Annotated in this window: 40 protein-coding genes (2 of these 40 cut by a window edge); 24 read left to right on the forward strand and 16 right to left on the reverse strand. The window is 71.1% G+C overall.

The window, feature by feature from the left end; all coding sequences use genetic code 11:
- Positions 1 to 88, reverse strand: partial view of an SGNH/GDSL hydrolase family protein gene (locus tag ABZ016_RS20100; RefSeq protein ID WP_356918026.1) — the start only. 1,667 nt of this gene lie to the left of the window's left edge; 88 of the gene's 1,755 nt are visible here — the first part of the coding sequence; its start codon is at positions 86 to 88; the stop codon falls past the left edge of the window.
- 219 nt (positions 89 to 307) lie between these two features.
- Here ABZ016_RS20100 and ABZ016_RS20105 point away from each other — a divergent pair, with 219 nt between their 5' ends.
- Both ABZ016_RS20105 and ABZ016_RS20110 read left to right on the forward strand, forming a co-directional pair.
- Positions 308 to 715, forward strand: coding sequence for a DUF6278 family protein (locus ABZ016_RS20105; protein WP_356917977.1), 408 nt, complete (start codon positions 308 to 310; stop codon positions 713 to 715).
- A gap of 118 nt (positions 716 to 833) precedes the next feature.
- Positions 834 to 1,577 carry an amino acid ABC transporter ATP-binding protein gene (locus ABZ016_RS20110; protein ID WP_356917978.1) on the forward strand — a complete coding sequence of 248 codons (744 nt, stop codon included), beginning with the start codon at positions 834 to 836 and terminating at the stop codon, positions 1,575 to 1,577.
- A gap of 225 nt (positions 1,578 to 1,802) precedes the next feature.
- Here the strand turns inward: ABZ016_RS20110 and ABZ016_RS20115 are convergent, their stop codons facing one another.
- Both ABZ016_RS20115 and ABZ016_RS20120 read right to left on the reverse strand, forming a co-directional pair.
- Entirely contained in the window at positions 1,803 to 3,371 is a 1,569-nt protein-coding gene (locus ABZ016_RS20115; RefSeq protein WP_356917979.1) for a CocE/NonD family hydrolase, read from the reverse strand.
- A 116-nt stretch (positions 3,372 to 3,487) separates the two neighbouring features.
- On the reverse strand, positions 3,488 to 4,246 hold the full coding sequence (locus tag ABZ016_RS20120) for a hypothetical protein (RefSeq protein ID WP_356917980.1): 759 nt from the start codon (positions 4,244 to 4,246) through the stop codon (positions 3,488 to 3,490).
- A gap of 104 nt (positions 4,247 to 4,350) precedes the next feature.
- Here ABZ016_RS20120 and ggt point away from each other — a divergent pair, with 104 nt between their 5' ends.
- Positions 4,351 to 6,147, forward strand: a complete 1,797-nt coding sequence (gene ggt / locus ABZ016_RS20125) for a gamma-glutamyltransferase (RefSeq protein WP_356917981.1) — start codon at positions 4,351 to 4,353, stop codon at positions 6,145 to 6,147.
- A gap of 76 nt (positions 6,148 to 6,223) precedes the next feature.
- Here ggt and ABZ016_RS20130 read toward each other — a convergent pair whose 3' ends face one another.
- Both ABZ016_RS20130 and map read right to left on the reverse strand, forming a co-directional pair.
- Positions 6,224 to 8,758, reverse strand: coding sequence for an ATP-dependent Clp protease ATP-binding subunit (locus ABZ016_RS20130; RefSeq protein ID WP_356917982.1), 2,535 nt, complete (start codon positions 8,756 to 8,758; stop codon positions 6,224 to 6,226).
- Between the two features lie 189 nt (positions 8,759 to 8,947).
- Positions 8,948 to 9,715 carry a type I methionyl aminopeptidase gene (gene map / locus ABZ016_RS20135; protein WP_356917983.1) on the reverse strand — a complete coding sequence of 256 codons (768 nt, stop codon included), beginning with the start codon at positions 9,713 to 9,715 and terminating at the stop codon, positions 8,948 to 8,950.
- 33 nt (positions 9,716 to 9,748) lie between these two features.
- Here map and ABZ016_RS20140 point away from each other — a divergent pair, with 33 nt between their 5' ends.
- From ABZ016_RS20140 to ABZ016_RS20180, 9 genes are all read left to right on the forward strand, one after another.
- Positions 9,749 to 10,000 (forward strand): helix-turn-helix transcriptional regulator, encoded by a 252-nt coding sequence (locus ABZ016_RS20140; protein ID WP_356917984.1) that lies wholly within the window; start codon positions 9,749 to 9,751, stop codon positions 9,998 to 10,000.
- 126 nt (positions 10,001 to 10,126) lie between these two features.
- Positions 10,127 to 11,923 carry a hypothetical protein gene (locus tag ABZ016_RS20145; RefSeq protein WP_356917985.1) on the forward strand — a complete coding sequence of 599 codons (1,797 nt, stop codon included), beginning with the start codon at positions 10,127 to 10,129 and terminating at the stop codon, positions 11,921 to 11,923.
- Between the two features lie 171 nt (positions 11,924 to 12,094).
- Positions 12,095 to 12,937, forward strand: coding sequence for a nitrilase-related carbon-nitrogen hydrolase (locus tag ABZ016_RS20150; protein ID WP_356917986.1), 843 nt, complete (start codon positions 12,095 to 12,097; stop codon positions 12,935 to 12,937).
- The gene (locus ABZ016_RS20155; protein WP_356917987.1) at positions 12,934 to 14,220 is read left to right on the forward strand and encodes an aspartate aminotransferase family protein; all 1,287 of its coding nucleotides are present in this window, start codon (positions 12,934 to 12,936) and stop codon (positions 14,218 to 14,220) included. Before ABZ016_RS20150 ends, ABZ016_RS20155 begins: the two co-directional genes overlap by 4 nt.
- Positions 14,221 to 14,257: 37 nt before the next feature.
- Entirely contained in the window at positions 14,258 to 15,820 is a 1,563-nt protein-coding gene (locus ABZ016_RS20160; RefSeq protein WP_356917988.1) for a PucR family transcriptional regulator, read from the forward strand.
- A gap of 155 nt (positions 15,821 to 15,975) precedes the next feature.
- Positions 15,976 to 16,818: a nitrilase-related carbon-nitrogen hydrolase gene (locus ABZ016_RS20165; protein ID WP_356917989.1), complete on the forward strand. Its 843-nt coding sequence runs from the start codon at positions 15,976 to 15,978 to the stop codon at positions 16,816 to 16,818.
- A gap of 95 nt (positions 16,819 to 16,913) precedes the next feature.
- Positions 16,914 to 18,317 carry a dihydropyrimidinase gene (hydA, locus tag ABZ016_RS20170; protein ID WP_356917990.1) on the forward strand — a complete coding sequence of 468 codons (1,404 nt, stop codon included), beginning with the start codon at positions 16,914 to 16,916 and terminating at the stop codon, positions 18,315 to 18,317.
- Positions 18,318 to 18,328: 11 nt separating this feature from the next.
- Positions 18,329 to 19,351, forward strand: coding sequence for a TIGR03842 family LLM class F420-dependent oxidoreductase (locus ABZ016_RS20175; protein WP_356917991.1), 1,023 nt, complete (start codon positions 18,329 to 18,331; stop codon positions 19,349 to 19,351).
- A 138-nt stretch (positions 19,352 to 19,489) separates the two neighbouring features.
- Positions 19,490 to 21,016, forward strand: coding sequence for an NCS1 family nucleobase:cation symporter-1 (locus tag ABZ016_RS20180; RefSeq protein ID WP_356917992.1), 1,527 nt, complete (start codon positions 19,490 to 19,492; stop codon positions 21,014 to 21,016).
- Between the two features lie 26 nt (positions 21,017 to 21,042).
- On the opposite strand, the gene ABZ016_RS20185 is transcribed toward ABZ016_RS20180, so the two are convergent.
- From ABZ016_RS20185 to ABZ016_RS20205, 5 genes are all read right to left on the reverse strand, one after another.
- Positions 21,043 to 21,717 carry a hypothetical protein gene (locus tag ABZ016_RS20185; RefSeq protein WP_356917993.1) on the reverse strand — a complete coding sequence of 225 codons (675 nt, stop codon included), beginning with the start codon at positions 21,715 to 21,717 and terminating at the stop codon, positions 21,043 to 21,045.
- Between the two features lie 219 nt (positions 21,718 to 21,936).
- Positions 21,937 to 22,842: a LysR substrate-binding domain-containing protein gene (locus ABZ016_RS20190; protein ID WP_356917994.1), complete on the reverse strand. Its 906-nt coding sequence runs from the start codon at positions 22,840 to 22,842 to the stop codon at positions 21,937 to 21,939.
- Between the two features lie 93 nt (positions 22,843 to 22,935).
- Positions 22,936 to 24,675: an FUSC family protein gene (locus ABZ016_RS20195; RefSeq protein ID WP_356917995.1), complete on the reverse strand. Its 1,740-nt coding sequence runs from the start codon at positions 24,673 to 24,675 to the stop codon at positions 22,936 to 22,938.
- An 85-nt stretch (positions 24,676 to 24,760) separates the two neighbouring features.
- The gene (locus ABZ016_RS20200) at positions 24,761 to 25,822 is read right to left on the reverse strand and encodes an AEC family transporter (RefSeq protein ID WP_356917996.1); all 1,062 of its coding nucleotides are present in this window, start codon (positions 25,820 to 25,822) and stop codon (positions 24,761 to 24,763) included.
- Positions 25,823 to 25,950: 128 nt separating this feature from the next.
- Positions 25,951 to 27,654 (reverse strand): NAD-dependent malic enzyme, encoded by a 1,704-nt coding sequence (locus ABZ016_RS20205; protein WP_356917997.1) that lies wholly within the window; start codon positions 27,652 to 27,654, stop codon positions 25,951 to 25,953.
- A gap of 554 nt (positions 27,655 to 28,208) precedes the next feature.
- Between ABZ016_RS20205 and ABZ016_RS20210 the strand changes: the two genes are divergently transcribed.
- Positions 28,209 to 30,023 (forward strand): HEXXH motif domain-containing protein, encoded by a 1,815-nt coding sequence (locus ABZ016_RS20210; protein ID WP_356917998.1) that lies wholly within the window; start codon positions 28,209 to 28,211, stop codon positions 30,021 to 30,023.
- Positions 30,020 to 31,150: an FxsB family cyclophane-forming radical SAM/SPASM peptide maturase gene (locus ABZ016_RS20215; protein ID WP_356917999.1), complete on the forward strand. Its 1,131-nt coding sequence runs from the start codon at positions 30,020 to 30,022 to the stop codon at positions 31,148 to 31,150. The genes ABZ016_RS20210 and ABZ016_RS20215 overlap by 4 nt, the downstream gene beginning before the upstream one ends.
- On the opposite strand, the gene fxsT is transcribed toward ABZ016_RS20215, so the two are convergent.
- Positions 31,144 to 33,705, reverse strand: coding sequence for an FxSxx-COOH system tetratricopeptide repeat protein (gene fxsT / locus ABZ016_RS20220; RefSeq protein ID WP_356918000.1), 2,562 nt, complete (start codon positions 33,703 to 33,705; stop codon positions 31,144 to 31,146). The two genes, ABZ016_RS20215 and fxsT, sit on opposite strands and share 7 nt — an antisense overlap.
- A 457-nt stretch (positions 33,706 to 34,162) precedes the next feature.
- Here fxsT and ABZ016_RS20225 point away from each other — a divergent pair, with 457 nt between their 5' ends.
- Together ABZ016_RS20225 and ABZ016_RS20230 are read left to right on the forward strand one after the other, a co-directional pair.
- A complete protein-coding gene (locus ABZ016_RS20225) occupies positions 34,163 to 35,122 on the forward strand; it encodes a tetratricopeptide repeat protein (protein WP_356918001.1) in 960 nt (319 codons plus the stop codon).
- 50 nt (positions 35,123 to 35,172) lie between these two features.
- Positions 35,173 to 39,096, forward strand: coding sequence for a hypothetical protein (locus tag ABZ016_RS20230; RefSeq protein WP_356918002.1), 3,924 nt, complete (start codon positions 35,173 to 35,175; stop codon positions 39,094 to 39,096).
- Here ABZ016_RS20230 and ABZ016_RS20235 read toward each other — a convergent pair.
- Positions 39,065 to 39,949, reverse strand: a complete 885-nt coding sequence (locus ABZ016_RS20235) for a hypothetical protein (protein ID WP_356918003.1) — start codon at positions 39,947 to 39,949, stop codon at positions 39,065 to 39,067. The genes ABZ016_RS20230 and ABZ016_RS20235 overlap by 32 nt on opposite strands.
- A gap of 250 nt (positions 39,950 to 40,199) precedes the next feature.
- Between ABZ016_RS20235 and ABZ016_RS20240 the strand changes: the two genes are divergently transcribed.
- The 4 genes from ABZ016_RS20240 (at position 40,200) to ABZ016_RS20255 (ending at position 45,047) form a co-directional block, all read left to right on the forward strand.
- Positions 40,200 to 42,029: a gamma-glutamyltransferase gene (locus ABZ016_RS20240; protein ID WP_356918004.1), complete on the forward strand. Its 1,830-nt coding sequence runs from the start codon at positions 40,200 to 40,202 to the stop codon at positions 42,027 to 42,029.
- A gap of 106 nt (positions 42,030 to 42,135) precedes the next feature.
- Positions 42,136 to 42,981, forward strand: coding sequence for an inositol monophosphatase family protein (locus ABZ016_RS20245; RefSeq protein WP_356918005.1), 846 nt, complete (start codon positions 42,136 to 42,138; stop codon positions 42,979 to 42,981).
- Positions 42,982 to 43,131: 150 nt separating this feature from the next.
- Positions 43,132 to 44,541 (forward strand): NAD(P)/FAD-dependent oxidoreductase, encoded by a 1,410-nt coding sequence (locus tag ABZ016_RS20250; protein ID WP_356918006.1) that lies wholly within the window; start codon positions 43,132 to 43,134, stop codon positions 44,539 to 44,541.
- Positions 44,538 to 45,047 carry an O-acetyl-ADP-ribose deacetylase gene (locus ABZ016_RS20255; RefSeq protein ID WP_356918007.1) on the forward strand — a complete coding sequence of 170 codons (510 nt, stop codon included), beginning with the start codon at positions 44,538 to 44,540 and terminating at the stop codon, positions 45,045 to 45,047. Before ABZ016_RS20250 ends, ABZ016_RS20255 begins: the two co-directional genes overlap by 4 nt.
- A gap of 30 nt (positions 45,048 to 45,077) precedes the next feature.
- Here the strand turns inward: ABZ016_RS20255 and ABZ016_RS20260 are convergent, their stop codons facing one another.
- Positions 45,078 to 45,911, reverse strand: coding sequence for a class II glutamine amidotransferase (locus tag ABZ016_RS20260; RefSeq protein WP_356918008.1), 834 nt, complete (start codon positions 45,909 to 45,911; stop codon positions 45,078 to 45,080).
- A gap of 261 nt (positions 45,912 to 46,172) precedes the next feature.
- On the opposite strand from ABZ016_RS20260, the gene ABZ016_RS20265 reads away from it, so the two are divergent.
- Entirely contained in the window at positions 46,173 to 48,857 is a 2,685-nt protein-coding gene (locus ABZ016_RS20265) for a LuxR C-terminal-related transcriptional regulator (protein ID WP_356918009.1), read from the forward strand.
- A 39-nt stretch (positions 48,858 to 48,896) separates the two neighbouring features.
- Here ABZ016_RS20265 and ABZ016_RS20270 read toward each other — a convergent pair whose 3' ends face one another.
- Positions 48,897 to 50,306 carry a DUF2252 domain-containing protein gene (locus tag ABZ016_RS20270; protein WP_356918010.1) on the reverse strand — a complete coding sequence of 470 codons (1,410 nt, stop codon included), beginning with the start codon at positions 50,304 to 50,306 and terminating at the stop codon, positions 48,897 to 48,899.
- 3 nt (positions 50,307 to 50,309) lie between these two features.
- Positions 50,310 to 50,921: a potassium channel family protein gene (locus ABZ016_RS20275; protein ID WP_356918011.1), complete on the reverse strand. Its 612-nt coding sequence runs from the start codon at positions 50,919 to 50,921 to the stop codon at positions 50,310 to 50,312.
- A gap of 268 nt (positions 50,922 to 51,189) precedes the next feature.
- On the opposite strand from ABZ016_RS20275, the gene ABZ016_RS20280 reads away from it, so the two are divergent.
- Together ABZ016_RS20280 and ABZ016_RS20285 are read left to right on the forward strand one after the other, a co-directional pair.
- The gene (locus tag ABZ016_RS20280; protein WP_356918012.1) at positions 51,190 to 51,621 is read left to right on the forward strand and encodes an SHOCT domain-containing protein; all 432 of its coding nucleotides are present in this window, start codon (positions 51,190 to 51,192) and stop codon (positions 51,619 to 51,621) included.
- A gap of 36 nt (positions 51,622 to 51,657) precedes the next feature.
- The gene (locus ABZ016_RS20285) at positions 51,658 to 52,104 is read left to right on the forward strand and encodes a hypothetical protein (protein ID WP_356918013.1); all 447 of its coding nucleotides are present in this window, start codon (positions 51,658 to 51,660) and stop codon (positions 52,102 to 52,104) included.
- Between the two features lie 34 nt (positions 52,105 to 52,138).
- On the opposite strand, the gene ABZ016_RS20290 is transcribed toward ABZ016_RS20285, so the two are convergent.
- Positions 52,139 to 54,196 (reverse strand): SpoIIE family protein phosphatase, encoded by a 2,058-nt coding sequence (locus ABZ016_RS20290; RefSeq protein ID WP_356918014.1) that lies wholly within the window; start codon positions 54,194 to 54,196, stop codon positions 52,139 to 52,141.
- 394 nt (positions 54,197 to 54,590) lie between these two features.
- Between ABZ016_RS20290 and ABZ016_RS20295 the strand changes: the two genes are divergently transcribed.
- Positions 54,591 to 57,671 carry the 5' portion of a glycoside hydrolase family 2 TIM barrel-domain containing protein gene (locus ABZ016_RS20295; RefSeq protein WP_356918015.1) on the forward strand. 816 nt of this gene lie beyond the right edge of the window, so 3,081 of the gene's 3,897 nt are visible here — the first part of the coding sequence; the start codon lies at positions 54,591 to 54,593; its stop codon lies off the right edge, out of view.

Genomic DNA, 57,671 nt, shown 5'->3' on the forward strand with positions numbered 1-57,671 from the left:
GCGCGGCCCGCCGCTCCTCGGCGGCCTGCGCCGGCGCCGACGGCAGTACGGACCCGCACAGGGCCACGCACAGGGCCAGGACGGACAGAACCCCCCGAACACATCGGCCCACGGCCGACTCCTCCCGCTCGACCGACAACACGACGCACGGTGCGGCTGACGTACGGTGAAGCTGGTGCACGGTGAAGCTAGGGAGACATCAGGGACTCGTCAACGAACCGTGCGCGAACTCGGCGGGAACTCGACCGCAACAGGCGGTCCGCGCGCCCTGTGGTGCGTACGCCGGTACGAATGACACGCTGGGCGTATGAACATCCCTTTCCTGGGCCACCGGCGCCAGAAGCTCGGGTTCCCCGATCCGGCGGGCATCGCGGAGCTCCTCGCCGAGTGCGAACTGCTCCGCTCCCAGGCGTCCCGGGCGGATGTCCGGCTGGACGACTCGGTGGCCTCGCTGGAGGCGCTGGACCAGCTGGTGCCGCGCTGGCGGGACGACGAGGAGATCCTGCACTGGCTCGGTAACGACGCCGGGCTCTACCTGGGCACCGTCCTCGTGCGCACCGTGCCGGGAGCCGCCTGGGAGATCCGGTCCGACGGGCAGCCCGTCGTGCGGCTCGCCTCCGGCCGGGAGTTCGACGTCGTGGACTCCGGCCACGAGTGGGCCGCGAACGGGGTGCCCGAGCTGTCCCAGCTGTACGCGGAAGTAGCGGAGGCGTGAGCAAGGTCCGCCGTAAATACGGCTAATGATCGAAAGGTGCGTGTCGCCCCCACACGTTCGATCTTGCCTGGATACGTTGCGGCAACCACCACACAGCTGAGAGTGAGTAGGGCTGAGTATGGCCGTGGATCCGCTGATCGAGCTGCGTGAAGTCAACAAGCACTTCGGGGAGCTGCATGTCCTTCAGGACATCGACCTCACCGTCGGCAGGGGAGAAGTGGTCGTCGTCATCGGCCCCTCCGGGTCGGGGAAGTCGACCCTGTGCCGGGCGATCAACCGCCTGGAGACGATCGAGTCCGGCGAGATCGTCCTGGACGGCCGGCCCCTGCCGGGGGAGGGCAAACCCCTGGCCCGGCTGCGCGCCGACGTCGGCATGGTCTTCCAGTCGTTCAACCTCTTCGCCCACAAGACCGTCCTGCAGAACGTCTCCCTGGGACAGGTCAAGGTCCGCGGACGCCGGAAGGAGGACGCCGACCGGCGCTCCCGTGAACTCCTCGACCGGGTCGGTGTCGCGAACCAGGCGGACAAGTACCCGGCGCAGCTCTCCGGCGGCCAGCAGCAGCGCGTGGCCATCGCCCGCGCTCTCGCCATGGAGCCCAAGGCGATGCTCTTCGACGAGCCGACCTCCGCCCTCGACCCGGAGATGATCAATGAGGTGCTGGAGGTCATGAAACAACTGGCCCGCGAGGGCATGACCATGATCGTCGTCACCCACGAGATGGGCTTCGCCCGCTCGGCCGCGGGCCGGGTGGTCTTCATGGCCGACGGCCGCGTCGTCGAGGACCGCACGCCCGACGAGTTCTTCACGAATCCCACCAGCGACCGCGCCAAGGACTTCCTCTCCAAGATCCTCAAGCACTGAACGGGCAGGAGCCGGACAGCTCATCGTGCCGGACCTCGACTACGATGTGTCCTTCATCCCTGTCGGAGAGGGGGACTTCGCCGAAATCCGCCGATCCCGCCGGGGACGAGCAGACCGCCCGTCCGGTCCGCGGGTCATTGCCCGCCGGGCGCGGCCCCCACGGCCCTTCCGGGCCACGGGGGCGGCGGTTCACATCGGCCAGGCCCGTCCGGCGGCAGCCGGAGATCACTGCTCGCGCAGCGGAACCGACACGTACGACGGGTCGTTCGGCGGCGAGGAGAAGGTCAGCTGCGCGCCGGACGGGTTGTGCTCGATGTAGAGCGGGTCGACCGTGTCGACGACCAGGGCGAGGCGATGCCCGGCCGGGACGTCGTAGGCCGTGGAGTACAGCTCCAGGTCGACGCCGAACGCCTTCCCGGGGGTGCGCCCGTGGAAGGTGTACGGCGCGTTGGTGACCAGCTTGCCGAGGCCGAGCGGCCCCACGTCGTAGAGGTAGGCGACGAGGGTGCCGCTCTCCTTGGTCGGGGTGACGGTCGTGTGCACCTTCGCCGTCCCGCGCACCTGTTGGGCCGCGGCGTACTTCTCCGACTGCCATACGGCGGCCCAGCGGCGGGGGAGCAGGGGGATGGAGGCCATCGGCGGCAGCTGGGCCACCTGGTCGAGGATGCTGGACAGGAAGACGATCCCGCCGTCGGCGCCCGAGTTCACGTTGGCGCGGATCGTGGTGGTGCCCGTGAGGCCGATCTTCCGGTCCGTCGCGGCGACCGACTTCCAGTCGGGGTAGCCCTCGTAGCCGCCGGAGGAGCGGGACTTGAGCTGGACGGGCTGTTCACGGTCGATGCCGTTGTCCTCGCCCCTGAGGTAGTGGTCGAACCAGCGCTCGGTGTCCTTCCACACATCGTTGGGCAACCCGAACAGGCCGGTCAGCTCGGCCGTGGCGTGGTCCCCGGGACGCATCTCCAGGCGCTTCGGGCCGGTCAGCTTCTCGTAGAAGTCGGCGTACTGGTTGGGCGGGAAGACGGTGTCGCCCCAGGCGTTGGCGAGCATGACCGCCGCGCCGTTGCTGTTGATCTGGTCGACGTAGGTCACAGCGGAACGTTTCTTCCCCCAGGCGACGAGCTCCGGCTCCTTCGCCAGGTTGGAGGCGTAGAAGTCGTCGAAGACCTGCCGGAGTTCGGCGCTCTGCCTTCCCGTGACCAGGCTCGCGCCGTCCAGCAGGGCCGATGCCTGGACGTGCTGGGTGCGCCCGGAGTAGATCGAGCCGATCAGGTCGGCCCAGCCGCTCAGTGAGGCGACGGCCTTCACCCGCTTGTCCTGGGCGGCCGTGAGCAGGCTGATGCCGGCCCCGTAGGAGACACCCGCCATGCCGATGTGCCCGGCGTCCGAGGGGGTGTGGGTGAGCGCCCAGTCGATGACTTTCGAGGCGTCGGCCACGTCGGGCGGGCCGGCGACTTCTATCTCGCCGCCCGACTGCCAGAAACCGCGCACGTTGTACGTGACCACGACGTACCCGGAGTCGGCGAGCTTCTGTGCTTGCGCCAGATACTCGACCTGGGGCAGCCCCCAGCTCGTGGGCATGACGAGCAGCGGATAGCGGCGTGTGCCGTCGGCGCCGGCCGGGGTGACGACGTTGGCCTTGAGGACGGTGCCGCCGTCGCCGGTGATGTCGACGAACCGGACCGGGTTCGCGGCCGCCTGTGCGGTGGGGGCGAGCCCGAGGGCCGTGCCGGCGACCAGGGTCGCCGAGACCGCGCCTACGGCGGTGGTGCGCAGGGCCTTGCGGTGGAGTCCCACGGGTCACTCCTCACTCGTGTCAGTGCAAAGTGACCAGACGGTAACCTCGCCTCCTTACCGCTGGTAACCCGTCGGTAAGTTACGTGCCAGTAACGATTGTTGAGAAGTGGAGGACCTCAGGAGGACCGGTGGCTGTTGCGTGGAGTCTCGGCCGCGGGCAGCGGGGTCTGTGCCGCCCGGGTCACGTCCTCCACCAGCTCGACGACGTCCGGGCCGTACGCCTGCGAGTTGATCACCTTCAGCAGCAGCACGAAGGAGCCGTTGCCGTACTTGCGGGCCAGCCGTGCGTGGTTGCGGGCGAGGTAGCGGGTGGCCGCCTGGTTGGTGATCGATGTCTGACCGCAGAAGAGGAAGACGGGGCGTATGTTCTGACTCCGGTCCGCGGTGAGCCGCGCGAGCAGCGCGTACTCCTCCCTCCCGTTCTCCACGCGGTAGCGCTCGGAACCGACCTGGAACGAGCCCCGGTCCGGGCCCGGTTCGGCGTCGACGTTCACCCGTACCCCGGGGAGCAGGGAGGACAGGTGGGCGGCCATACGGCGGTTGGACGCCGGTCCGCCGACGCAGAACTCGGTGCGCTCGCCGAAGCCCTGACGTGCCGTGTCGTGCGGGAGTATCTGGGCGTGGGCGTTGCAGTCCTTGATCAGCGCGGCGAGTTCGAGGAGTGCGAACACGTCGTAGCGCATCACCGCGAACTCGGGTCCCCCGGCACCCCGGTTCACCACCAGGAGTGATTCGGAGTTGTCGGGCAGCCCGAAGAAGGCCTGCTTCCGGCGCAGCCTGCGCTTCCACAGGTAGGTGCGGGCCACCCAGCCGATCGCGGCACTGACCCCCGCCGCGACCACGCCCAGGACGATGTTGCGCACGTCGTCATTCATGGCCGCGCATGGTAGCGGGCCCGACGCACCGGTGTTCGACGTGTGCCTGACGCGCCCCTGGCCATGAATTAAGCTGCGCGAACGGCCTTTGACTGGAGGTGCGGATGCGTCGCCCTGTCGCACGGAATCTGACGGTCCTGGCGGTTTCGGCCGCCGTGGTGGTGTCGGTGGGAGCGGCGGCGCCGCCGACCGCGCGGCACACCGGTGAGGAGAAATCTCCCTTGGCCGTCGGCTACGGCGGCGCCGTCTCCAGCGTCGACCCCGACGCCTCGGCCGCCGGCATCGAGGTCCTGCGCAAGGGCGGCAACGCCGTCGACGCGGCCGTCGCCACCGCAGCCGCGCTCGGCGTCACCGAGCCCTACTCGGCCGGCATCGGCGGAGGCGGCTACTTCGTCTACTACGACGCCAAGTCCCGCAAGGTGCGCACCATCGACGGCCGCGAGACCGCTCCGCTCAGCGCCGGCAAGGACCTGTTCACCGAGAACGGGAAGCCCATCCCGTTCGCCGACGCCGTCAGCAGCGGGTTGAGCGTCGGCACCCCCGGCACGCCCGCCACCTGGCAGACGGCCCTCGACCAGTGGGGCAGCGAACGGCTCGCCAGTGTCCTGAAGCCGGCCGAGCGGCTCGCCCGCGACGGCTTCACGGTCGACGACACCTTCCGCTCGCAGACCGCGTCCAACGAGACGCGCTTCCGCTACTTCCCGGAGACCGCCCGGCTGTTCCTGCCCGGCGGACAGCTCCCTGTCGTCGGATCCACCTTCAAGAACCCCGATCTCGCCCGCACCTACGCCGAGTTGGGGCGCAAGGGTGTCGGGGAGCTCTACCGCGGCTCGCTGGGGCGGGAGATCGTCGACACGGTCAACAAGCCCCCGGTGGACCCCGGCTCGGGCTGGAACGCCCGGCCGGGCGACCTGTCCGCGAAGGACCTCGCGGCGTACCGCACCAAGCTCCAGGCGCCGACCAGGACCTCGTACCACGGTCTCGGCGTCTACTCCATGGCGCCGTCCTCCTCCGGGGGGACGACGGTGGGCGAGGCGCTCAACATCCTGGAGCGGACCGACCTGTCGAAGGCGAGCGAGGCGAAGTACCTGCACCGCTTCATCGAGGCCAGTCGGATCGCGTTCGCGGACCGGGGGCGCTGGGTGGGCGACCCCGCGTTCGAGGACGTGCCGACGAAGGAGTTGCTGTCCCAGAGGTTCGCCGACTCGCGTGAGTGCCTCATCAAGGACGACGCGGTGCTCACCAGCCCGGTGGCGCCCGGCGATCCTCGTCATCCCGAGCGGTGCGGCTCCGGCGGTACGGCTGCTCCCACGACCTACGAGGGCGACAGCACCACGCACCTGACCGTGGCCGACAAGTGGGGGAACGTCGTCGCCTACACGCTCACCATCGAGCAGACGGGCGGCAGCGGCATCACCGTGCCGGGGCGCGGGTTCATTCTCAACAACGAGCTGACGGACTTCTCCTTCACCCCGGCGAACCCCGCCGTGCACGACCCGAACCTGCCGGGGCCGGGGAAGCGGCCCCGTTCCTCGATCTCGCCGACGATCGTGCTCGACCGGCACGACAAGCCCGTGGTGGCGCTGGGGTCGCCGGGTGGGGCGACCATCATCACGACCGTGCTGCAGACGCTCGTCGGGTTCCTGGACCGGGGGCTGCCGCTGGTCGACGCGATCGCGGCGCCCCGGGCCAGTCAGCGCAACGCCGCGCAGACGGAGCTGGAGCCGGGGCTGTACGACAACGCCGGGTTGCGGAAGCAGCTCGAGGCGATCGGGCATTCCTTCAAGGTCAACCCGGAGATCGGTGCGGCTACCGGGGTTCAGCGGCTGCCCGGTGGGAAGTGGCTGGCAGCCGCTGAGACTGTGCGGCGGGGTGGGGGATCGGCGATGGTGGTGCGTTGACCGCTTTCGTCTGCGGGTGCGTGGGGGCTGGTCGCGCACACGCGGCGGAGCCGCACATCGACACAGCCCCGCGCCCCTAAGAAGGCGATGCCGAGCTCTGCGTCTGGAACGCCAAGTGGCCGTCCTTTACGTCCACCGTCACCCGGCCGCCCTCCTCGACCCTGCCGTCCAGCAACAGCCGGGACAGTTCGTTGTCCACCTCGCGCTGGATGGTGCGGCGCAGTGGGCGCGCGCCGTACTCCGGCTGGTAGCCGTGGTCGGCCAGCCATTCCACCGCCTGGTCGGTGAAGGTCACCGTGATGCCCTTGTCCTGGACGAGGGAACGGGTGCGGTCCAGCAGCAGGTTGGTGATCCGGCGCAGCTGTTCCGTGGTGAGCTGGCGGAAGACGACGATCTCGTCGATGCGGTTGAGGAACTCGGGGCGGAAGTGCTCCCGCAGGGGGCGCAGGATCTGCTCGCGCCGGGCCTCCTCGTCCGCGTCGGCGCCGCCCGAGGCGAAGCCCAGGGCGCCGCCGCGGCGGGTGATCGCCTCGGAGCCGAGATTGCTGGTCATCACGATGACCGTGTTGGTGAAGTCGACCGTGCGGCCCTGGGAGTCGGTGAGGCGTCCGTCGTCGAGGACCTGGAGCAGGATGTTGAAGACGTCCGGGTGGGCCTTCTCGACCTCGTCCAGCAGCAGGAGTGAGTACGGGTGGCGGCGGACCACCTCGGTGAGCTGGCCGGCCTCCTCGTGGCCGACGTAGCCGGGCGGGGCGCCGATCAGACGGCTGACGGTGTGCCGCTCCTGGTACTCGCTCATGTCGAGGCGGACCATGCGGTCCTCGCTGCCGAACAGCGCCTCGGCGAGCGCCCGGGCCAGCTCCGTCTTGCCGACGCCGGTCGGGCCGAGGAAGAGGAAGCTGCCGATCGGCCGGTCGGGGCTCGCCAGACCGGCGCGGGAGCGCAGCACCGCGTCGGAGACGACCCGCACGGCCTCGTCCTGGCCGACGACCCGCTGGTGCAGATGGTCCTCCAGGCCCAGGAGCCGGTCCTTCTCCTCCTGGGTGAGGCTGCTGACCGGGATGCCGGTCTGGCGGGACACCACCTCGGCGATCGCCTCGGCCTCGACCACCAGGTCCTGGCCCTCGTCGATCTCGCCGTCGCCACCGGCCTCGGTGATCCGCCGCTTCACGTCCGCGATCCGGTCGCGCAACTGGGTGGCCTGCTCGTACTGCTCGTCCGCGACCGCCTGGTCCTTGTCCCGGGTCAGCTCTTCCAGCTCCCGCTCCATGGCCCGGATGTCCGTGCCCTTGGTGCGGGCCCGCAGCCGCACCCGGGCACCGGCCTGGTCGATCAGGTCGATGGCCTTGTCGGGCAGCCGGCGGTCGGTGAGGTAGCGGTCCGAGAGTTCCACGGCCGCCACCAGGGCCTCGTCGGTGTAGCGGACCTGGTGGTGTGCCTCGTAGCGGTCGCGGAGACCACGCAGGATCTCGATCGCGTCCGCCGCGGTCGGCTCCGGCACCATGATCGGCTGGAAGCGGCGGGCCAGTGCCGCGTCCTTCTCGATCCGGCGGTACTCCTCCAGCGTGGTGGCGCCCACGATGTGCAGCTCGCCGCGGGCGAGGGCCGGCTTGAGGATGTTGCCGGCGTCCATGGAACTGCCGTCGCCGCCGCCGGCACCGGCGCCCACGACCGTGTGCAGCTCGTCGATGAAGATGATCAGCTCTTCGGAGTGGGCGCGGATCTCACTCACGATGTTGTTCATCCGCTCCTCGAAGTCGCCCCGGTAGCGGGTGCCCGCGACCACGCCCGTCAGGTCCAGCGCGACGACACGGCGCCCGATCAGCACGTCGGGCACGTCCCCCTCGGAGATGCGCTGCGCCAGGCCCTCGACGATGGCGGTCTTGCCGACGCCCGCGTCACCGATCAGCACCGGGTTGTTCTTGCCGCGCCGGGAGAGGACCTCGACGGTCTGCTCGATCTCCTGGTCCCGGCCGATCACCGGGTCGATACGGCCCTGCCGGGCCAGTTCGGTGAGGTCGCGGCCGTACTTGTCGAGGGTCGGCGTGTTGGTCACGCGCGGCCGTTCGGCCTGGGGGGCCTCCGGTGCCTCGGGCGGGCCGGCCGGCGCGAAGCGGGCCGCGTTCAGTATGTGCCCGGCGGCCGAGTCGGGGTTGGAGGCCAGGGCGCTGAGCACGTGCTCCGGGCCGATGGAGCCGTAGCCGCGGGCCCGGGCCAGCTCGTGCGCGTCCAGCAGGGCCCGCTTGGCCGCGGGTGTGAGGGAGAGGGCGGTCGGGGGCGGCGCGTCGTCCGGGCCGTGCTGGGTGGGGCCCGACCGCTCGTCGATCTGGGAGGCCATCGAGTCCGGATTGGCCCCGGCCTTGCTGAGCAGGGTCCGGGTGGGCTCGGTGGCGAGCGCCGCCCGCAGCAGGTGCTGTGTGTCCAGGTCCCGGCTGCCGTGCTCGGCGGCGTACTGGGCGGCGCCGCGGACGAGCTCCCGGGCCGGCTGGCTGAGCAGCCGCCCGAGGTCGATCTGCCGGGGACTCGGACGCGGTCCGCCGAAGAAGCGTGCGAGGAATTCTCCGAAGGGGTCCGAGCCGTAGCCCTCCGGGCTGGTGAAGCCGCTGCTCATGGGCCTTCCGTTCCCGGCGTCCCCGGCGCCCGGGCGGGGGACGCCCTCGCTGGTCGACGTGCCGGGGTCGGGTAACCCGGGTGGCAGCCCGTTACACCTGGGGCGCACTCGTAGAACACCTTCGCACGATCGCCCGAGGAGGGCACCTTCGGGACATATGTGGCTGAACAGGGGCAGGCGGCTCGGTGTTCAGCGTGCTGTCAGGATCCTCGGCCCGGCGTCCGTGATCGCGACCGTGTGCTCCGCGTGGGCGGCGCGGGAGCCGTCGTCCGTCCGCAGGGTCCAGCCGTCGGGGGCGGCGTGGAAGCCGTCCGTGCCGCCTGCGATGACCATGGGCTCGATGGCCAGCGCCATGCCGTGCCGCAGTCGCATCCCGCGTCCCGGGCGGCCCTCGTTCGGCACGGACGGGTCCTCGTGCATACGGCGGCCGATGCCGTGGCCGCCGAAACCGTCCGGGATGCCGTAGCCCGCGGCGCGGCACACCGTGCCGATCGCGTGGGCGATGTCTCCGATGCGGTTGCCGACGACGGCCGCCTCGATGCCCGCCGCCAGGGCCCGCTCGGCGGTCTCGATCAGGCGCAGATCGGTCTCGCGCGGTGTGCCCACGACGAAGCTGAGCGCCGAGTCGCCCACCCAGCCGCCCAGTTCGGCACCGAAGTCGAGGGACACGAGGTCGCCGTCGCGCAGCCGGTAGCGGTTCGGGACGCCGTGCACGATCGCGTCGTTGACCGAGGCGCAGAGGACGGCGGGGAAGGGGGTCGGCGCGAACGAGGGCAGGTATCCCAGGAACGGGGACTTCGCGCCCGCCTCGCGCAGCACGTCGTGCGCCACCTCGTCCAGTTCCAGCAGGGAGACGCCCACGTCCGCGGCCTGTCGTGCTGCCGTCAGGGCGCGGGCGACGACCTGGCCCGCTTCGTACATGGCATCGATCGATGTGTCGGTCTTCAGCTCCACCATGCCAATTACTATACCGGTATTAGAATGGGTGGCATGGTGCGCACCCCTCTCACCCCCGAAGAGCGCGAACGCGGCGAGCGGCTCGGCAAGCTGCTGCGTGAGGCGCGTGGCGACCGGAGCATGACGGAGATCGCCGCCCGCGCGGGCGTCTCCGCGGAGACCCTCCGGAAGATCGAGACCGGACGGGCTCCGACCCCGGCCTTCTTCACGGTGGCCGCGCTGGCCGGTGTGCTAGGGCTGTCCATGGACGAACTGGCGGGACAGTGCGTACTGACCCCTGTCTGACGACGGTGTGATGGCATAGCGCTGAGGCTCCTGCGTCGCGTGTGAAAACTCCCCGTAGCACGCCCGTAACACGACTGGTGTTGCCTACTCGACGGAGCCCTTCGGTCCGGACGCGGGAGTCGAGCGATGGCAGCGGATCAACTCCCGGCCGAAGTACGGGAGTTCGCGCACTACCTGGACGGTCTGCTGGCACGCCTGGACCCGTCCGGCGGCTGGTGCGCGGTGTTCTGGCAGCGTGACCCGGAGGGGATGAGGGCCTGCCTCGACGGGCGCGAACTGCCGCCCTGGGACGTGGTGGAGGCGCTGCTGCACGACCTCGCCGGGCAGTACGGCCCCGGGGGAGCCGGCCCGGAGGCGGAACGCGCACGGACCCTGCACGCGTCCGCGCTCGCCGCGTACGACACCCGGCCGGGCGCCCGCGACGCCCTCGGGGACCGGATCGACGTCATGCTCCGCGAGCAGAGGTACGCCGCCGACCGTCAGGCCGAGCTGACCCGCCTCCTCGCCTCGGCCACCACCCGCGACCGGGCCGACAGCCTCCGCCTCGACCTGGCCTGGGCCCACGACGACCACGAACGCGCGACGGCGCGGTGCGCGGAACTCCGGGCCCGGCTGGCCGACCTGGACCGCCGCGAGCGCGAGGCCGCGGCCGTGCGGCGCGGTCCCGTTGGGCACGGTGCGCCCGGTTCCGCGGCGCGTGACGGGGGCGGACCGGGTGACGCCTCGCGTGCGCCGAGTGCCGGCGCGCCGGTCGCCCCGGGCCCCCGCGGTGCCGGGGGCGGGGCGGACGGGGCGGTGGCGGATGGACGCGACGTCCTAGGCGGGCACGGAGCGCGGCACCGCCCGTCAGACGGCCGCTTCGCGGCGGCGGAGGAGGCCGCCCGGCCAGGGCCCCGCGGCCCGTCGGCCGCCGGAACACCCGCCCCGTCATGGCACCGCACCGAGCAGTTGCCGGACGAGACGGGCTACTCCGGTCCGGACGGCGCGCGGCGTGCGAGCGGGGCCCCGGGGCGGGAGGGTCGTCCGCACGAGCAGGCGACCGGTTGGAGCGCCCCTGGGGAAGCCGCCGCGTCGGCGGACGCCAGGCCCCAGCCGCCCGCGGCCTCGCTGTCCGCCACCCCCGAGTCTCCGGCCTCCCGGTCGTTCGCCACCCCCGAACCTCCGGACCCCCGGCCGCCCACCCCCAAGCAACGCAAACGCCGTCGCGGCAGCGCGCGCTTCGCCGGGATGGCTGACGAGGAGGCCGGTCCCGTCGTCGTACCGCCCGCTGCCGTGCCCACCCTTCCCGAACCCGCCCCCGTCACCGGCCGCAGCCCGCGCGGCGCGCGGTTCGCCTGGGCCGCTGAAGGCGGGGGAGCGGAGCACCCGGAGCCGCGGGCCGAAACCATCGGTGTGGGAGACCGCGGGGAGGTCGCGCGGACCGTCGCGGCACTCGCGCGGTTGCGGGGCGAGGGGCGCAGCGGAGAGGCGCACGCGCTGCTGGTCGAGGCCGCGGACTGCTCCCCGGCCACGTTCCCGCTGCTCGCGGACGAACTGGAGCGGGCCGGGCTGGGCGCCGACTGGCAGACGCTGTTGTGGGAGGCCGCCTCGCTGCCCGCCGGACGGCTGGTCGCCGCGGCGGACGCGTTGCGCGCGGCCGGGCGCGCGGGCGACGGGCAGCAGATCCTGCGGCAGGGCGTCGCCCGGCCCCCGGGCGAGGTCGGGCGGGCCGTGCTCGGGCTCGTCGCCGAGGGACGCCGCCGCGAGGTGAGTGCGCTGCTCGACGCCTACGTCAGGGCCCGCACCCCGGAGGAGGCGGCCCGCAGCGCGGAACCCGACCCACGGCGCCTGGTACCGCTCCTGCTGGAGGCCGCCCAGGGCGTGTCGGAGGAGCGCCGGTGGGATCTCGTGCACGCCCTCCGGGTCGCCGGATTCCCCGCCTGACCGACAATCGCGGCGGCCCGGGCGACTCACCCACAGGAGTGCGAATGGCGGTCGGCCCAGCGGGTTGGGGACGATGGTCTTGGCAAGCCCTCGCCGGAGGCTTACGTTCGTGGCTCTACGGCCCGTTTCTACGGGCGTAGAGGCGCTGACGTCGCGTCGAAGGAGCAGCTCATGGCCAACGTCGTACGTGCCGCTCTGGTCCAGGCCACCTGGACCGGCGACACCGAGTCCATGGTGGCGAAACACGAGGAGCACGCCCGCGAGGCGGCCCGCCGGGGCGCGAGGATCATCGGGTTCCAGGAAGTCTTCAACAGCCCCTACTTCTGCCAGGTCCAGGAGCCCGAGCACTACCGCTGGGCCGAGCCCGTACCCGACGGACCCACCGTGCGCCGGATGCGGGCCCTCGCCCGCGAGACCGGCATGGTGATCGTCGTCCCGGTCTTCGAGATCGAGCAGTCCGGCTTCTACTACAACACCGCGGCCGTGATCGACTCCGACGGCAGCTACCTCGGCAAGTACCGCAAGCACCACATCCCGCAGGTCAAGGGCTTCTGGGAGAAGTACTACTTCAAGCCCGGCAACCTCGGCTGGCCCGTCTTCGAGACATCCGTCGGCCGGGTCGGCGTCTACATCTGCTACGACCGCCACTTCCCGGAGGGCTGGCGGCAGCTCGGCCTGGCCGGGGCCCAGCTGGTCTACAACCCCTCCGCCACCCACCGCGGCCTCTCCTCCCACCTCTGGCAGCTGGAGCAGCCCGCCGCGGCCGTCGCCAACGAGTACTTCGTCGCCGCGATCAACCGCGTCGGCCAGGAGGAGTACGGCGACAACGACTTCTACGGCACGAGCTACTTCGTCGACCCGCGCGGGCAGTTCGTGGGGGACGTCGCCAGCGACAGCAAGGAGGAGCTCGTGGTCCGGGACCTCGACCTCGACCTCATCGAAGAAGTGCGGCAGCAGTGGGCCTTCTACCGCGACCGCCGCCCCGACGCCTACGAAGGGCTGGTGCAGCCGTGACCGACGACCTGCTGGGCCGCCACCGGGCCGTGCTCCCCGACTGGCTCGCCCTCTACTACGAGGACCCCATCGAGATCACCCACGGCGAGGGCCGCCACGTCTGGGACGCCCGGGGCAACCGGTACCTCGACTTCTTCGGCGGCATCCTCACCACCATGACCGCGCACGCGCTGCCCGAGGTGACGAAGGCGGTGAGCGAGCAGGCCGGGCGGATCATCCACTCCTCGACCCTGTACCTCAACCGCCCGATGGTCGAACTCGCCGAGCGCATCGCCCAGCTGAGCGGCATCCCGGACGCCCGGGTCTTCTTCACCACCTCCGGCACCGAGGCCAACGACACGGCCCTGCTGCTCGCCACGGCGTACCGGCGCAGCAACACGATCCTGGCCATGCGCAACAGCTACCACGGCCGTTCCTTCACCTCCGTCGGCATCACGGGCAACCGCGGCTGGTCCCCGACCTCGCTGTCACCCCTGCAGACGCTGTACGTCCACGGCGGCGTACGCACCCGAGGCCCGTACGCCTCCCTCGGTGACGCCGAATTCATCGCGGCCTGCGTCGACGACCTCGTCGACCTGCTCGGGCACACCCGCCCCCCGGCCGCGCTGATCGCCGAGCCCATCCAGGGCGTCGGCGGCTTCACCTCACCGCCGGACGGGCTGTACGCCGCGTTCCGTGAGGTGCTGCACGAGCGCGGCATCCTATGGATCGCCGACGAGGTGCAGACCGGCTGGGGCCGCACCGGCGAACACTTCTGGGGCTGGCAGGCCCACGGGCAGAACGGGCCGCCGGACATCCTGACCTTCGCCAAGGGCATCGGCAACGGCATGTCCATCGGCGGTGTCGTCGCCCGCTCCGAGATCATGAACTGTCTGGACTCCAACAGCATCTCCACGTTCGGCGGCACCCAGATCACCATGGCGGCGGGGCTCGCCAACCTCAACTACCTGCTGGAACACGATCTGCAGGGCAACTCACGGCGCGTCGGCGGCCTGCTCATCGAGCGGCTGCGGGCCGCCGCCGCGCAGGTGCCGGCCGTACGGGAGGTACGCGGACGCGGCCTGATGATCGGCATCGAGATCACCGAACCGGGGACCGACACCGCCGACCCGAAGGCCGCCGCGGCCGTCCTGGAGGCGGCCCGCGAGGGCGGCCTGCTGATCGGCAAGGGCGGCGGCCACAACACCAGTTCGCTGCGCGTGGCCCCGCCGCTGTCCCTCAACGTCGCGGAGGCCGAGGAAGGCGCCGCGATCCTCGAGAACGCTCTGAGGAGCATCCAGTAGCAGTGGACTGAACGACCGAAACAAGGGATACGGCGCCATGACCATCACCTTGGATTCCCTGGAACCCGCGCTGTCGGTCCGTCAGGTCCTCACCCTGGAGCGGGTGCTCGCCGGGGAGCCCGAGGTGGTGGCCGGTGCGAGCCAGCTCGACCGGCCGGTCCGCTGGGTGCACGTCGCCGAGGCCGCCGACGTCGGCGTGATGCTCACCGGCGGCGAGATGGTCCTCACCACCGGCGTACTCCTCGCCGGCGACGAGGACAAGCAGGCCGAGTACGTCCGCTCGCTGCACCGCGCGGAGGCCGCCGCCGTCGTCCTCGGACTCGGCCGCGCCTTCCCCGCCCCGCCGGACGTGATGCGCCGGGCCGCCGAGCGGTGCGGACTGCCGATGGTCGTCCTGCACCGGCCCTTCCCCTTCGCAGAGCTCACCGAGGAGGTCCAGTCACGGCTCGTGCGGCGCAAGTTCGCCGCCGTCAGCCTCTCCGAGGCCGTCCGCACCGAACTCACCGCCCTCATCACCGCCGGCGCCCCGCTGCAACGCCTGCTCGACGAGGTCGCCCGGCACGGAGCCTGCCCGGTCGTCGTCACCAACCTCGCCCACCGCGTCCTCGGCACCGCGGGGGAGCGGCCCGCCGTGGACGACGTGCTGCGCGACTGGGAGCGCATCGCCCGCCAGGCCGGAGGCACCGAGGGCGACGGCTGGATCCGGGCGGAACTGGGCGGGCGCGGGGAGCGGTGGGGCCGGATCGTGCTCTGCGGCTACCGCGGTGACACCGCCACCGGACGGCTGCTCGCCGACCGGGCCGCCGAGGCCCTCGTCCTGCACCGCATGCTCGCCGGCGCCGCCTGCTCGTGGGAGGAGCAGTCCGCGCAGAGTCTGCTCACCGACCTGGTCAGCGGCGTCGTACCGGCGCGGCAACTGCTGCCCCGGGCGCGGGCGGCCGGGCTGCCGGTGAACCGGCGGACGTTCGTGCCGCTGGTCGTCGGCGACGGCGACACCGGCCGGCTGGAACGGCTGCTGCGGCTGCTGGGCCTGCCCGGACTGGTCGCCGAACTGGCCGACGGCGCCACCGCCGTGCTGCTCAGCCTCGCCCGCGACCAGGACGCGGGCGCTCTCGCCACGCACTTCGCGACCCGGCTGCGCACCGAGTCCGGCACCGCCCGCACGGTCGTCGCCGCGGCCGATCCCCGGGCCGACTGGGACGACGTGCCCACCGGACTGCGCGAGGCCCAGCACGTCGCGGACGCCGTCGCCGACTCCGCCGCGGCCCTCGAACTGCCGCCGGTCGTCCGCCTCAAGGACGTCCACCTGCGGGGCCTGATCCGGCTGCTGCGGGACGACCCGCATGTGCAGTCCTTCGCGGAGCGGGAGCTGGACGGGCTGCTGCGCGAGACCGACGAGGGCCTGCTGTCCGTCCTGCGCACCTACCTCGCCACCGGCCGCAACAAGTCCCGCACGGCCCTGCTCCACCACGTCTCCCGGCCCGCCCTCTACCGCCGTCTGGAGTCCATACAGGTCCGTCTCGGCGTGGACCTCGACGACTTCGAGCAGGCCGCCTCGGTGCACATCGCGCTCCTCGCGCACGACGCGCAACAGCAGTGAAACACCCGACCACCTGGGGAAACGGCGGTGACACATGGGTCCACGGCAGAGTGACACGGTGACACGCCGCACGCCCTGGGACGTGACACGGTGCAACTCAACGACGCCCTTCGCCCTCCCTAGGCTCACGGCACACCGAGCGACCGGAGGTCCCGATGAGCCGAGTGATCCGTGCCGCCGTCTTCCAGACCGCCTGGACCGGCGACAAGGAGTCGATGATCCAGGTCCACGAGCAGGCGGCCCGCGACGCCGCCGCGCAGGGCGCCCAAGTCCTCTGCTTCCAGGAGCTGTTCTACGGACCGTACTTCTGCCAGGTCCAGGACCCTGCCTTCTACGAGTACGCCGAGCAGATCCCGGAGGGCCCGATCGTCCGCCGCTTCCAGGCACTGGCGAAGGAACTGGGCATCGTCCTGGTGCTGCCGATGTACGAGGAGGAGCAGCCCGGGGTCCTCTACAACACCGCCGCCGTGATCGACGCGGACGGCTCCTACCTCGGCAAGTACCGCAAGACGCACATCCCGCAGGTCAGGGGATTCTGGGAGAAGTTCTACTTCCGCCCGGGCAACTCCGGCTGGCCCGTCTTCGACACGGCGGTCGGCAGGGTCGGCGTCTACATCTGCTACGACCGCCACTTCCCCGAGGGCTGGCGGGCCCTCGGCCTCGCGGGCGCGGAGATCGTCTTCAACCCCTCGGCCACCTCCCGCGGCCTCTCCGGCTACCTCTGGCAGCTGGAACAGCCGGCCGCGGCCGTGGCCAACGAGTACTTCGTCGGCGCGATCAACCGGGTCGGTGTCGAGGAGTACGGCGACAACGACTTCTACGGGACCTCGTACTTCGTCGACCCGGAGGCCCAGTTCGTCGGCGAGGTGGCGAGCGACAAGGAACCGGAACTGGTCGTCCGCGACCTGGACATGGCCAAACTCCGAGAGGTCCGCGACCGCTGGCAGTTCTACCGGGACCGGGCCCCCGGAACGTACGGCCCGCTGACGGCCCTTTAGGGGCGCGGGGCTGTATCCGACATGCAGCTACCGCCGCGCGGGCGCGAGCAACCACCGACAACCGGCACGCATCCACCGCGAGGAGCGACCACGACATGAGCAGCCGTACAGTCATCCGCGGCGGCCTCGTCATCACCGCATCCGACGAGATCCACGCCGACGTCCTGATCGAGGACGGCCGAATCGCCGCCCTCGCGACCTCCAACACCCCCGCAGCAGAATCCTTCACCGCCGACCGGGTCATCGACGCCCAAGGAAAGTACGTCATCCCCGGCGGCGTCGACGCCCACACCCACATGGAGCTCCCCTTCGGCGGCACCTTCGCCTCCGACACCTTCGAGACCGGCACCCGCGCCGCCGCCTGGGGCGGCACGACGACGATCGTCGACTTCGCCGTGCAGAGCGTCGGCCACACCCTGCGCGAGGGCCTCGACACCTGGCACGCCAAGGCCGAGGGCAACTGCGCGATCGACTACGGCTTCCACATGATCGTCTCCGACGTGAACCAGGAGACGCTCAAGGAGATGGACCTGCTGATCGAGGAGGGCGTGTCCTCCTTCAAGCAGTTCATGGCCTACCCGGGGGTGTTCTACTCCGACGACGGTCAGATCCTGCGCGCCATGCAGCGCTCCGCCGAGAACGGCGGCCTGATCATGATGCACGCCGAGAACGGCATCGCCATCGACGTCCTGGTGGAGCAGGCGCTGGCCCGCGGCGAGACCGACCCGCGCTACCACGGCGAGGTCCGCAAGGCCCTGCTGGAGGCCGAGGCCACCCACCGCGCCGTCAAGCTCGCCCAGGTCGCGGGCGCCCCTCTGTACGTCGTGCACGTCTCGGCGACGGAGGCGGTCGCCGAGCTGGCCCGGGCCCGTGACGAGGGGCTCAACGTCTTCGGCGAGACCTGCCCGCAGTACCTGTTCCTGTCCACCGACAACCTCGCCGAGCCGGACTTCGAGGGCGCCAAGTACGTGTGCAGCACACCGCTGCGGCCCCGCGAACACCAGGCCGCCCTGTGGCGGGGGCTCAGGACGAACGACCTCCAGGTCGTCTCCACCGACCACTGCCCCTTCTGCTTCGTCGGCCAGAAGGAACTCGGCCGCGGCGACTTCTCCAAGATCCCCAACGGCCTCCCGGGCGTCGAGAACCGTATGGACCTCCTCCACCAGGCGGTCCTCGACGGGCACATCTCGCGCCGCCGCTGGATCGAGATCGCCTGCGCCACCCCGGCCCGGATGTTCGGCCTGTACCCGAAGAAGGGCACCATCGCGCCGGGCGCCGACGCCGACGTCGTCATCTACGACCCGCACGCCGAGCAGGTCATGTCGGCCGAGACGCACCACATGAACGTCGACTACTCGGCGTACGAGGGCAGGCGCGTCACCGGCCGGGTCGAGACGGTCCTCTCGCGCGGCGTGCCCGTCATCACCGAGCGGGAGTACACCGGTCACGCCGGACACGGCGTCTTCACCCCGCGATCCACCTGTCAGTACCTCAACTAGGAGTGGCGCAGATGGACTTCGGACTCGTCCTGCAGGCCGACCCGCCGGCCTCGCGGGTGATCAGCCTGATGAAGCGCGCGGAGCGCAACGGTTTCTCGTACGGCTGGACCTTCGACTCCGCCGTGCTGTGGCAGGAGCCGTTCGTGATCTACAGCCAGATCCTGGCCAACACCTCGAAGCTGAAGGTCGGGCCGATGGTGACCAACCCGGGCACCCGCACCTGGGAGGTCACCGCCTCCACCTTCGCCACCCTCAACGACATGTTCGGCAACCGCACGGTCTGCGGCATCGGGCGCGGCGACTCCGCGATGCGCGTGGCCGGCCGCAAGCCGAACACGCTGGCCCGGATCAGCGAGGCCATGAAGGTCATCCGGGACCTCGGCAGCGGCCGCGAGGCCGACCTCGGCGGCGGCACCGTCGTCCGGTTCCCCTGGATCAAGCCGGACGCCGAACTGCCCGTGTGGATGGCCGCGTACGGTCCCAAGGCCTTGAAGATGACCGGCGAGGAGGCCGACGGATTCATCCTCCAGCTGTCCGACCTGTACCTGACCGAGTACATGGTCAAGGCGGTGAAGGACGCGGCCGTCGCCGCCGGGCGCGACCCTGCGGAGGTGACCATCTGCGTGGCCGCCCCGGCCTACGTCACCGAGGACGACTCGCCGGCGGCGCTCGCCCACGCGCGCGAGCAGTGCCGGTGGTTCGGCGGGATGGTCGGCAACCACGTCGCCGACCTGGTGGCCAAGTACGGGGAGCACTCCGCCGCCGTCCCCGACGAACTCACCGACTACATCAAGGCGCGCGAGGGGTACGACTACTCCCACCACGGGCGCAGCGGGAACCCCGACGCCCAGTTCGTGCCCGACGAGATCGTCGACCGGTTCTGCCTGATCGGCCCGGTCGAGCGGCACATCGAGAAGCTGAACGCGCTGCGCGCGCTCGGCGTGGACCAGTTCGCCGTCTACGACATGCACGACGCGCAGGAGGCCGTGATCGACGCGTACGGATCGCGGGTGATCCCGGCCGTCAACGGCTGACCCCTCCCTCGCAGGACTCCTCTCGAACTCCCCCTTCCCGGCGGCCCGGGAGGGGGCCCAGGACGCTCCCGAGCGCACCCCCCATCGGCGTCACCCGCATGGCCTTTCCCGTCCCGCCTCCCCTGATTGGCCTGGCCCATGACCGACACCGCTCCCACGGCCACACCGCCGACCTCACAAGTCACCCTCGCCGACGGCCGGGTGGAGATCGCCCCGGGCGCCCCCGCACCGACCGGCCGCTACGCCAACGCGGACCTGCTGCCGGTCCCCGTCGAGGGGCGTACCTGGACCACGTACAACTTCTCCGCGCTGTGGGTCGGCATGGCCCACAACACGGCCTCCTGGACCCTGGCCTCCGGTCTGATCGCCGTCGGCATGGACTGGAAGCAGGCGGTGTTCACCATCGCCCTGGCCAACGTCGTCGTGCTGATACCGATGCTGCTCACCGGGCACGCCGGACCGAAGTACGGCATACCCTTCCCCGTCTTCGCCCGGGCCTCCTTCGGTGTCCGCGGGGCCAACCTGCCCGCCGTCGTACGGGCGCTGGTGGCGTGCGGCTGGTTCGGCATCCAGACCTGGATCGGCGGCGAGGCCATCTACTTCCTGGCCGGCAAGCTGATCGGCACCGGCTGGACGGACGCCGCGAAGGTCGGCGGGTACGCCTGGACCATGTGGCTGTCGTTCGCGATCTTCTGGGCCCTCCAGGTCGTCATCATCTACCGGGGCATGGAGACGATCCGCCGCTTCGAGAACTGGGCGGCGCCCTTCGTGCTGGTCGGGGCGTTCGTGATGCTGTGGTGGATGAGCGGCAAGGCGGGCGGGTTCGGGCCGTTGCTCGACCAGCCGTCCAAGCTCGGCTGGGGCGCCGACTTCTGGAAGCTGTTCGCACCCGCCCTCATGGGCATGATCGGCTTCTGGTCCACGCTGTCGCTGAACATCCCGGACTTCACGCGCTACGGAAAGAGCCAGAAGGCGCAGACCTGGGGCCAGGCGCTCGGCCTGCCGACGACGATGACGCTCTTCGCGTTCCTGTCGGTGATGGTCACCTCGGGATCCCAGGCCGTCTACGGCGAAGCCATCTGGGACCCGGTGCAACTCGCCGCCAAGGCCGACAACACGGTGGGCCTGCTCTTCGCCCTCGTCACGGTCCTGGTGGCGACGCTGTCCGTCAACGTCGCGGCCAACCTGGTCTCGCCGGCGTTCGACTTCTCCAACATCGCCCCGCGGAAGATCAGTTTCCGGGCGGGCGCCCTCGCCACCTGCGTGCTCGGCGTGCTCATCTTCCCCTGGAAGCTGTACTCCGACCCGCAGGGCTACATCTTCACCTGGCTCGGCCTGGTCGGCGGCCTGCTCGGCACCGTCGCGGGCATCCTCATCGCCGACTACTGGATCCTGCGCCGGTCCCGGCTGGACCTGGCCGACCTGTACCGCACGGGCGGACGCTACTGGTACGCGGGCGGCTGGAACTGGCGGGCCGTCGTCGCCTTCGTAGCCGGCGGCGTCCTGGCCGTCGGCGGCGCGAGCTTCGCCCCGCTGATCGACGGCCGTCCCGTCCCGGCACTGGCCGGTCTGGCCGACTACGGCTGGGCGGTGGGCCTGGGTACGTCGATGCTGCTGTACCTGGTGCTGATGGCGGCGACGGGCCGGAACCGGACCACCGTCTGACGGAACACGCGGGCGCCGGAGGGCGGTCAGCCCTTGCCGCCACCGTCCTCCAGCGCGGCGACCGCTTCCTTCGCGGCCTTGAGGGCGCCCTTGTTGATGGTGTCCGTGTCGGGCGCCTTCTTCGACTCGAAGTCACTGCCGTTGTACGTGACGACGACCAGCGCGTTGGAGGCACGGGCGACGACCGTGCCCTCGCGGGTCTCCTGCTTGTCCTCGGTGGTCAGGTTCACGACGGAGTAGCCGCTGTCGCCCAGCCCCGGGACGTCCCCTCCGCCGCTCTTCTCCTCGGTGCGTGCCGTGTACGACTTCTGCGCGGCCTCGTCCGACGCCATGATCTCGAAGGAGACGTCGAGCCAGCGGTAGTCGTATCCCTTCAGCGCGTTCCAGGAGCAGGTGCGGCGCAACGCGGAGTCCGTGGACGGGATCTCCTTGCCGGTCTTCTTGACGCCCGGCACCAGGGACGTGACGGTCTTCTCGGTGACGCTCTCGCACGGGGCGGGCGCGGCCGTGTACGCCTTCGACTCGGTCGAGGTCGACGGCCCGGACGCGGACCGCGTCCCGGTCTTCTCTTCGGCCGAGGTGTGCTCGGCGGCCTGCGGCGCGGTGAGCGGACCGGACGACAGCGCCCAGCCCGCCACGGCGAGCACGGCCACCGGCGACAGGCGTGCGGTCAGGGCGAGGGGCAGAGGTAGGGAACGCACGGCGCCCTTCTCGTGGGGGGACGGACGGTGCGGATCAGGCCCGCACGGCGGACGGGACGACAGTGTCACATGAGTCCCTGTGGGGCGGAAGTGCCGCCTCCCACACAGGCCGCAGGAATACCGTTCGCTTCGGCTCGGTCGCACTGCGCAGCCCGAATCGGGCCTTCACCCCCTGGGCAAGGCGGGACATGCGTCGACTTCACGGCACAGGGGGGACATTCACGTCTCGAACGTCGTCCGGTCGGCCGCAGCCCGCAGAGCGTGGTCGAGGAAGCGCCGCGTGATCGGCGGCAGGGCGCGCGAGCCCAGCCAGGCGATTCCGATGTCCCGGGCGCCCCGGACGTCGGTGATCTCCAGGTAGCGGATCGGCGCCTCGGAGGCCGGCGTGACGTCCGGCGACGACGGGATCAGGGACACCCCCAGACCCGCGGCGACCAGGCCGCGCAGGGTCTCCACCTCCTCGCCCTCGAAGGCGATGTCCGGGGTGAAGCCGGCCTCGCGGCACAGCGCCGCGGTGATGTCGCGCAGCCCGTATCCCTGCTTGAGCAGGATGAACCGCTCCTCGGCCACCTCGGCCAGGCGGATCCGGCGCCGCCTGGCCAGCCGGTGCCGGGCCGGGACGGCCAACCGCAGCGGCTCCACCAGCAGACGCCGCCAGGTGACCAAGGGGTGGCCGGGGTCGCTGCTGGTGATGACCAGATCGGCGGTCGTGTCGAGGAGGTGCCGGGTCAGTCCGATCTCGCCGTCCTGGTGCAGCTCGAACTGCGCCTGCGGGAAAGTCCGCCGGAAGTCCGTGACGAGCCGGGGGACCAGCCAGGTGCCCAGGGTGTGCAGGAAGGCCAGCGACACCACTCCGGAGTCGGGGTGGACCATCTCGGCCACGGCGCGGCGGCCCCGGTCGTAGTTGTCGAGCACCCCGTCGACGTACTCCTTGAACACCCGCCCCGCCGGGGTGAGGCGCAGCACGCGTCCGACGCGCTGCAGGAGCGCCGCGCCCACCTCGTCCTCCAGCCGGGCCAGGGCCCGTGACAGGGCGGGCTGGGTGATGCCGGCGTCCGTCGCGGCGTCGGTCACCGTCGTTCCCTCGGCGACGGCCTGGAAGGAACGCAGTACCTGAAGGTCCATGGTTCCATTCTTCCCCCTCATGGGTCGCTGGTGGCCCAGGCGGCAGCGGCATGGATCCCGGCGAGGGGAAGGGCCCGCGCGAAGGGGGAGACGTCAGCGGACCGGGCTCGCCGCCCCCGCGACCGCCTGCCCGGTCACCTGGTCGCAGAGCCGTTCGGCGGCCGTGATCGCGCTCTCCCAGTCGGGCAGAGGCCGCCCGCGGCGGGCCGGCTCCCGCCGGGCGTGAGCGACCGTGCGCCGCGCCTCGGCCAGCTGGTGGTAGGCGGCCCGGCGCAGCGACTGCCGCTGGCCCGGGCCGGCTTCCGGCGCGGCGTCGCGATAGCGGCGAGCGGCGGCGACGGCGGCCTCGGTCTGCGCCTCGGCCCGGTGCTCGGAGGAGTCCGGCCACACCGCGAAGTGCGCGACGAGCACGAGCGCGGACGCCAGCGCCGTGTCCACCACCCGCGTGCCGTACAGCGCGCGATGGTCGCCCAGCAGATCGAGGAGCACGAACACGACGGCGGTCAGGCCCAGGGTGGCGAGCGCGTAGTGGTGCCGTACGCCGACGGCCATGAGCGCGCCGAACACGGCCACCACACCCACCACGGCGTACGTACCGGTGGCCGCCGCGGACACCGCTCCGATGGCGGCCACCCCGACGATCGTGCCGACGCAGCGGTGCACGGCCCGGGGCAGCAGCGGGCCGAAGTCGGGCTTGTAGACGAAGGCCACCGTCATGGGCAGCCAGTAGCCGCGGGGGCGGTGCAGCGCCTCGGCGAGCAGATGGGCGGCGAGCACGCATCCCGCCAGCAACAGGGCGTAGCGCACCCGCGCCGCGCGGTCGGGCCGGTCGTGTGCCGGCAGACGCAACTCCAGGCCTGCCGCGTCCGGTTCGCCGTCGACGGCGGAGGCCAGCTCGGCCAGGGCGCGCCGGCCCGGCGAGTCGGGCACCGGCGCCGGCTCCGCGACCCGGTCCTCCGGGGCCGCGCGGTGTCCCGGCAGCAGGCGTCCGGCCAGGTGCCGGGGTACGCCGGTCAGGGCGGGCGGAAGCGCACGGCCCTCCCACACCACCGCCGTCACGGCCTCGCCCAGCCGCACCGCGTAGTGGAATGCCCGGACCAGTTCCTCCGCCTCGCCGCCCTGCCGCCGTCCGCGCGGGGCGAGATGGGGGGCCATCACCTCGTGGGCGTGGTTCAGGGCCAGCGTCATCCGCAGGCGGGCCTGTTCGGCGGCATCGGTACCCGCAACCGCCAGGGCCTCGCCCGCGCTCCGGTACACGGCGAGCACGGCGGCCCGTTCGACGTGGTGCCGGCGCCACAGCCACGGGGCCGCGGACAGCACGAGGACGAGGACGACACCGGCGAGCAGGGCCAGCGGCGCCTGCCACCACGGCCCCGGCACGGGGATGCCACTGCCGATCGTGACGCCGAGCAGGAGGTGCATGCCCGACACGGACGCGATCCGCTCCCGCAGGCTGACACCGCCGGCCACCAGCGCGGCCGCCACCAGACACACCGCCACCGCCGCCGAGTGCCCGCTGCGCAGGGCGAGTTCACCGGCGAGCAGGCCGAGTGTGCTGGACACCCCGGTCCAGCCCAGCCGCCGCACTCGCACCCGGTACGGATCGGAACCGTCCTGGCTCACCCCCCACAGGGCGCCGATCGCGGCGATCACCGAGGGCACGACGTACCCGGTGACGAGTCCGACGAGCAGGGGCAGCGCGAGCGCGACGGCGCCCCGCGCAGCCGCAGCGAGGGGCAGGGAGGCAGGCAGGCGGCCGAGAACGGAGCGCGGCCACCGCGGGCGCGACGTGCGGCGCGGGCGGTCCGGTCGCGTGTCTGCTGCTGGTGTCATGAGGCCGTGTCCTTTCGGGGTGGTCGGCGGGGAGGCGGGCGCGGGGCCGCGCGAGGCGGCCCCGGGGGTGCTCCGCCTGCCGTGGTCAGCCGACCAGCTCGATGAGCAGGGGCAGGGTCACGAAGGAGAGGAGCAGGCTCAGCACGACGGCGGAGCCGATGGTCCGCACGTCCTCGGCCGAGCCGTGCCGGGCGGCGAACATCAGGGGGACGGGCGAGACGGGGAACGCGAGGATCAGCGCGGCCTGGGCGGCGACGGCCTCGGAGGCCAGGGCCAGTCCCGTCCCGTAGACGAGCAGGGGCAGGACGACGACGCTGGTGAGCGAGACCGCCCACACCGCGGGGGAGAGCGTGGGCCGGCCGATGCGGGCGACGGACACGCCGACGTACAGCAGGGCCGTCGCCGAGGCGGCGCCCGCGAGCAGGCTCAACGCGGAGTCGGCGATGTCCGGCACCCCGACCCCGGCGACCGACAGCACCAGGCCCAGGACCGGGCCCCAGCAGAACGGCTCGCGCAGGGCGTGCCCGACGGTGCGCAGCACGGAGGGGCGAGGGCCGGGCGTCCCGGCCCCGGCGGGGGCCGGCTCGGCGACGGCCGCCTCGGGCCCGCCCCCGCCGACGGTGGCCAGGGCCGGCTGCCGAGCGGGGGCCGCCGCCCCGGCGGTGACCGTCCGGGGCGCCGGATGTTCCGGCATGCCGAGGAGGATCAGGACGACCGGGTCGAGCACGACGTTGACGATGATGCCCGCGACGGCGATCGGCACGGCGGCCTGCGCGGTCCCGAACAGGCCGCCCAGGATGGAGGTGCCCATGAAGGCGTACTGCGGCTGGACGCACGCCAGCGCGAACAGGGCCGCCCGCCGCAGCGAACGGCGCGCCGCGAGGCGCAGGACGCCGAGCAGGACGGCGTACACGGCGAGGAACCCGAACGCCAGCAGGCCCACCAGGGGCAGTTGCTCGACCAGCACGTGCCGCGGTGTCTGCCAGATGCTCAGCAGCAGGGCGGCGGGCAGCGCGAGTTGCATGGTGAGCTCGCGCAGTGCCTGGGCGCCGCCCACGTCGAAGAGCGCCCGCCGGCCGGTGCCGTAGCCGACCGCGATGAGGAGGAAGACCGGCACCACGACGGTGAAGATCTCGGCGAAAGACATGACTGCGTCATTCCTTTGGAACAGGGCGGAGGCGCGACCGTGCGGGTCGGTGACGGCAGGTCAGAGAGCCGTGGGGGTACGGTCGGTGCCCCCCTGGGATGTGGAGCGAGGCCGGGCGGCCGGGCCCGTCAGACGGCCTCGATCGGCGGGTACACCGGCTGCCACATGGCCGCACGGACGCGCTCCTCGATCGTGTCGTCGGCCGTGTCCCGGGCGACGCCGTCGGCGACCGCCGCGCGGGCCACGGCCACCGCCACCGCCACGGAGGTGTCGCGCAGCCGGTCGATCGGGGGCAGGATCGGCGCGCCCGGCGCCGTGGCGTCGGTCTGGTCCGCGATGGCGCGGGCCGCTGCCACCAGCATGCCGTCGGTGATCCGCTCGGCCCGGACGACGGCGGTGCCCAGCCCCAGGCCCGGGAAGACCAGCGCGTTGTTGGCCTGCCCGATGTGGTGGGTGACGCCGTCCGTCTCCACCGGCGCGAAGGGGCTGCCGGTGGCGATCAGGGCCCGGCCGCCCGTCCAGGCGAGCAGGTCGGCGGGGACGGCCTCGGCCAGCCGGGTGGGGTTGGACAGGGGCAGGACGACGGGCCGGTCGGTGTGCGCGGCCATGGAGCGGACGATGTCCTCGGTGAAGGCACCCCCCTGCCCCGACGTTCCGATCAGGACGCTCGGGCGAACCCGGTCGACGACCTCGGCCAGCGGCACACCACCGAGGTCCTCGTCGTGCCGCCAGCCGGCCACCTCGGCACGGCTGCGGGCGAAGGGCATCTGGTAGTCCCGCAGCCCCTGCTGGCCCTCGGTCAGCAGCCCGTGGCGGTCGACGGCCCAGATGCGGCCCGCGGCCTCCCGCGGTGTCAGCCCGTCGGCGACCATCGCGTCGCGCAGCTGCTCGGCGATCCCGACCCCGGCGGTACCGGCGCCGAAGAGCACCACCCGGTGGTCGCGCAGCGCGGCACCGCCGGCGCGCACCCCGGAGAGCACGGCGGCCAGGTTGACGGCGCCGGTGCCCTGGATGTCGTCATTGAAGGTGAGCGTCTTCTCGCGGTACCGGTCGAGGATGCGCCGGGCGTTGGACGAGCCGAAGTCCTCCCAGTGCAGCAGGGCGTCGGGGAACAGCTTCGTGGCCGTGGTGACGTAGGCGTCGATGAAGGCGTCGTAGCTGTCCCGGTCCACACGCGGGTGCCGGTTGCCCAGGTACAGCGGATCGTCCAGCAGTTCCTGCCGGTCGGTGCCGACGTCCAGCATCACCGCCAGGGTGCGGGCCGGGTCCACCCCGGCTGCGGCCGTGTAGACGGCGAGCTTGCCCACCGCGATGTCGATACCGCCGACCCCCCAGTCGCCGATGCCGAGGATCGCCTCGCCGTCCGTCGCGACGATCAGGTCCACATCGCCGGCGCCCAGCCCGGAGGCCCGCAGGGAACGCTCGATGGCGTCGGGGTCGTCGACCGAGAGGTACACGCCGCGCGGGCGGCGGTACTCGTAGCTGTAGCGCTCGATCGCCGTACCGACGGTCGGGGTGTACACGATCGGCAGCATCTCGGCCAGGTGGTCGCCGAGGAGCCGGTGGAACAACACCTCGTTGCGGTCGCGCAGCGCCGTCAGATAGACGTTCTTGGCGAGGTCGTCGGGCTGGGAGCGGAACTGCGTGTAGGCGCGGGCGGCCTGCTGGTCCTGGGTCAGCACCTGCGGCGGCACCAGGCCGACCAGCCCCAGCTCCTGCCGCTCCGGCCGGGTGAAGGCCGTACCCCGGTTCAGACGCGGACTGTTCAGTACAGCGTGTCCGCGCGCGCTCGTCCGGATGACACCGTCGACGGTGCTCCTCTCTGTACCCATGATGACTCCTCGCAGGTGGGGACGGGGTTCGTTCCAGACGTTCCAGGGTGTGACGCAGCGTTGCATGCGTCCAATGCCTGACATCACGGAGATTCATAACCTGACGGCATTCGAGCTTTGACCTGCGCGTTTTCCGCAGGGTGCGGGGCCGGTCGAGCCGTGCACTGTGACTGACGTCGCCCTGTGGAGAGGTCAGGCGGTCAGGCCCTGGGGCAGCCGCGGGCTACTGACTCAGCTATGGCTGAGTGCAGTGCGAATTGATTGTCCGCGCAACGGCGGGATTTGGCGGCTACAATCGTAGGGTTGCCTCCGCCGGGGTAGAGAAGTTGCAGTCAGGTCTGGCTCTGCAGCGGCGGAGCCGCGCCGCGTCGATGTGGGGGGCGACTCATGGAGCGGTCGGAAGAAATTCTCCAGTCCAATCTTCCCGAACTGGCTGATTTACAGCTGTCGCAGATCGACGAACTGCCGTCGGCGGGACTCCGGGCATCGATGCGAAAGTTACTGGAGAGACTCGAGGACGAGCAAGAGCCTCTCTACTCGTTCAATGCAAACATATGATCGAGCGCTTGGGCGTTTGTACACATGGTCTACAGCGAGCGGATCTGGACCGGCTTGCCCAAGGCGTCAATGATGTTGCGACGGTGGAGCGCCTGTGTGAAGCGGAACGCAGCAAACACATCCTCCTCTTTCACAGTGTCATCAGTGAGGCCGCCCGGCGCTTTCCCGCACTTCACGCCGGACTGGAGTTGGCCGGCGTCTGGGAGGCACTGGGGCGCGTTCAGCGGGAGGCTCCTGAAGTATTGGGCAGGGTTTTCCAGATGCCCCAGTTGGGGGCGTGGGCCGTCGACTGTCTGAGAAGCGTCACTCAGGCCGATCAGGCGAGTCCCGCCTTGAGGGCGGATCTTGCCCAGGCGGGGACCTTCGCGGCCGCTGGTTGCATCTGGGCCGGCATTGATTTTGATCTGCCGCTCGTGGTGCCGGACGGTCGGCTCGTTCTTCCAGGTCTTGGCGCATTGCCAGTGTCGGTGCAGGGGGATGTCCGACTTCGGCGTCGTAGTGCCCGACTGGAAATCATGGTGGGCGGGGTTCCGTCGCCGTTACCCGAACCCGTGCCGGTCAGAGTATGCGTCCGGGATCGGAATGTGTCGTTCTCTGTCGATCTCGACGACACCACGCCGTATCTGGATCGCTATCGGCATCGACGGACGGAGAGACTGAGTTCGCTCGACCTGCAAAGGTGGTCCGAAAGGATCGCCGGCGCCTGGCGCATTCTCACTGAGCATCATCCGGACACGGCGGCAGCCATGTCTGTTGCTGTGCAGACCATCGTTCCTCTCCGACCCGATCTGAAAGGGTCAACTGTAGCCGCCACCTCGCCCGCGGTATTCGGTGCAATCGCTACGTCGTTGGCCGCTGATGACTTGACACTGGCCGAGACCCTGGTCCACGAGTTCCAGCACCTGAAACTGTGCGGAATTCTCGATCTCTTTCCGTTGGTGGTACCCGGAGACGGAGCGCTGTCCTACGCGCCTTGGCGGGACGACCCCCGCCCCGTGCGGGGACTGCTGCAAGGCGCCTACGCCTATCTCGGCGTCACCCGGTTCTGGCAGGTGCAGCGTTGGCACATGCCGCCCGATCGGGCGCTGCGGGGACATGCCGAGTTCTTCCGCCGCTGCAGGGAGACCCTGGAGGTCGTCATGGGCCTGCTCGTGTCGGGCCGGCTGACGGCAGAGGGAAGGCGCTTCGTCGAGGTGGCAGCGCAGCAGTTGCGTCGGTGGCAGCGCGACTGTGTGCCTGATACAGCATCCCGCCTTGCCCTGGCTGCCTCCTGCGAGCACCGGACGACGTGGGAGGCGCGGCATGTCTCGTTCGATCCCGAACCCGTCGTCCGGCTGGCCGAGGCGTGGAACGCCGGGAGGACTCGAGAGCCGGCCGAGTGCGCTTCGATGCAGCGTCGTGTCCAGCCTGCCCATCAGCGGCCCGCTCATGCGAGGGGAACTCTGCTGACCATGCGTTATGCAGACCCCGAGCGCTTCCGGGAGTTGCTGGAGGAGAAAGGGCCGGGCGGTCCGGGGGGTCTGCGTCTCAGCGCGGCGGATGTGGCGTTGCTTCGTGATGACATGCCTTCAGCGACCGCGGCCTACCGGGCCGAGATTTGTCGGCGTCCCGTGGAGCCGGAGGTCTGGTCGGGTCTTTCCATGGCTGCGGCCGACAGCATGCCGGGACCGGCTGCAGCATTCCTGCGTCGCCGGGTTGCGCTCGTCTTCGCCGTGCATTCGGCAATTCATGACATCACCGGGAGCCGCATCGATCCGCTCGAACTCGCGGGTTGGCTTGCCGACGCCGAGGTCACGGAGTGTTCGTCATGACGATGGTTCCGTTCCGGCAGTTCGTCCTGAAAGTGCACAGTCGCTGCAATCTGGCCTGTGACTACTGCTACGTCTACGAGATGAGTGATCAGTCGTGGCGGTATCAGCCGCGCCGGATGAGCCGGACCACCATGCATCAGGTGGTCGAGCGGATCGCCGAGCACGTGGACGCTCATCGTCTACCGTCACTTTCCGTGGTTCTGCACGGCGGTGAACCACTGCTGGCCGGGACGGAGTTTCTTGCCGAGCTGATACGGCGTGTGCGCGAGAGAGTCCCGGCTCAGGTGGATGTGAGTATGCAGACCAACGGAACCCTGCTCACACAGGAGCGTCTCGAGGTCCTGGCCGGTCTCGATGTGAGGATCGGCGTGAGCCTGGACGGTGACGCGGGTGCCACCGATCGGCATCGACGCTTCGCGGGCGGCGACGGCAGCCATCGCCATGTCGATCGGGCTCTGCGATTGCTGAGCGGGGAGCGGTTCCGGGAAACCTTCGCCGGCCTGCTCTGCACCATCGACCTCAGGAGCCCTCCGCTCGCAACGTATGAGGCGCTGCTGGCGTACGCGCCACCCGCGGTCGACTTCCTTCTCCCTCACGGCACGTGGACGCAGCCGCCCCCGGGACGCGGCGAAGGCTCCACCGGCACACCGTATGCCGAATGGCTGCTCGCGATCTTCGACCGGTGGTACGACGAGGCGGAGACCTGGGTGCGGATGTTCGGGGAGATCACTCAGGCGGTTCTGGGAGGAACTCCCGCGGTCGAGGGATTGGGCTTGCGGCCGTCGACCGTGGTGGTGGTGGACACGGACGGGTCGATCAAGCAACTCGATTCGCTTTCGGCCGCTCACGCGGGGGCCGCGGACCTTGATCTGCATGTGTCGACCGACGCGTTCGACGCCGCCTTGTCGCATCCGCTGACCGGGCTGAGACAGGGGGGCGTCGACTCACTGGCTGCAATCTGCAGGAGATGTCCGGTCATGCGGACTTGTGGCGGCGGGCTGTTCACGCACCGGTACCACCAGGACGGCGGTTTCGTGAATCCGTCCGTCTACTGCCCGGATCTGCTGCACCTGATCACGTCCATACGGAGCCGGGTGTCGGCAGACCTGGGCAGGGCTCTTCAGTAAGGCTCGATGTCGATGCTGATACGCCCGCGCTGCTGTGCGATCCGGGTGACCGGATGTTCCACGGAAAGGACTTCCTCGTAGCGGCGGAGGACGTCGGCCCGCAGGTCCTCCGCTTGCTGTGTGTCGCCCGTGGCCCGCCGGTCGATGCTCAGGTTGGCTCCCATCGCGAGGGTGTCCGGGTGATTCTCCCCGAGGACCCGGCCGGCGGCCTCGTAGCAGCGTTCGCCCAGGTCGAGGGCGCCGGCCGTGTCTCCGACGGCTGCGAGGTCACTGGCCAGGTTGGCCGTCGCCTGCAAGGTGAAGGGATGCTCCGGGCCGAAGACCTCGCCCATACCCTGCACCGCCGTCTCGTCCAGGACCCGCGCCTCTTCAGGGTTGTTGCGCCTGAGGACCAGAGCGAGGTTCACCATCGTGGCCCATGTGATGTCACCCTTCGGGCTGTCGAGCCTGGGGCACATCGCCAGTGCTGAGCGTCCGAGCTCCTCGGCTTCGCGCAGATGGTCGGTGACCCTCAGGTCATTGATCCGGTTGATCTGGGCCCGCAGGGTGTAGCGGTGCTCCTCGCCCAGGAAGTCGATGTATCGCTGGACTGCCCTCTCGCTTTCCTGGAGGGCGTCTTCGTAGTGGCCGGCCTTGCGCAGCGCGACCGCGAAACTCTTCTGTGCGTTGAGGGAGTCCAGCGTTTCGGGGCCGGTGCGCAGCGCGAGGGCGGTGATGACGTCGCGTGCCACGTCGAGGGCGAGATCATATTGGCCGCAGCCCCGCAGGTCGTGTGAGATCGAGTCCTTGGACGTGAGGGTGCGCAGGTTGGTGGGTCCGAGGACACGTTCCCGCTCGGCGTAGGCCAGCTCGTCCTGCTGCAGTGCTTCGCGGAACCGGCCCAGCCGCCTGTAGTCGGCGCCCAGGTTGTTGCGGACGTTGAGGGTACGCGGATGGTGCGGGAGGAAGACGCGTTCGAACAGGGGCAGCAGCTTGCGGTCGAGTTCGAGCGCGTCGTCGAACCTCCCGAGCGCGCGCAGGTCGCCGCCGTAGCTGTTGGCGCAGATCAGGGTGACTTCGTGGTCCTCGCCGAAATTCCTGGTCAGCAGCTCCAGTGTCTCCTGGTTGAGCTCTCGCGCCTCTTTGGAACGTCCCGCCAGGCGCATGGCGATGCCGACTTCGACGGCGAGTTGGAGGACGCGTTCGTCATCGCGTCCCCATTTCTCCCGCCAGACCTTGAGTGCGGCTTCCCCGAGCCGTAGGGACTCTTCGTGTCCGCCTCGCAGGTGGAGGCGGCGGACCTGGTCGACGATGAGCTGGCGCAGATCCTGGTTGTCGGTGTGCAGGGCGCCTGCGGGCATGAGGTGCTGCAGGGACCGTTCGTACTGTGCGTCGTTGCTCTCCCGGTCCGGGTTGCGCGGGTTGGTGGACGCGAGGAGGGTGTGTACCGCTGTGCGGTATGCGTCGCAGTCCTGAGGGCGTTCGATGGCGATCTGCCCGCGGGTGACGCGCTGCACCACCCGGTGCACGATCAGCACATTGCGCTTGCCGTCCGTCTTCGCGAGGGAGTAGCGGTGCAGCCGTCGTGCTGCTTGCCGGAAGCGCCGGATGTCCGCGAGTACTTCGGCAAGGGCTTCCGGAGCCTGCACATTCCTGCCGCCGGTGAGGAAGAGTTCCTCTGCCATGGGCTCCGGAGAGAAGAATGCACACAGGTTGAAGAGTTCGGTGGCGTCCGCGCCGAGTTGACGGCTGGAAATGCTCCATGTGGTGGCTACGACGTGGGGGTAGTCCATGTCGACGTGCTCACTGAACAGCTCGTGTGCGTTCTCTTCGAACATTTCCAGATAGGCGTTCGCCGAGCTCCTGGTCTCGGCCAGGTAGGCAGCGGCGTGTTCCGCGGCGATGGGCAGATTGTCCAGTGCACGTGCCAGGCGTACGGCATCGCTGTGGCGGCTCTGCTCGGACTCCGGGTCGAGCGGCCTGCCTTGCTCATCGAGTGCTGCCAGGTCGGGAACCCTCTTGCGGAGAAATTCGACTGTCTCCTCTTCGGAGAACTGCGCGACTTCGATGCCCTCGGCTTTGGTGTGGCGGCGCCACTGCTGCTCGCGCGAGGTGATGATGACGTGGCCGTGCGGCCGGCCCACGGGCAGGTAGCGTTTGACGACCTCGGGCTGCGTCGCGTTGTCGAAAATGAGCAGCCATCGTTCGTAGGGGCCGCTGCGCAGTGCGTCCATCACCGTCCAGATCGACTTGTCGCGCTGCCCGTCGGTCGAGGCCAGTCCCAGCCGTTTTCCCAGCTTCACGAAGGCGTCGCGCATGCGATCTTCGTGTTCTGACCGCACCCACCACACGAGCTCGTACTCCTTGGCGAACCGGTGCGCGTACTCGGCGGCGATCTCCGTCTTGCCGATGCCTCCGAGGCCGAACACCGCCTGAGGGGGCTGGCTCAGAACCTCGACAGCGGACGCTGTCAGCCGCTGGCGCAGTATCCGCAGCTCCTCCTCCCGGCCCGTGAAGTGTGGATTCCGGGCAGGAATCTCGTCGCCAAAGATCAGACTGCGCGCGAAGGCTTCCACGAAGCCGCTCCTTGGTCGTTTATCGATCGAGTTTCGGACGGTGTGACTCCGATTGCAGGAGACCGCATGTCGCTGGGCGGGCTGTCCATGGTACGTGCTTTCCGGCCGGTGGGGGCCGCGTGAACCTGGCTTCGCGTCAATGATTTCCGCTGGCTCACTCGTTGGGGTGTTAACGGTGAAACGGGATGTGTTCCTGCGAACTCCGGTCCGTGTGGGGTTCCGGCCGGTATGTTGTGCGTCGCCGCAGTGTTCCGTCGGCCTCGAAGGGCGGCCATGGCGAGATATTCACCGAAGGCTTGAATGCGGCGTTCGCATAGCGGATGGCGAGGTGCGGAGGAGGTCATTTTGATTGACAAGGTGAGTTGCCGAGGTGGACACTTGTTCATCCATGCCTGGTTGGGCAGTCGACGAGATTCGGGTGGCCGCCTGTTCGGAGGCCGCCATGAGTGAGGCGCCGATGGACTCCATCGCGGAGAGCTCCGGCACCAGAGGGCCGACGAACATTGAATTCGCACCGTGGTACGAATTGTCGATGCCGTACAGGGACGTGGCGCCGTCAACGGAGCAGCACCGCGAAGATGTGCCACGTACTTCTGACCAACTGCGGACCGCTGCGGAGAGAGCGTACTGCTTGGGGGATTTGACGTCGGCAAGGGAGCTGGCCGCAGCTGCCGGCATCGGCTACCGCGAAGTGAACGACGAATGGGGCGCTGCCGACGTTCTCGCTCTCCGCGGGGCGATCGCCCGTTGCGCGGGAGACTGGAGTGCGGCGGTCGGGCATTACCGTGAAGCGTTGTCGATGTTCACCATCGTGGATGACCTGTCGTCCGCGGCACGGGTCTACCGCTCTCTCGCCGAGACTCTCTTCATGGCAGGTGACTTCGACGAAGCGGCAGAGGTGATGTACGAGGGTCTGACCGTTCTCCCCGACGACCCCATCCTGTTGAGCGGTCTCGGATACTCCCTTTGGTACGCGGGGCACGAGGCAGACGCTCTGGCACACCTCAACCGGGCGCTGGCCGTCGACCCGGACAACCGAGCCGCGTTACTCGCGAGAGGGCAGATCCACGCCGATCTCGGCCGGCCACGTCTCGCCCTCGCCGACCTGGACCGCCTGCGCGCCCGCGTCGATGACGAGGCGCATCGGCGTGCCGATCTGAAGTCTGCCCGCGGGATCAGTCTGATCGCCCTCGGCCGGACGGCAGAGGGCGAGGCGGAACTGGCGGACGCCCTTCTTCTTGTCCCGCACCGGGCCAGAACCCAACGGCGGGTAGCCGAAGCCCGGCTGCGCGAAGGAGACACCGAACGGGCTCGCATCGCCCTGCACGCGGCTGTCACCTCTCCCCAGCCGCTGCCGTCCGCGCATGCCGACCGAGCCCGACGGCTGCTGCGCCGGATGTCGTCGGCACCCGTGTGACCATGCAGCCACAGCACCGACGCGCGCTGCTCATCGGCATATCCGGCTTCATGACTCAGAAACAGGAAGCCCTGAGCGACTTCGACTTCGCTCCCGCCGCGATCACGGATCTCGCGACGGTCCTCCGCGAGGGTTTCGGTTTCTCCGTCACTCAGGTCATGGAGCAGAGCATGACCGCGGTCCGCTTGGGCCGGCTGGTACAGGAGACCTTGGAATCCGCCGGAGCCGACACCGTCCTCCTGGTGCACCTGCTCACCCATGGCGAGGCCAGGGACCAGGCCCTCTACGCGCTGGGGTCCGACGCCGTGCCGCACGAAAGCACGGAGATCGGCGGCTGGCTGACCGGGCTGCAGCACGTCGCCGACCGGCCGACCGTACTGTTCACGCTCGACCTCTGCAGCTCCGGCACCGTCACACAATTGCCGTGGCAGTCCCGCTACGACCGCACCGGCCGCAAAGGTTGGGTGATCGCGGCCTGTGAACCTGACCGGGACGCTTTCAACGGCCACTTCACCAGGGCACTCACCCAGGTTCTGCGTGACATCACAGCACAGCGCCTGTCCGTGGCGTCGTACTTGCCTTACATCCCGCTCGGCACTGTGGCGGACGCGGTCCGTCGTGCCGTCCTGACATTGGCGGATGCCCACCGCGTCTACCGCCAGTACGTCACGGTGAGCCGAGTGGAGGTCAGCGCGGAGCAGGTGATGCTTCCCCTGTTCCCCAATCCCGCGCACACAGCGGAAGACGCCGGACCTGACGAGACCACTGCCGGTGCCTCCAGCCGTACGGCCGTCGCACCGCCTGCCCTCGGCGCCGTCATCGACGAGGTGGAGCACGGACCGGACCTGAGGCACTTCGTCGACTCCGCGACCGGACTGGAAGGGTGGAAGGGGGCGGCCCAGCACGCCGGAGGCTTCACCGGCCGGGCCCATGAGCTGCGCCGCCTCTCACGTTGGCTCGACGGCGACGATCCCGCGCAGATCTTCGTCGTCACCGGCAGCCCCGGCGCCGGAAAGTCCGCGCTCCTGGGCGTGCTGGTGTGCGCCGCGCACCCCCGCCTGCACCAGCCCACGCAGGTCGTCTGGGCCACCGCGGCAGCCACGCCGGTGCCTGTGCAGAATCTCGCGGTCATCCACGCCCGCGATCGCGGCCTCACCGCCATCGCCTCGTCACTGGGCGTCCAGCTCGCGCTGGGTCCTCTCGCCCCCGACCAGCTCCTGGCGCCCCTGCAGACCCTGCGGCTTTCCCAGCCGCCGACAGTGGTTCTCGACGCGCTCGACGAGGCCGCGGACGTCCAGGCCACCGTCACCTGGCTGGCTCGCCTCATGGCCCTGACACGCTCCGACGGCTCCGCTGCCGTCCGGCTCCTCGTGGCCACCAGGGCCTACGAGGAGACCACGGCGTTGCGCGCTCAGGCCTCCGCAGCCGGGTGCTGCTTCGATCTCGACGACGTCGCACCGGCCGTTCTCCTCGCAGACCTGCACGCCTACGTGAGCGGCCTCCTGCGCGCCGTCCCCGCGCTGCGCGACCGCCATCAGATGAGCGGAGCCTTCGCAGGCGCCCTGGCCGACGCCCTCGTCGCCCACCGGGGCAGCGGATGGGGCGAATTCCTCGTGGCCGGCCTTTACACACGCCACTTCACCACCTTGTTCGAGCCGCACCTCGGAAACGACGCCGCCGAAGAGTGGGGCAGAGCCGCCCCCCGTACCCTGCCCGAGGTTCTCGAGCTCCACCTGGCCGGCCCGACCGCGCATCCGTGGCTGCAGCGGGTCCTGACGGCCCTCGCCCACGCCCACGGCGACGGCATGCCGGCCTCCGTGATCCAGCGTGCCGTCGCTGCCCTGAACCCCGCAAACGCCCCGTCACTCGCGGATGTCCAGGAGGCACTCACCGCCGGGCACACCTTCCTTCGCCGCTCCATCGACACGGACAACGTTCCGGTCCACCGGCTCTTTCACAGCGAACTCACCCGGTACCTCCATCGGGAGGAGCAGTCCACACCGGTTCTCCACGCCCTCCTGGACGGGCTCGGGCCCGCCGGCCGCCGCCAGTGGTCCGCCGCCGAGCCCTACGTCCTGCGACATGTGCTCACCCATGCGGACGACTGCGGCGCGGTGGCAGATGTCGTCGCCGATCCGGGCTACCTCCTGCATGCCGACGCGAAGGACTACGGCCCCTTCCTCGAAGGGCCGGTGCGGCAAGTGGTGACACGATGGCTCAAGGCACAGCACACCACTGAGCGGCGTGTGGCCCTGGCGCTGTCAGCCGTCGAAGAGAACGAGCCCGGCTTCGCTCTCCAGGTCGCGACCCTCCCCGGCGAACCCCCGTTGTCCTGGCTTCCCTTGTGGGCAGCGGGTAGGGAGACGAGCGCATCCGCCAGCAGCGCCCCCGCCGTCGCCGTGCTCACCGCAGGCGGCGACCTGCAATCCTGGAACTGGGGGAAACCCCAGGCCGAAGCCTTGACCACAGCGACACCACGAGCACTCGCCTTCGGCCGCAGCAACGGGCGCAGCGTGCTGATCATCGGGACGTCACAGGGACAGATAGCTGTTGCCGACCGCAAGGGGCGGACCGTCACCTGGGCTGCGCAGGGGGATGCCGTCACCGCCCTCACCGCCGCCGACCACGTCGGAGGATCACTCGTCATCAGTGCGACCAGCGCCGGTGAGGTGACGACGTACAACCTGCAGTCGGGTGGGCGGGTGGGCCCGGTGGTGACGGTCCCTGACGCGCCGCCCACCACCCTCGCAGCCGTCGGGCACGGCACCTACGTGGCGGTGGGCTGCACGTCCGGCGCCGGGAGACTGTGGAGTTGGGACAGCGGGGGCCCGGACGCACCGTCACTGCGGGAATGGCCGACCGACTCTCTCGCCTGCTGCGTCGCCGTCGGGCATTCGGCTGGGCGGCTGGTGCTGCTGGCGGGTTGCGCCGACGGGACGACGATCGTGTGGGACATGCAGAGCCGCACGCGAAAGCGCGTGCTGCCCACGAGCCGCGCGGCGGTGAACGCCATCGCTCTGGGGCGAATGGGGGAGCACTGCGTCGCCGTCATCGGTAGTCAGGACGGCACTCTCGCCGTGTGGGACCTCTCCACTTTCCGGCCGGTGGGCGAGCCGATCCGGGTGGACGGCGACCCGATCCGGGCCGTCGCGCTGCACCCCACCACCGACGGTGATCTGTGCTGCCTGGTCTGCGGAGGCTCCACCACACTGTGGAACCTCACCCGGCGCAGCCGGCTCCAGGACTTCGGACAGCACGGTGTGCATCACGCCGTTCTCACCGGCCCGGATGTCCCACACGCCCCTGCGGCTTCCGCGGCGGCCCCCAAAGTGACCGGCGTGGGAATCCTCACCGGCAAGCACACCCCGACCGGCAGGACAGGCACAGCCGTCTACGCCGACGAGGAGGGCACCTGCTACGCCGTGGACCCGCTGACCGGCCGGCAGATCTGTGAGCCCCTTCCCGGTGACGGCACCCCTGTCACCGGGATCGAACACATCGCCCTGGGCGGCGCCGCCGTCGTCATGCTTCGGTCGCCTCGGGGTTGCCGTCTCTGGGATCCGTCCTCGGGCGCGCACGCGGTCCGCATCCCCTGGGACGAGCCGGATCGGGGGCCGGCTGACCCACGCCTGACCACCTCTTTCGTAGGTGACACACTGATCACCGTTCATGCCGGTACCGACGGGCACCTCAGAATCGGTGACCGGATCACTGCCGACGGCCATCGGGGCGCGGTCACCGTCATCGTGGCCACACGCCTGTCCGGCAGGCCCGTCGCCCTGTCCGGTGGCACCGACGGCGTCCTGCGTGTCTGGGACCTCGGGGAGCGCCGGTGCGTGGACGAGATCGCGCTCGGCCAGCCGATCTTCGCCATCGCACCGAACGGCGAAGGAATCGTGCTCGTCGGAGCAGGAGAGCGCGTGTACGCGCTCCAGCACCTCGCTACGCGCCCCGATCCCCGACGAACTTCTTGATCTCCCCGACCAGTTCCGCACAGCGCAGATAGTTCTTCGCCGAGTGCGGATCCACGAGATGAATACGTGCGGCGTGGTCCCTCGCCACCCCGGAAAAGCGCTGCGAAACGCCCCCCTTCGGCACCGCCACCGGATCGCCGAGGTCGGCGATGTTCACCCACTCGACGACGCCGGGGGGTTTGGATCCGCGCCCCTGCAACGGCGGTATCAGTCGGTCGAACACGACCGTCCGCATGGCCAACGGACTGCCCAGCGTCACCAGCAACTCGACGTGAAGACCGGAATCCCGGCTGAGCGCCTCGTAGGCCACCACGCTGCCGAGGGAATGAGCCAGGAGCACCTTCGGCCGGCGCTCGCGCAGCACGGCGGCCACCCGGTCCTGCGCCTCCTCCCGTTTCCCGGGAAACGCCGGGTCGAAATATGCCGCCAGTTCGCTCACCGCCGCGGTGACGATACGCAGCGCCCGTTGCCCGTACCGCTCCGTGAACCACTCGGTCATCGAGCGCAGCGCGGACGTGAGGCGCCCCTGACTCACCAGCGGCGCAGCTGCCGACCCCGTCTCCGCCGAACGGACTTCCTCGATCCACTGAGCGAGCAACTGCTCGGCGAACGGGGTCAGCCGGGGCGATTGTGCGGGGCCCATGCGGTCGCCCCGGAAGACGCAGTCGGCGTAGTAGGCGACAGGGCACGGCTCCTGGAGGGAGACGCCGCCCACCTTCCTCAGCCCGTGTCCGATCCACCGCGACCAGTCGGCAGCAATGGCCCTGAGGGCGTCGGGCAGGTCGCCGGCCGCGTCCCTCAGATACCCGTAGTTGCGGATCCCGTGAACCCCCGCCAGAGCACTGGCATCCATGTCACACGCCCCCCATGGCCGCGTCTCGAAGACCGTCTCCCGGCTGTGCCCACCCGTCCACCGAACTCCGGCCTTCGCCCGGGCGATCGTCCCTCCCGAGCGGTCCCGTCAACGCTAGCAGCGCGGCGCACGCCCAGCCATGGGGCCCGCACAGCAGGAGACGCAAGCGTCGACTTCCCCATAGTGTCTCCCCGCGGCCCGTTCGGCTGTTGCACAGGCCCACCGACGCATGCGAACACCGAGGTCAGATATGCAATTCACGACTCGCCCCACCCTGAGTGGCACCTTCGGCATGGTCTCCTCCACCCACTGGCTCGCCTCGCAGTCGGCGATGGCCGTCCTGGAGGACGGCGGCAACGCCTATGACGCGGCGGTGGCCGGTGCGTTCGTGCTGCACGTCGTCGAGCCGCACCTCAACGGCCCGGCCGGCGAGGTGCCGATCCTGCTCGCTCCGGCCGGCGGCGAGGTACGGGTGCTGTGCGGGCAGGGCGTCGCACCCAGCGGGGCGACGGTCGCCCACTACCGGGGCCTCGGGCTGGACCTCGTCCCCGGCACCGGGCCGCTGGCCGCCGCCGTGCCGGGCGCGTTCGACGCCTGGATGCTGCTGTTGCGCGACCACGGCACCAAGTCCCTCGCCGATGTCCTGAAGTACGCCGTGGGATACGCCGAGCACGGCCACGCGCCCGTGGAGCGCGTCGGTGAGGCCGTCGAGACCGTACGCGAGCTGTTCGAGACGGAATGGACCTCCTCGGCGGACGTCTATCTGCCCGGCGGCAAGGCGCCCCGCCCCGGCGAGCTCTTCGCCAACCCCGTGCTCGCCGCCACCTGGAAGCGCCTGCTCGCCGAGACCGCCGGGGCGGGGGACCGGGAGGCATGCATCGAAGCCGCGCGCCAGGTGTGGCGCCGAGGGTTCATCGCCGAGGCCCTCGTCCGCCAGGCCGGGCGCCCCACCATGGACACCAGCGGCGAACGCCACACCGGCACCCTCACGGCCGCCGACCTCGCCGCCTGGTCCGCGACCTACGAGACGCCGGTGACGTACGACTGGAACGGCTGGACGGTGTGCAAGCCGGGCCCCTGGAGCCAGGGCCCGGTCCTCCTCCAGCAGCTCGCCCTCCTCCCGCCCGAACTGCCCCCGTACGGCTCGGCCGACCACGTCCACCTCCTGGTCGAGAACTGCAAGCTCGCCATGGCCGACCGGGAAGCCTGGTACGGCGACGCCGCCGACGTGCCGCTCGGCGACCTGCTGTCCGACGCGTACAACACCGCCCGCCGCGCCCTCGTCGGCGAGCGGGCCTCCCACGACCTGCGGCCCGGCAGCCCCGGCGGACGCACCCCGCGTCTGGGCGCCCACGCGCGCGTGGCCGGAGCCGCCCAGGAGGGCTTCGACGCCCTGGGCATCGGTGAACCGACGGTCGCCGGCGGCCCTTCCGACCCCGTGCCGGGTGAACCGGAGATCACCTCCGACGGGACCACCCGGGGCGACACCTGCCACCTCGACATCGTCGACCGCTGGGGCAACATGGTCTCGGCCACGCCCAGCGGCGGCTGGCTCCAGTCCAACCCCGTCGTGCCCGAGCTCGGCTTCCCGCTCGGCACCCGGCTGCAGATGGCCTGGCTGGAGGAGGGCCTGCCCAGCTCCCTCACCCCGGGCCGCCGCCCCCGCAGCACCCTGTCCCCGTCGATCGCGCTGCGCGACGGCGTGCCCGTCCTGGCGTTCGGCACACCCGGCGGGGACCAGCAGGACCAGTGGCAGCTGCACTTCCTCCTGGCGGTCGCGCAGCGCGGCCCGGTCCGCGGCGGCCCCGACCTCCAGGGCGCGATCGACGCCCCGAACTGGCACAACGACAGCTTCCCCGGCTCCTTCTACCCGCGCGGCATGCGGCCGGGGAGCGTGACCGTGGAGTCCCGCACGGACCCGGCCGTCGTCGCGGAGCTGCGACGGCGCGGCCACCAGGTGACCGTGGGCGGCCCCTGGTCGGAGGGCCGCATGTGCGTGGTCGCCCGCGACCCGGAGACCGGTGTCCTGTCGGCGGCGGCGAACCCGCGCGGCATGCAGGGGTACGCGGTCGGCCGCTGACCGGGCGCCCCGGGCGGGACGCGCCCCTGTTCAGCGTTCATCGGGATTCCATCCGGAGTGCACCGGGCGGCCGGGGACTGTCAGTGGCGCGTGTTGTCATGGAGGGGTGATCGAAAGCACCGAAACCACCGAAGAGTTTCTCGAAGAGCACGCCTCCGACGTCGAGGAGGCGATCCGCAAGGCGGCGGCCGGAGAGATCATGCCGCGCTGGCGCCGCCTCGCCGCACACGAGGTCGACCAGAAGGCCGGCCCGCACGACCTGGTGACGGACGCCGACCGCAAGGCCGAGCTGTTCCTGACCGAGGCGCTGGTCGCCCTGCTGCCCGGCTCGGTCGTCGTCGGCGAGGAAGCGGTCCACGCCAACCCGGCGTCGTACGAGGCGGTACGCGGCGACGCCCCGGTCTGGATCGTCGACCCGGTCGACGGGACACGCCAGTTCGTGCGTGGGGAGGAGGGGTTCTGCACCCTCGTGGCGCTGGCCCAGGGCGGCACCCTGCTCGCGTCCTGGACCTACGCCCCCGTCCCCGACCGGCTCGCCACCGCCCAGCGGGGCAAGGGCGCCCACCTCGACGGAGAGCGGCTGTTCGCCGGTGTGCCCGAGCCGGGCCGGGACCTCCGCGTGGCCACCTCCCACCCGGACTACACGACGGACGAGCAGAAGCAGGCCCTGCTCTGCCTGCGCACCGAGGGCGTGGCACCGCGCCCCTGCGGCTCCGCCGGGCTGGAGTACCTCGCCATCGCCCGGGGCGAGTCCGACGCGATCGCCTTCTCCTGGGAAGCGGCCTGGGATCACGCGGCCGGGATACTCCTGGTCGAGGAGGCGGGCGGCACCCATCTGACCCGCGAGGGCGAGCCGTTCCGGATCACCGGCGGCAACGCCCTGCCGTTCACCGCCGCCCGCGACGCCGCCACGGCCCGCCGGATCGCGACACTGCTGGCGGGCGGAGCGTGACGGTCACGCACCGTACACGACCCGTCGCTCCAGCCGTGCGTCGGGCCTTCTGAGGGCCGGATTCACCCCGCGGCCGGTGACTGTCCGTCCCCGGGCATATCCTGATCCTCAGTGGCCGTCGGCTGACGAAGGGGTCCGAAGGTGCCGTCGATGCTCGATGCCGTCGTGGTGGGTGCGGGGCCGAACGGACTGACCGCCGCCGTGGAACTGGCCCGCCGCGGCTTCTCCGTCGCCGTCTTCGAGGCCCGGGGCACCGTGGGCGGCGGAGCCCGCACCGAGGAGCTCACGCTCCCCGGCTTCCGGCACGACCCGTGTTCCGCCGCCCATCCGCTCGCCATCAACTCACCCGCTTTCCGCGCTCTCCCGCTCGAGCGTCATGGCCTGGAGTGGCTGCACGCCGAACTGCCCATGGCCCACCCCTTCCCGGACGGCACGGCGGCCGTGCTGGCCCGCTCGGTCGGCGAGACGGCCGCCTCCTTCGGGCCGCGCGACGCCGGGGTGTACCGCAGGCTCGTCGAGCCCTTCCTGCCCAAGTGGGACGTGCTGGCCCGCGACTTCATGTCGCTGCCGCTCACCGCGCTGCCCCGCGACCCGGTCACCCTCGCCCGCTTCGGCCTGGTCGGCCTGCCGCCGTCCACCCTGCTGATGCGCCGCTTCCGCGACGAACGGGCCAGGGCGCTGTTCGCCGGGCTCGTCGCCCATGTCATGGCGCCGCTCGGCGGCTTCGCCACCGGTGCCATCGGCCTGGTCTTCGCCCTCGCGGCGCACGCCCGCGGCTGGCCCGTCGCCCGCGGCGGCTCACAGGCCATCTCCGACGCCCTCGCGTCCTACCTGCGCGACCTCGGCGGCAGCGTCCACACCGACTACGAGGTCAAGCGCCTCGACGACCTGCCACCGGCCCGCGCCTACGTCTTCGACACCTCGCCCACCGCCCTGGCCCGCATCGCCGGCTTCGGCGACCACTACCGCAACTACCGCTACGGACCCGGCGTCTTCAAGATCGACTACGCGCTGGACGGCCCCGTGCCGTGGACCGCGAAGGAGGCCCGCGTCGCGGGAACGGTGCAGATCGGCGCGGACCGCGCGGAGATCGGCGCGGCCCTGCGCGCGGCGTCGAGGGAGGGCCGCGCCCCCGACAGGCCGTTCCTGATCACGGTCCAGCCGAGCGTCGTCGACCCCACCCGGGCCCCGGCGGGCAAGCACGTCTTCTGGGCCTACGGTCACGTCCCGCACGGCTGGAACGGCGACCTTACCGACGCCATAGAGCGCCAACTGGAGCGTTTCGCCCCGGGGTTCCGCGACCGCGTCCTGGCCCGGGCCACCGCCGGCCCGCCCGAACTCGCCGCCCGGAACGCCAACTACGTCGGCGGCGACATCGCCTCCGGCGCGGTCTCCGGCCTCCAGCTCATGCTGCGCCCGAAGCTCACCCTCTCCCCGTACACGACGCCCCACCCGGCCGTCTTCATCTGTTCGTCGGCGACCCCGCCGGGGCCCGGCGTGCACGGCATGTCGGGGCACAACGCCGCGAAGGCCGTCTGGAAGCGACTGAGGCAGACATGACCCTCATCGAACTGGTCCAGGGCGACATCACCCGCGAGAGCGCCGACGCGATCGTCAACGCGGCCAACTCCTCGCTGCTGGGCGGGGGAGGGGTCGACGGGGCGATCCACCGGCGCGGCGGCCCCGCGATCCTCGAGGAGTGCCGGGGGCTCCGTGCCGGGCACTACGGCAAGGGCCTGGCCACCGGCAAGGCCGTCGCCACCACCGCCGGCGACCTGGACGCCCGCTGGGTGATCCACACCGTCGGCCCGGTCTTCAGCGCCACCGAGGACCGCTCCGGCCTCCTCGCCTCCTGCTACCGCGAGTCCCTGCGGATCGCCGACGAACTCGGCGCCCGTACCGTCGCCTTCCCGGCGATCTCCACCGGCGTCTACCGCTACCCGATGGAGGACGCGGCCCGGATCGCGGTGGACGCGGTGCGGGCGGCGAAGACCGACGTCGAGGAGGTCCGGTTCGTGCTCTTCGACGAGCGTGCCTACGAGGCGTTCGCCGCGCGACTGCGCTGACGCCGTGGCGGCCGGGAGCCGCGGCCGGGTTCAGACGGGCTCGGGCTCGAAGTGCCGCAACACGTCCCGGCCGCGCTGGACGACGCCGTACGTGCTCTCCGGTACGGCGTTCCAGACGCCCGGGAGATCGCCCAGCGGCTCCGACACGACCAGGCGGGTCTCCTCCGAGATCTGCCGCAGGAACGCGAGGTCCGGGTGGAGGGCGCGCACGTCCTCCACCCGGCTGCTGTAGTACAGCGACCGCGAAGCCCTGCCGCTGGAGTAGCGGAAGAACCACACCGTTTCGCCGTCGGTCACGGCGATCGTCATCTGGAGCGGTTCCGGCACCCCGTGCTCGTGCCCCAGCCGTTCGACGAGCCCCGCCATCCGCGCCACCGCGCCCGGCGGGTCGCCGTCGAGCCCGAGGGTGAGGGCCACATGGAACATCACCTCGGAGTCGGTCGTCCCCTCGAGCGACGGGAACAGCACCGGGTCGACGGCCAGCATGAGGTCCCGGCGCACCTCATGGAAGCCGCTGATCGCGCCGTTGTGCATCCACATCCACCGCCCGTGCCGGAACGGGTGGCAGTTGGTCTGCTGCACCGCGGCCCCGGTCGAGGCACGCACATGGGCGAAGAACAGCGGCGAGCGGACGTGGTCGGCGATCTCCCGGAGGTTGCGGTTGCTCCAGGCGGGCCCGGTGTCGCGGATGATGGCGGGAGTGCGCAGATGCGACGCGTACCAGCCGACTCCGAAGCCGTCCCCGTTGGTGGTCTCGACGCCCATCCGCGCGTGCAGGCTCTGGTCGATCAGCGAGTGCTCCGAGCGGTACAGCACATCGTCGAGCAGCACGGGAGTGCCCGAGTAGGCGAGCCAGCGGCACATGGTCGGTACCCCCGTTCCGGGCCGCCCCGGGCGTACCGTGCGGCTGCGTGGGTGGTGAGTGCGGATCCGTCTCCCGCCCGTGTGCTCCCAGCGAACCCCGGCCCGGCGGGTGCCCGCATCGCCCATGGCGGGTGGTTGCCCCGCGCCCGTGACCGGCCGGGTGTGACCCGGCCCGGGCATGCGTGGGGGAGGGAACACTGAGATCCTGAGCGAGACGAGTACTGCTCGTGTCCTGACGGACGACAGGCGGTGGTGAGCACCATGGCCGCAACCGACGTGACCGGTACGGAGCCTGCGTTCACGGGCATCGATCCGACCGGCGACCCACTGCTGCGCACCCGGTTCGCCCTGCCGGAGCGGCCCGCCACGTTCCTGCGCCGGACCCGTCTGGCCCGCCACCTCGACCAGGCCCTCGACACGCCCCTGACGATGGTCAACGGTTCGGCCGGCGCCGGCAAGACCCTCCTGGCCGCCGACTGGGCCGCCGGCCTGCGCACTCCGGTCGCCTGGCTCACGACCGACACCACCGACCAGGCCCCCGGGGTCTTCTGGGCCTATCTGCTCGAGGCGCTGCGTGCCGCCGGCGTACCCGTGGCGGGTGAGGTCGGCTGCCCGGCGGAGGCCGGCCGCGTCGACCGGCGCACGCTGACCTGCCTCGCCGCCGACCTCGAGAACCGGGACCACACCACCGTCGTCGTCCTCGACGAGTTCGACCGGGTCACCTCGCCCGAGATCGCGGAACAGCTGGAGTTCGTCCTGCGCCACGCCGGACGGGGCCTGCGCCTGGTCCTCGTCACCCGCACGGAGCCCCTGTTGCCGCTGCACCGGTACCGGGCCTCGGGGGAACTCACCGAGATCCGGGACGCGGAGTTGGCCTTCACCTCGGAAGAGGCCCACGAGCTGCTGTCCCGGCACGGCCTGCACCTGCCCGCGAGCGCGGTCCGTGCCCTGGTCGAGCGGACCCAGGGCTGGGCCGCGGGTCTCAGCCTGTGCGCGCTGGCCGCCCGGCAGGGCCCGGACCCCCAGGCCTATGTGAAGCAGTTCGAGGCCGACCACAGCACGGTGGCCGACTTCCTGCTGGCCGAGGTGCTCGACCGGCAACCACCCGGCACCCAGGACCTGCTGCTGCGCATCAGCGTCCTGGACCGCTTCTGCCCCGACCTGGTGAACGCCCTGACGCAGCGTGGTGACGCGGAGTCGATCCTGGCCGTGCTGCAGCGCCAGAACGCGTTCGTCCACTACCTCGGCCACTCCTGGTACACCCTGCACCCCCTCTTCGCGGAGATCCTCCGCGCCCACCTCCGGGAGCGCCTGCCCGGCCTGGAACCGCAACTGCGTGGCCGGGCCGCACGGTGGCTGCGCCGCTCCGGAGCCCTCCTCGACGCGCTCGTCCAGGGCGCGGCGGCCGACGACTGGGAGTTCACCACCCGAGCGGTCGTCGACGACCTGGCGATCGGGCAGCTCTTCACCGGCCTGCGCTCCGAGGACCTGTCCGCCCTGTTCGCACGGATGAGCTCCGAGGTCAGTGGCCCGGCGCCCGACCTCGTCCGCGCGGCACGCGAGCTGGCGGGGCACGACCTCGAACACGGCCTGACCCATCTGCGCCGGGCCGAGGAGCAACTGGCCGGGGACGGGACCGACCCGACGCGGGGGCGGCTCAGCTGCGCCCTGCTGGAAGCCCTGGCGGGACGGCTGACCGGATCGCCGGGCAGAGCGGAGCGCGCCGCCGAGCAGGCGCGGGTCCTCCGGCAGGACGTCCCCGCCCAGCTCCTCGACGAGCACCCGGAACTCACCGCCCTCCTGCTCGCCCACCTCGGCTCCGCCCGCCTGTGGGCGGGGCGTTTCGACGACGCCCGGTCCGCCCTGTCGGCGGTCGCGGCGCACCCGGACGGAGCGGCGATGGCGTTGCCCCGGTGGGAGGCTCTCGGACAGCTGGCGCTGATCGACTACCTGAACGGCTGGCCCGCCCGGGCGGAACACAAGGCCCGGGCGGCGGCCGGCCAGGCGGAGCACTACAGCCTGCCCCACCGGTCCGGGTCCGGCACCGGCCCCCTCGTGCTGGCCGCCGTGCACATCGACCGCGACGAACTCGACGAGGCCCAGGCGCTCCTCGACGCGGCGGCCGGCCCACCGTCGCTCGTCGAGGACCCGGTGTGGGAGGCGGGCCGGACCCTCACCCGGGGGCGCCTGCTGCTGGCCAGGGGGGATGCCCGGGGCGCGCTGGCAGCGGCTGAGGCGTCCGTGCCGGCGGCCGTGAGCTCACCCTGGGCGCGGGACCACAGCGCCCTGCTCGCGTCCGCCGCGCACCTGGCGGAAGGGCGTACCGAGCTGGCCGGGAAGGTCGTGGAGCCGGTGGCACGGCACCGGATGGCCTGTGCGGTCGGGGCGGCGCGGGCCCGGCTCGCGGCGGGGCGCCCCGAGGAGGCGCTCGACATCATGGACGGCCTGCCCGAGGACGACCGGCCCGGCCCGGCGGTCACCGTCCGCGCCACGCTGGTACGCGCCCAGGCCGCCCACGAGACCGGGGACCAGGAGGGTGCCCGCCGTCTCGTCGCCCGCGCGCTCCTCGACGGCCGGCGCGAGCGGCTGCGCCGGCCGTTCCGGGAAGCCGGCCCCTGGCTCCGCCCGCTGCTGAGCACCGGCCGGCCACGGGAACTGGCCGAGGGCTGGCTCGTCTCCGGCCACGGCCGCTACCGCGTGTCCGGGCACACCCCGCCGCACACCCCGCAGGCCCCGGCCCCGGACCTGGCCGTCGAGGAACTGAGCCTCCGGGAGCGGGACGTGCTGCGCGGACTGTCCCAGATGATGTCGACGCAGGAGATCGCCGCCGACCTCCACCTCTCCGCGAACACCGTCAAGACCCACCTCAAGAGCATCTACCGCAAGCTCGCGGTGAGCCGCCGCGCCGACGCCGTACGCCGCGCTCGCGACCTGCACCTGCTGTGAACCCTCCAGACGCCCCGGCTCCCGGAATGACCCGGACGATCACAGAGTCGCCGTGGGGATCCGGCCGGAGCGGGCCGCGGTGCCCAGCGCCGCGAAGTCCCGCTCGTTCTGATCGGCGTAGGCCTGCGCGAACGAGGTGAGCGCGCGGTCGAAGCGGTCACTGCCACCCAGGTAGGCGGCGATGGCGACGGGGTCGCCCGAGCGGGCGTGGGCCCGGGCCAGGCTCGCCCCGCACAACCGCGCGAACAGCCGCAGCATGCCCGGGCTCATGGTGTCCGGACGCGCGATGCCCTTCCAGTCCCGCAACTGCCGTACGTAGAAGTCCCGCTCGTGCCCGTCGAGGCCGACCGCGTGCGTCCAGCCCAGCAGGATGTCACTGGTGGTCTGGATCAGCCGCTGTCCCGCGACCACGCGGTGGCCCTGGTTGTCGTAGCGGTCCCCGTCGGTGTGAGCCGCGAGCACCGACTCCTGCGCCTCCTTGGCCTGGAGCAGCAGCGGATCGTCGTCGTCCCGGCCGAGCAGGAGCACGATCCAGCACCGGGTGCCGACACTGCCGACCCCGACCACCTTGCGGGCGATGTCCACCAGGCGGTAGCGGCCCAGCAGGTGCCGGCGCTCGGAGGACAGGGACCGGGCGTACCCCTCCAGGACGGCACGCAGCTCCTTCTCCTGCCCGTGCGACGAAGAGTCGCTCACCAGGTCCCGCAGCGGCGTGATCAGCGGCGGGTCGGGCGCGATCCGCCGCCCCTCGGCCGTCGCCCGGGTGAGTTTCGCGAAGGCCTGGAGGCCGGTGCGGGTGCGGGCCTTCGCCGTGGCCTCGGCGGTGCGGCGCCTCGTGTCCTTGGTCATCGACGCGGCCATCAGCTCCCGCAGCTGGTCGGCGTCGTCCTGCGCGTACCAGATGTCCAGGGTGCGCATGCCGGCGAACTCCCGCATCCGCTGCCGGTAGGCCCGTACGCACGCCTGCACCGCGCTGTCCTGCACCGCGGTCTCGAAGCCGTCGGCGCGGCCCGCGATGGCGAAGCTGGCCGCCAGCCGCTTCACGTCCCACTCGAACGGTCCGTCCAGTGTCTCGTCGAAGTCGTTGATGTCGAAGACCAGATGGCGCTCCGGCGAGGCCAGCAGCCGGAAGTTCAGCAGATGGGCGTCGCCGCAGAGCTGCACCCGCAGACCGGTGTCCGTCATGGCCCCCAGGTCGGCGGCCATGACGGCCGCCGCGCCCCGGTAGAAGCGGAACGGGGACTCGAGCATCCGGGCATAGCGGATCGGCACCAGATCCGCCACCCGGGTCGCCGACTGGCGCTCCACCACGTCGACCGGGTCGAACCGCTCCAGCTCCGCCTCGAAGGAGCCGTGGGACGAACGCGGGACCCGCCGCCGCGCGCTCCGGCCCGCGGCCGCTCGTTCGGCCGGTGACAGGAAGGTCGTCCCGGGGCTCGTCACGGTCATGGCTCAGTCCTCCGGCCGGTGGGGGAAGTCGTCCGGCTCGCGTCCCTGCCTCCGCAGGCCGGCCTGCACCGCGCCGGCGAGGATCCGCGCGGCGACGCCCACCAGCAGCACCCCGCCCAGCATCTGAAACATCGTCAGCACGCGTCCCGTCTGGGAACGGGCCACGATGTCGCCGTAGCCGACGGTGGTGAACGTCGTGAGCGTGAAGTACAGGGAGTCCGTCTTGGTCAGCGGCTCGCTGAACGAGCCCGGGGTGGTGTGCTCCAGCAGGAAGTAGGCGCTCGCGAAGAGCAACACGAACATCGCCAGTGTGGCGGCCAGGGCCTCGACGGCCTTCAGCCGGGGATGGGGTGAGGACACGATGGCCCGCACCTCCCACCAGAAGACCACGACGACCAGCAGCAGGCCGCAGGCGAGCAGCGCCGAGGAGCCGCCCGTGCTGCGCCCGTCCAGGGGCAGCACGTAGTAGACGGTGACCAGCCCGACCGCGATGAGGGCGGCACGCACGAGGGCGAAGACCGCCGCGCGCCGCCGCGGGCCCCGCCCCCGGCGCTGGTGCTCCCGCACCCGCGGGGGCCGGGCGGGCCCGGTCCGGGCAGCCGCTGGACGGTCCATCTCGTGTCTCTCGGTCGCTCTCTCGGTCGGGTCGGACGCAGTGTCCACTTCACCGCCGCGGCGCCGGGTACGGATCACCCACCGCGGGTGACCCGGTGCCGGGCCGCGTGCGGGCCCGATCGGAGCGGCCCGGCACCGTTCCCGGCCCGGGCGGACCCCGCCGCCGGACGGTCACCCGCCCCGGGTGAGGCGGCCGGGCCAGGGCCGTGAGCACGCTGGGAGCGGCACGGTACGGCTGCCGGGCGTGGGTCCGGGACGGAGGAGTGACATGAGTGGGCAGACCTATCTCGCGTATGACTTTCCGTTGCTGAGCAGCTTCTGGGCGATCCTGTTCTTCTTCCTCTGGATCATGTGGATCGTGCTGCTGTTCCGGGTGGTCCTCGACATCTTCCGGGACGACTCCCTGACCGGCTGGGGCAAGACAGGCTGGCTGGTCTTCTGCGTCCTCCTGCCCTTCCTCGGCGTCTTCGTCTACGTCGTCGCCCGCGGCAAGGACATGGGCCGCCGGGAGACGGCCCATGCCCGCGAGCAGCAGCAGGCGCTCGACAGCTACATCAGGGAGACCGCCAAGGGGGGCGGCAGCAGCGCCGACGAACTCGCCAGGCTGTCGGAGATCCGCGCCCGCGGCGACATCACGGACGAGGAGTTCCGCAGGGCGAAGGAGATGGTCCTGAGCGGCAGCGGCCGGTCGGCACCCTGACCCCGATCTCTCCACCCGGCGAAAAGAGGAAGCACGATGACCGCCACCCACCCGGCCCGGCCGCACACCGCGAAGCGCGAATGGGCCGTCGGCACCATGGCCCTCGGGGCCGTCATGCTCATGATCGCCGGGATTCTGGCCATCATGCGCGGTATCGCGGGGATCGCCGAGGACGACGTGTTCGTCACCACCCCCAACTACGTCTTCAGGTACGACCTCACGGGCTGGGGCTGGGTCCACCTGATCCTGGGCGCGGTCGCCGTGGCCGTCAGCATCGGGCTGTTCCAGGCGTCGACGTGGGCGCGCGTGGCCGGCGTCGGCATCGCCGGACTCGTCATCATCGCCAACTTCCTCTCCCTGCCGTCCTATCCGGTCTGGTCGTTGGTGATGATCGCGATCTCCGGGCTCATCATCTGGGCGTTGTGCACCGTCCGCAAGGACGACGCCTGGGCGCCGTTCGAACAGCCGCCGGGCAATCCGTGAGACACGACCGCGTCCGCACTGTGCAGTGTCTCGGTCAGCTCGGCGACCAGGCCCGAGTGCGGACCAGCAGGAGGGCGACGTCGTCGTCGGGTTCCGGGCTGAGCGCGCTGAGCAGGCTGTCGCTGGTGCGCTGCAGGCTGGGTCCCGCGTTCTGCACATGACGGGTCAGCGTGGTGAGGCCGGTGTCGATCGGCTCCCCGCGGTTCTCCACCAGCCCGTCGGTGTACAGGGCGAGCAGCGAGCCCGGGGCGAGCTCCACCTCCACGGTGCCGAACTCCACGCCGCCCACCCCGAGCGGGACACCGCCGGGCACCTCCACGAGCTCGGCGCTGCCGTCCGCCCCGGCGAGCACGGGCGGCAGGTGACCCGCGCTGGACAGCGCGCAGGTGCCGGCCCGCAGGTCGCACACGGCGTACACGCACGTGGCGATCGCGTCCCCGAGCGAACCGGCGATGTCGTCGAGGTGCCGCAGCAGTTCGGCGGGCGGCAGGTCCAGCCGGGCCAGGGCCCGGGTCGCCGTGCTCAGCTGCCCCATGATCGCCGCGGCCTGGACGCCCTTGCCCATGACGTCGCCCACGACGAGCCCGGTGCGGCCCGGCCCCAGCGGCAGCACGTCGTACCAGTCTCCGCCGACTTCGCTGAGGGCCGGGCGGTAGCGGGCGGCGATGTCGAGCCCCTCCCGCTCGGCGGGCGTGGCCGGGAGCAGGCTGCGCTGCAGCGTCAGGGCGGTGCCGCGCTCGCGGCCGTAGAGGCGGGCGTTGTCGATGCAGATCGCGGCGCGCGCGGCGAGTTCCGAGGCGAGCACCCGGTCCCGGTCGTCGAAGGGGCGCTCGGTGATCGTGCGGTACAGGGTGAGCGTGCCGAGCACCTTGCCCCGGGCCATCAGCGGCAGCGCCAGGTAGGAGTGCGCGCCGGCCTCGCGCAGGGTCCGGGCGGCCCGGGCGTCCCGGGCGACGCGCCGCATCATCTTCGCGTCCACGCGTTCGACCAGGACCGGGCGGGCGCTGCGGACGCACTGCGTGATGACCCGTGACGGACCGTAGGTGGCGAGCTCGCCGACCGGGTCGGCGGCGTGGATGGCGTCGGTGGGGTAACCGGCCGCGACGGCCAGTGCCCTGAACTCGGCGGGCGCGCCGCCCGACACCGGCGCGATGGTGCCGTGCGCCACGACGGACTCCAGGACGTCCACGGCGGCCAGGTCGGCGAGGTGCGACACCACCACGTCGGCCAGTTCCCGGGCGGTCTGCCGGAGGTCCAGCGTGGTGCCGATCCGCACCCCTGCTTCGGCGATCACCGACAGATGCCGGCGGGCCTGCGCGACCTCGGCGGCGGCCTGCTGGCGCTCGGTGACGTCCAGCACGGCCATCGCGAGGCCCAGCACCCGGCCGTCGGTGTCCTCGATGCGGTGGTACGACTCCGAGTAGGCGCGGACCTCCTCGTCCACCGCCGTACGGCCGATGGTCTGCTGGTCGAGCAGGGGGCTGCCGGTCTTGAGGACGTGCCGCATCCGGTTCTCGATGGCCGCCACGTCCAGGTCCGGAAGCACCTCCGCGACCCGGCGCCCCCGCAGGGCCTCCTCGGGCACACCGTTGATCCGCTCCAGCGCGGGGTTGACGCCGACCCAGCGCAGGTCGTTGTCGAAGACGGCGATGCCGAGGGGTGTCTGGTTGACGAGGCTGTGCGAGAGGGCGAGGTCCCGCTCCACGTTCCGTACGGTCGTCGCGTCCGCGGCGAGTCCGAGCAGGTGGGGCTGGCCCTCGGGGTCCAGCAGCCGCATGGTGCGGAACTCCACGGCGCGTTCCGTGCCGTCCTTGTGCCGCAGCGGGAAGACCCCGGCCCAGCGGTCCCCGGCTCTGACCTGCGCGAACAGCTCCCTGCCCCGGGGGCGGTTCTCCGGCGCGACCAGGAGCGTGTCGGCGCGCTGCCGCAGGGCCTCGGCCGCGGTCCAGCCGAGCAGCTGCTCGATCTCGGGGCTCCAGAGCGCGATGTGCCCGCCCGCGTCCAGGACCACGGCGGCGACCTTCAGGAGGTCCAGAAGTCCGCCGGGCGCGGCCGTGACGGCATCGCCGTCCGAGGTCGCATACCCGTTCATCCGAGCCGCTCCTTCCGGCGCGGCAAAAGGTACCGCCAAGATCCGTCACGCGGGCTGTCCGATGAGGTCACAGTAAGTCGGGCGGGCGGCACTGTCGCGCCGAAACGGCAAAAAACCGAGGTCCGCGCACCTGGAGTCCGCGGGGGCATCGAGGACACGCGGGTTCCCTTCGCCAAGGGAGATGGCGCTAACCATCAGGACCGCACAAAGTCCGACGCGGTCATTGCTTCGATTGTGTTCGAGTCCTAGGGTGTGCCTGCTCAGCAGTTGCTCTGTCACCGTCAGTTGCAACGTGTCCCAACAGAATCTCCCACCTCGGGAAGGCAGTTGAGGGCCGCAGCTGATGGGCCCTCAGTCCGTGCAGCACCCTGTCGAACCGAGGAAGGCCACGGTCATGCCGCACCCGCACCCACACCCGTCCCCCATCGACCGGCCCGTCGTCAGCCGTCGCCGTCTGCTGGAGGGAGGAGCCGCCGTGCTCGGCGCGCTCGCCCTGTCCGCGTCGCCCGTCGCGGCGTACGGGGCCGGCCGGCGCCCCGCGGCGGACGGACCTCCGGAGTGGAACGACGGCCTGTCCGTGTACCGCGTGGGCACCGAGCCGCCGCACACCACGCTCACGCCGTACGCCGACCTCGGCCAGGCCCTCAAGGGCGACCGCGAGCGCTCGCCGTACCGGATGAGCCTCGACGGCACCTGGAAGTTCGCCTACGCGGACCGCCCCGACGACCGCGACCCCGACTTCCACCGCACCGACGTCGACGACTCCGGCTGGGACACCATCCCCGTGCCCTCGGCCTGGCAGCTGCACGGCTACGACTTCCCGATCTACATCAACATCACCTACCCCTGGTGGGGCCCCAACGGCGGCGGTGAGGACGCCCAGCCGCCGGCGGCCCCCACTCGCTACAACCCCGTCGGCCAGTACCGCCGTACGTTCACGGTGCCCCGCGACTGGAAGGGCCGGCGCACCTTCCTGCACTTCGAGGGCGTCAAGTCCGCCCACTACGTGTGGATCAACGGCGAGTTGGCGGGCTACCACGAGGACTCCTACACCTCCGCCGAGTACGACATCACCCGCCACCTCAAGCCCGGCACCAACCAGATCGCCGTCGAGGTGTACCGCTACTCCGACGCGGAGTGGCTGGAGGACCAGGACATGATCCGGCTGAGCGGCATCTTCCGCTCGGTCCACCTGTACTCCACGCCGAACGTGCACCTGCGCGACTTCCGCCTGGACACCCCGCTCGGCAACGGCTACACCTCCGCCGAACTCGAGGTCACCGCGCACGTCCGTGACTACGGGGGAGAGGGCGGCGGCCGGTACACCGTCGAGACCCAGCTGTACGACGCGCGCGGCCACGCCGTCTGGTCGCGCCCGCTGAACGGGTCCGTCGACGTCCCGGACGGCGACGAGGCCACCGTGGAGACGTCGAGAGCCGTCTCCGCGCCGAAACTCTGGTCGGCCGAGCACCCGAACCTCTACACCGCCGTGCTGCGCCTGCGCGACCCGGCGGGCAAGGTGATCGAGACCCTCTCGCACCGGGTCGGCTTCCGCGAGTTCGCGCTCAAGGACGGCCTGATGCGCATCAACGGCAAGCCGGTCTCCCTCCGCGGCACCAACCGGCACGAGATGCACCCCGTCACCGGCTCGGCGCTCACCCGCGAGCAGATGGTCGAGGACATCGAGATCATCAAGCGGCTCAACATCAACAGCGTCCGCACCTCGCACTACCCCAACAACCCGTTGTGGCTCGAACTCGCCGACGAGTACGGCCTGTACCTCGTCGACGAGACCAACCTCGAGACCCACGGCATCCGCGACAAGTTCCCCGGCAGCGGCCACCCGGAGTGGACCGAGGCGTGCGTGGTCCGCGCCCAGAACATGGTGCACCGGGACAAGAACCACGCCTCGGTGGTCATCTGGTCGCTCGGCAACGAGGCGGGCGGCGGCACGACCTTCAACGCCATGCACGACTGGATCCGCTCCTACGACGCCACCCGCGTCATCCAGTACGAGGGCGACGACCGCCCGGGCATCAGCGACATCCGCTCCGAGATGTACGACAGTCCGCAGCGGGTCGAGCAGCGCGCCAAGGACACCGGTGACACCCGGCCGTACGTGATGGTCGAGTACTCCCACGGCATGGGGAACTCCAACGGCAACTTCAAGAAGTACTGGGACATCGTCCGCCGTTACGACGTCCTCCAGGGCGGCTGGATCTGGGACTTCGTCGACCAGGCCCTGGCCTGGCCCACCCCCTCCCGCAAGCTGCTGACCGAGTCGGGGCCGGGCGCCCTGCGCGGCGAGATCATCGCGCCGAGCGGCACCTTCGACCGCGCCGAGGGCGTCTTCGGCGGCACCGTCTTCCCCCGCGACACCCGCCTCGACCTCACCGGCTCCCTCACCCTGGAGGCCTGGGTCACCCCGGGCGTGACCGGCGGCCACCAGCCCCTCATCGCCAAGGGCGACACCCAGTACGCCCTCAAACAGACCGACAGGACGCTGGAGTTCTTCATCCACGGCGGCGGCCAGTGGGTCACCGCGAGCTGGGCGCTGCCCGACGGCTGGACGGGCAAGGAGCATCACATCGCCGGAGTCTTCGACGCGGACGCCGGCACACTCACCCTGTACGTCGACGGCCAGGAACGCGGCACCAGGACGACCACCCGGCGCCCCGCGAACAACACCGCGTCCCTGTCCCTCGCCACCGACGTCGACAACCCGACGCGGGAGTTCAGCGGCACCGTCCGCCGGGCCCGCGTGTACGCCCGGGCGCTGAGCGCCGCCGAACTGGCCTCAGACACCCGGAAGCCGGACGACGAGGGCGTGCGGTTCTGGTTCGACGCCGCCACCGCCGGCCTCACCGAGAAGCGCCCGCGCGACAAGACGTTCTACGCCTACGGCGGCGACTGGGGCGACAACCCCAACGACGGTGCCTTCTCCGGCGACGGCATCGTCACCGCAGACCGCGGCCTCACCGGCAAGTCCGCCGAGGTCAAGCAGATCTACCAGGCCATCAACGCCGCCCCCGCCGCGGGCGGCCCCGGTGCCGTCAAGCTCACCAACGAGTACCTGTTCACCAACCTGCGTGAGTTCGAGGGCCGTTGGTCCCTCGTCGCCGACGGCGAGGTCGTCCAGCGCGGCCGGCTGACCCGCGACCAGCTCGACGTCGCCCCGCTGACCACCAAGGACGTCAAGGTGCCGGTGCGGCTGCCGGCGAAGCCCGAACCGGGCACCGAGTACTTCCTGGAACTCTCCTTCACCACCAAGGAGCCCACCAAGTGGGCGAAGGCGGGCTTCGAAGTGGCCAAGCAGCAACTCGCCCTCGATGCCGGAAGTCCCGCGGTGAAGGCGGTACCGCTGCGCAGCGTGCCCGCCCTGCGGTACACCGACCGGGACGACGACGTCACCGTCCGGGGCAAGGGCTTCTCGGTCACCGTCGGCAAGAGCACCGGAACCATCACCTCGTACGAG

The organism is Streptomyces sp. NPDC006372, assembly GCF_040612515.1.
Classification (GTDB): domain Bacteria; phylum Actinomycetota; class Actinomycetes; order Streptomycetales; family Streptomycetaceae; genus Streptomyces.

Bases quoted from the DNA above. Each gene is read 5' to 3' on its own strand.
- ABZ016_RS20105 (WP_356917977.1), top strand. From the start codon at position 308: ATGAACATCCCTTTCCTGGGCCACCGGCGCCAGAAGCTCGGGTTCCCC.
- ABZ016_RS20110 (WP_356917978.1), top strand. From the start codon at position 834: ATGGCCGTGGATCCGCTGATCGAGCTGCGTGAAGTCAACAAGCACTTC.
- ABZ016_RS20120 (WP_356917980.1), bottom strand. From the start codon at position 4,246: ATGAATGACGACGTGCGCAACATCGTCCTGGGCGTGGTCGCGGCGGGG.
- ggt (WP_356917981.1), top strand. From the start codon at position 4,351: ATGCGTCGCCCTGTCGCACGGAATCTGACGGTCCTGGCGGTTTCGGCC.
- ABZ016_RS20130 (WP_356917982.1), bottom strand. From the start codon at position 8,758: ATGAGCAGCGGCTTCACCAGCCCGGAGGGCTACGGCTCGGACCCCTTC.
- map (WP_356917983.1), bottom strand. From the start codon at position 9,715: ATGGTGGAGCTGAAGACCGACACATCGATCGATGCCATGTACGAAGCG.
- ABZ016_RS20140 (WP_356917984.1), top strand. From the start codon at position 9,749: ATGGTGCGCACCCCTCTCACCCCCGAAGAGCGCGAACGCGGCGAGCGG.
- ABZ016_RS20145 (WP_356917985.1), top strand. From the start codon at position 10,127: ATGGCAGCGGATCAACTCCCGGCCGAAGTACGGGAGTTCGCGCACTAC.
- ABZ016_RS20150 (WP_356917986.1), top strand. From the start codon at position 12,095: ATGGCCAACGTCGTACGTGCCGCTCTGGTCCAGGCCACCTGGACCGGC.
- ABZ016_RS20160 (WP_356917988.1), top strand. From the start codon at position 14,258: ATGACCATCACCTTGGATTCCCTGGAACCCGCGCTGTCGGTCCGTCAG.
- ABZ016_RS20165 (WP_356917989.1), top strand. From the start codon at position 15,976: ATGAGCCGAGTGATCCGTGCCGCCGTCTTCCAGACCGCCTGGACCGGC.
- hydA (WP_356917990.1), top strand. From the start codon at position 16,914: ATGAGCAGCCGTACAGTCATCCGCGGCGGCCTCGTCATCACCGCATCC.
- ABZ016_RS20175 (WP_356917991.1), top strand. From the start codon at position 18,329: ATGGACTTCGGACTCGTCCTGCAGGCCGACCCGCCGGCCTCGCGGGTG.
- ABZ016_RS20180 (WP_356917992.1), top strand. From the start codon at position 19,490: ATGACCGACACCGCTCCCACGGCCACACCGCCGACCTCACAAGTCACC.
- ABZ016_RS20190 (WP_356917994.1), bottom strand. From the start codon at position 22,842: ATGGACCTTCAGGTACTGCGTTCCTTCCAGGCCGTCGCCGAGGGAACG.
- ABZ016_RS20195 (WP_356917995.1), bottom strand. From the start codon at position 24,675: ATGACACCAGCAGCAGACACGCGACCGGACCGCCCGCGCCGCACGTCG.
- ABZ016_RS20200 (WP_356917996.1), bottom strand. From the start codon at position 25,822: ATGTCTTTCGCCGAGATCTTCACCGTCGTGGTGCCGGTCTTCCTCCTC.
- ABZ016_RS20205 (WP_356917997.1), bottom strand. From the start codon at position 27,654: ATGGGTACAGAGAGGAGCACCGTCGACGGTGTCATCCGGACGAGCGCG.
- ABZ016_RS20210 (WP_356917998.1), top strand. From the start codon at position 28,209: ATGATCGAGCGCTTGGGCGTTTGTACACATGGTCTACAGCGAGCGGAT.
- ABZ016_RS20215 (WP_356917999.1), top strand. From the start codon at position 30,020: ATGACGATGGTTCCGTTCCGGCAGTTCGTCCTGAAAGTGCACAGTCGC.
- ABZ016_RS20225 (WP_356918001.1), top strand. From the start codon at position 34,163: ATGGACTCCATCGCGGAGAGCTCCGGCACCAGAGGGCCGACGAACATT.
- ABZ016_RS20230 (WP_356918002.1), top strand. From the start codon at position 35,173: ATGACTCAGAAACAGGAAGCCCTGAGCGACTTCGACTTCGCTCCCGCC.
- ABZ016_RS20235 (WP_356918003.1), bottom strand. From the start codon at position 39,949: ATGGATGCCAGTGCTCTGGCGGGGGTTCACGGGATCCGCAACTACGGG.
- ABZ016_RS20240 (WP_356918004.1), top strand. From the start codon at position 40,200: ATGCAATTCACGACTCGCCCCACCCTGAGTGGCACCTTCGGCATGGTC.
- ABZ016_RS20250 (WP_356918006.1), top strand. From the start codon at position 43,132: ATGCTCGATGCCGTCGTGGTGGGTGCGGGGCCGAACGGACTGACCGCC.
- ABZ016_RS20255 (WP_356918007.1), top strand. From the start codon at position 44,538: ATGACCCTCATCGAACTGGTCCAGGGCGACATCACCCGCGAGAGCGCC.
- ABZ016_RS20260 (WP_356918008.1), bottom strand. From the start codon at position 45,911: ATGTGCCGCTGGCTCGCCTACTCGGGCACTCCCGTGCTGCTCGACGAT.
- ABZ016_RS20265 (WP_356918009.1), top strand. From the start codon at position 46,173: ATGGCCGCAACCGACGTGACCGGTACGGAGCCTGCGTTCACGGGCATC.
- ABZ016_RS20270 (WP_356918010.1), bottom strand. From the start codon at position 50,306: ATGACCGTGACGAGCCCCGGGACGACCTTCCTGTCACCGGCCGAACGA.
- ABZ016_RS20275 (WP_356918011.1), bottom strand. From the start codon at position 50,921: ATGGACCGTCCAGCGGCTGCCCGGACCGGGCCCGCCCGGCCCCCGCGG.
- ABZ016_RS20280 (WP_356918012.1), top strand. From the start codon at position 51,190: ATGAGTGGGCAGACCTATCTCGCGTATGACTTTCCGTTGCTGAGCAGC.
- ABZ016_RS20285 (WP_356918013.1), top strand. From the start codon at position 51,658: ATGACCGCCACCCACCCGGCCCGGCCGCACACCGCGAAGCGCGAATGG.
- ABZ016_RS20290 (WP_356918014.1), bottom strand. From the start codon at position 54,196: ATGAACGGGTATGCGACCTCGGACGGCGATGCCGTCACGGCCGCGCCC.